The 43165-nt window shown below is 30.1% G+C and carries 47 protein-coding genes and 1 riboswitch; of the genes, 16 read left to right on the top strand and 31 right to left on the bottom strand.

Annotation, left to right across the window (positions count from 1 at the left end):
- Window positions 1-210 precede the first annotated feature (210 nt).
- Window positions 211-504, bottom strand: a complete 294-nt coding sequence (locus VJ881_02850; GenBank protein ID HKL74982.1) for a metalloregulator ArsR/SmtB family transcription factor — start codon at window positions 502-504, stop codon at window positions 211-213.
- Between the two features lie 263 nt (window positions 505-767).
- Between VJ881_02850 and VJ881_02845 the strand changes: the two genes are divergently transcribed.
- From VJ881_02845 to VJ881_02785, 13 genes are read left to right on the top strand one after another with little or no spacing between them, the layout of a single operon-like run.
- Window positions 768-1262, top strand: coding sequence for a Na+/H+ antiporter subunit E (locus tag VJ881_02845; protein HKL74981.1), 495 nt, complete (start codon window positions 768-770; stop codon window positions 1260-1262).
- Entirely contained in the window at window positions 1263-1511 is a 249-nt protein-coding gene (locus VJ881_02840) for a monovalent cation/H+ antiporter complex subunit F (protein HKL74980.1), read from the top strand. It abuts the gene before it with no gap.
- Between the two features lie 3 nt (window positions 1512-1514).
- On the top strand, window positions 1515-1877 hold the full coding sequence (mnhG, locus tag VJ881_02835; GenBank protein HKL74979.1) for a monovalent cation/H(+) antiporter subunit G: 363 nt from the start codon (window positions 1515-1517) through the stop codon (window positions 1875-1877).
- Window positions 1861-2103 carry a hydrogenase subunit MbhD domain-containing protein gene (locus VJ881_02830; GenBank protein ID HKL74978.1) on the top strand — a complete coding sequence of 81 codons (243 nt, stop codon included), beginning with the start codon at window positions 1861-1863 and terminating at the stop codon, window positions 2101-2103. Before mnhG ends, VJ881_02830 begins: the two co-directional genes overlap by 17 nt.
- Entirely contained in the window at window positions 2100-2861 is a 762-nt protein-coding gene (locus VJ881_02825) for a Na(+)/H(+) antiporter subunit B (protein ID HKL74977.1), read from the top strand. The genes VJ881_02830 and VJ881_02825 overlap by 4 nt, the downstream gene beginning before the upstream one ends.
- Window positions 2862-2894: 33 nt before the next feature.
- On the top strand, window positions 2895-3269 hold the full coding sequence (locus VJ881_02820; protein HKL74976.1) for an NADH-quinone oxidoreductase subunit K: 375 nt from the start codon (window positions 2895-2897) through the stop codon (window positions 3267-3269).
- Window positions 3263-4714, top strand: a complete 1452-nt coding sequence (locus VJ881_02815; GenBank protein HKL74975.1) for a proton-conducting transporter membrane subunit — start codon at window positions 3263-3265, stop codon at window positions 4712-4714. Before VJ881_02820 ends, VJ881_02815 begins: the two co-directional genes overlap by 7 nt.
- 1 nt (window position 4715) lies before the next feature.
- Complete coding sequence (locus VJ881_02810; protein HKL74974.1) at window positions 4716-6581, top strand: proton-conducting transporter membrane subunit; 1866 nt, start codon at window positions 4716-4718, stop codon at window positions 6579-6581.
- The gene (locus VJ881_02805; protein ID HKL74973.1) at window positions 6578-7474 is read left to right on the top strand and encodes a complex I subunit 1 family protein; all 897 of its coding nucleotides are present in this window, start codon (window positions 6578-6580) and stop codon (window positions 7472-7474) included. Before VJ881_02810 ends, VJ881_02805 begins: the two co-directional genes overlap by 4 nt.
- Window positions 7475-7495: 21 nt before the next feature.
- Window positions 7496-8029, top strand: a complete 534-nt coding sequence (locus VJ881_02800) for an NADH-quinone oxidoreductase subunit B family protein (GenBank protein ID HKL74972.1) — start codon at window positions 7496-7498, stop codon at window positions 8027-8029.
- Window positions 8026-8523 carry an NADH-quinone oxidoreductase subunit C gene (locus VJ881_02795; GenBank protein ID HKL74971.1) on the top strand — a complete coding sequence of 166 codons (498 nt, stop codon included), beginning with the start codon at window positions 8026-8028 and terminating at the stop codon, window positions 8521-8523. Before VJ881_02800 ends, VJ881_02795 begins: the two co-directional genes overlap by 4 nt.
- Window positions 8501-9610, top strand: coding sequence for an NADH-quinone oxidoreductase subunit D (locus VJ881_02790; GenBank protein ID HKL74970.1), 1110 nt, complete (start codon window positions 8501-8503; stop codon window positions 9608-9610). Before VJ881_02795 ends, VJ881_02790 begins: the two co-directional genes overlap by 23 nt.
- A gap of 25 nt (window positions 9611-9635) precedes the next feature.
- Window positions 9636-11435: an FAD-dependent oxidoreductase gene (locus VJ881_02785; GenBank protein HKL74969.1), complete on the top strand. Its 1800-nt coding sequence runs from the start codon at window positions 9636-9638 to the stop codon at window positions 11433-11435.
- A gap of 71 nt (window positions 11436-11506) precedes the next feature.
- Here VJ881_02785 and VJ881_02780 read toward each other — a convergent pair whose 3' ends face one another.
- Window positions 11507-12817 (bottom strand): metallopeptidase TldD-related protein, encoded by a 1311-nt coding sequence (locus tag VJ881_02780; GenBank protein ID HKL74968.1) that lies wholly within the window; start codon window positions 12815-12817, stop codon window positions 11507-11509.
- Window positions 12818-12819: 2 nt separating this feature from the next.
- Window positions 12820-14193 (bottom strand): TldD/PmbA family protein, encoded by a 1374-nt coding sequence (locus tag VJ881_02775; GenBank protein HKL74967.1) that lies wholly within the window; start codon window positions 14191-14193, stop codon window positions 12820-12822.
- Window positions 14194-14447: 254 nt separating this feature from the next.
- On the opposite strand from VJ881_02775, the gene VJ881_02770 reads away from it, so the two are divergent.
- Both VJ881_02770 and VJ881_02765 read left to right on the top strand, forming a co-directional pair.
- Window positions 14448-15353, top strand: a complete 906-nt coding sequence (locus VJ881_02770; GenBank protein ID HKL74966.1) for an ATP-binding cassette domain-containing protein — start codon at window positions 14448-14450, stop codon at window positions 15351-15353.
- Entirely contained in the window at window positions 15346-16545 is a 1200-nt protein-coding gene (locus tag VJ881_02765) for an ABC transporter permease (GenBank protein ID HKL74965.1), read from the top strand. The genes VJ881_02770 and VJ881_02765 overlap by 8 nt, the downstream gene beginning before the upstream one ends.
- A gap of 62 nt (window positions 16546-16607) precedes the next feature.
- Here VJ881_02765 and VJ881_02760 read toward each other — a convergent pair whose 3' ends face one another.
- The 21 genes from VJ881_02760 to VJ881_02660 all read right to left on the bottom strand — a co-directional run bounded on the left by VJ881_02760 (window position 16608) and on the right by VJ881_02660 (window position 34911).
- Window positions 16608-17657, bottom strand: coding sequence for a lipoate--protein ligase (locus tag VJ881_02760; GenBank protein HKL74964.1), 1050 nt, complete (start codon window positions 17655-17657; stop codon window positions 16608-16610).
- 29 nt (window positions 17658-17686) lie between these two features.
- Window positions 17687-19105 (bottom strand): dihydrolipoyl dehydrogenase, encoded by a 1419-nt coding sequence (gene lpdA / locus VJ881_02755; GenBank protein HKL74963.1) that lies wholly within the window; start codon window positions 19103-19105, stop codon window positions 17687-17689.
- An 86-nt stretch (window positions 19106-19191) separates the two neighbouring features.
- Window positions 19192-20130 (bottom strand): SufD family Fe-S cluster assembly protein, encoded by a 939-nt coding sequence (locus VJ881_02750; protein HKL74962.1) that lies wholly within the window; start codon window positions 20128-20130, stop codon window positions 19192-19194.
- Window positions 20123-20887 carry an ATP-binding cassette domain-containing protein gene (locus tag VJ881_02745; protein HKL74961.1) on the bottom strand — a complete coding sequence of 255 codons (765 nt, stop codon included), beginning with the start codon at window positions 20885-20887 and terminating at the stop codon, window positions 20123-20125. Before VJ881_02745 ends, VJ881_02750 begins: the two co-directional genes overlap by 8 nt.
- A gap of 95 nt (window positions 20888-20982) precedes the next feature.
- The gene (locus tag VJ881_02740) at window positions 20983-22149 is read right to left on the bottom strand and encodes an ABC transporter substrate-binding protein (GenBank protein ID HKL74960.1); all 1167 of its coding nucleotides are present in this window, start codon (window positions 22147-22149) and stop codon (window positions 20983-20985) included.
- Between the two features lie 2 nt (window positions 22150-22151).
- Entirely contained in the window at window positions 22152-22997 is an 846-nt protein-coding gene (locus VJ881_02735) for a branched-chain amino acid ABC transporter permease (GenBank protein ID HKL74959.1), read from the bottom strand.
- Window positions 22998-23026: 29 nt separating this feature from the next.
- Complete coding sequence (locus VJ881_02730; GenBank protein HKL74958.1) at window positions 23027-23905, bottom strand: branched-chain amino acid ABC transporter permease; 879 nt, start codon at window positions 23903-23905, stop codon at window positions 23027-23029.
- A gap of 16 nt (window positions 23906-23921) precedes the next feature.
- Window positions 23922-24632, bottom strand: coding sequence for an ABC transporter ATP-binding protein (locus VJ881_02725; GenBank protein ID HKL74957.1), 711 nt, complete (start codon window positions 24630-24632; stop codon window positions 23922-23924).
- On the bottom strand, window positions 24622-25389 hold the full coding sequence (locus VJ881_02720) for an ABC transporter ATP-binding protein (protein HKL74956.1): 768 nt from the start codon (window positions 25387-25389) through the stop codon (window positions 24622-24624). Before VJ881_02720 ends, VJ881_02725 begins: the two co-directional genes overlap by 11 nt.
- 298 nt (window positions 25390-25687) lie before the next feature.
- Window positions 25688-26374: a phosphotransferase gene (locus VJ881_02715; protein ID HKL74955.1), complete on the bottom strand. Its 687-nt coding sequence runs from the start codon at window positions 26372-26374 to the stop codon at window positions 25688-25690.
- Window positions 26375-26376: 2 nt separating this feature from the next.
- The gene (mobB, locus tag VJ881_02710; GenBank protein ID HKL74954.1) at window positions 26377-27123 is read right to left on the bottom strand and encodes a molybdopterin-guanine dinucleotide biosynthesis protein B; all 747 of its coding nucleotides are present in this window, start codon (window positions 27121-27123) and stop codon (window positions 26377-26379) included.
- A gap of 31 nt (window positions 27124-27154) precedes the next feature.
- The gene (locus VJ881_02705; protein ID HKL74953.1) at window positions 27155-27877 is read right to left on the bottom strand and encodes an energy-coupling factor transporter transmembrane component T; all 723 of its coding nucleotides are present in this window, start codon (window positions 27875-27877) and stop codon (window positions 27155-27157) included.
- Window positions 27867-28541 (bottom strand): ABC transporter ATP-binding protein, encoded by a 675-nt coding sequence (locus tag VJ881_02700; GenBank protein HKL74952.1) that lies wholly within the window; start codon window positions 28539-28541, stop codon window positions 27867-27869. Before VJ881_02700 ends, VJ881_02705 begins: the two co-directional genes overlap by 11 nt.
- On the bottom strand, window positions 28525-29211 hold the full coding sequence (locus tag VJ881_02695) for an ABC transporter ATP-binding protein (GenBank protein ID HKL74951.1): 687 nt from the start codon (window positions 29209-29211) through the stop codon (window positions 28525-28527). The genes VJ881_02700 and VJ881_02695 overlap by 17 nt, the downstream gene beginning before the upstream one ends.
- Window positions 29208-29726: a molybdopterin-dependent oxidoreductase gene (locus VJ881_02690; GenBank protein ID HKL74950.1), complete on the bottom strand. Its 519-nt coding sequence runs from the start codon at window positions 29724-29726 to the stop codon at window positions 29208-29210. Before VJ881_02690 ends, VJ881_02695 begins: the two co-directional genes overlap by 4 nt.
- A complete protein-coding gene (locus VJ881_02685; GenBank protein ID HKL74949.1) occupies window positions 29716-31236 on the bottom strand; it encodes an alkaline phosphatase family protein in 1521 nt (506 codons plus the stop codon). Before VJ881_02685 ends, VJ881_02690 begins: the two co-directional genes overlap by 11 nt.
- 20 nt (window positions 31237-31256) lie before the next feature.
- Entirely contained in the window at window positions 31257-31802 is a 546-nt protein-coding gene (locus VJ881_02680; protein ID HKL74948.1) for an ECF transporter S component, read from the bottom strand.
- Window positions 31803-31840: 38 nt separating this feature from the next.
- Window positions 31841-32914 (bottom strand): molybdopterin-dependent oxidoreductase, encoded by a 1074-nt coding sequence (locus VJ881_02675; GenBank protein ID HKL74947.1) that lies wholly within the window; start codon window positions 32912-32914, stop codon window positions 31841-31843.
- A gap of 15 nt (window positions 32915-32929) precedes the next feature.
- Window positions 32930-33430, bottom strand: a complete 501-nt coding sequence (locus VJ881_02670; protein ID HKL74946.1) for an FMN-binding protein — start codon at window positions 33428-33430, stop codon at window positions 32930-32932.
- Window positions 33431-33478: 48 nt separating this feature from the next.
- Window positions 33479-33601, bottom strand: a riboswitch (molybdenum cofactor riboswitch).
- A 129-nt stretch (window positions 33602-33730) separates the two neighbouring features.
- The gene (locus VJ881_02665; protein ID HKL74945.1) at window positions 33731-34528 is read right to left on the bottom strand and encodes a family 1 encapsulin nanocompartment shell protein; all 798 of its coding nucleotides are present in this window, start codon (window positions 34526-34528) and stop codon (window positions 33731-33733) included.
- Complete coding sequence (locus tag VJ881_02660; protein ID HKL74944.1) at window positions 34528-34911, bottom strand: ferritin-like domain-containing protein; 384 nt, start codon at window positions 34909-34911, stop codon at window positions 34528-34530. The genes VJ881_02665 and VJ881_02660 overlap by 1 nt, the downstream gene beginning before the upstream one ends.
- 70 nt (window positions 34912-34981) lie before the next feature.
- Here VJ881_02660 and VJ881_02655 point away from each other — a divergent pair, with 70 nt between their 5' ends.
- Window positions 34982-36364: an MFS transporter gene (locus VJ881_02655; protein HKL74943.1), complete on the top strand. Its 1383-nt coding sequence runs from the start codon at window positions 34982-34984 to the stop codon at window positions 36362-36364.
- Here VJ881_02655 and VJ881_02650 read toward each other — a convergent pair.
- The 7 genes from VJ881_02650 to VJ881_02620 form a co-directional block, all read right to left on the bottom strand.
- Window positions 36361-37239 carry a zinc dependent phospholipase C family protein gene (locus VJ881_02650; protein HKL74942.1) on the bottom strand — a complete coding sequence of 293 codons (879 nt, stop codon included), beginning with the start codon at window positions 37237-37239 and terminating at the stop codon, window positions 36361-36363. The two genes, VJ881_02655 and VJ881_02650, sit on opposite strands and share 4 nt — an antisense overlap.
- Before the next feature lie 2 nt (window positions 37240-37241).
- A complete protein-coding gene (locus VJ881_02645; GenBank protein HKL74941.1) occupies window positions 37242-38027 on the bottom strand; it encodes an ABC transporter ATP-binding protein in 786 nt (261 codons plus the stop codon).
- Complete coding sequence (locus VJ881_02640; protein ID HKL74940.1) at window positions 38011-38805, bottom strand: ABC transporter permease; 795 nt, start codon at window positions 38803-38805, stop codon at window positions 38011-38013. Before VJ881_02640 ends, VJ881_02645 begins: the two co-directional genes overlap by 17 nt.
- Complete coding sequence (locus tag VJ881_02635) at window positions 38786-39841, bottom strand: ABC transporter substrate-binding protein (protein HKL74939.1); 1056 nt, start codon at window positions 39839-39841, stop codon at window positions 38786-38788. The genes VJ881_02640 and VJ881_02635 overlap by 20 nt, the downstream gene beginning before the upstream one ends.
- On the bottom strand, window positions 39841-41187 hold the full coding sequence (locus tag VJ881_02630) for a hypothetical protein (protein ID HKL74938.1): 1347 nt from the start codon (window positions 41185-41187) through the stop codon (window positions 39841-39843). The genes VJ881_02635 and VJ881_02630 overlap by 1 nt, the downstream gene beginning before the upstream one ends.
- A 12-nt stretch (window positions 41188-41199) precedes the next feature.
- Entirely contained in the window at window positions 41200-41859 is a 660-nt protein-coding gene (locus tag VJ881_02625) for a class I SAM-dependent methyltransferase (GenBank protein HKL74937.1), read from the bottom strand.
- Window positions 41860-42017: 158 nt separating this feature from the next.
- On the bottom strand, window positions 42018-43165 hold a 1148-nt coding region (locus tag VJ881_02620), incomplete at its 5' end, for a GNVR domain-containing protein (protein HKL74936.1).

Here is a 43165-nt window from a genome sequence, read left to right as displayed (position 1 = left end):
GGTGTTCGACCAAATCTAGGATTTAATTCAGCTTCCCAACCATTATCATTTTTAACCGGCATAATTACTTTCATTAATAATCAACTCCTTATTTTTTGAGTAATACACTAATTATGATTATAGCACCATTGTAAACATATGTCAATAAACAAACAAAAACAGCAGTTAAAAAATAACTGCTGCTGCTAATATAACTTTATTTAATTAAATTTAAAGTTCAGGAAATAAAGTTTTTACTATACTTCTTGCATCTTCATCCACAACATAATAATTCCTTTCCAGACCATTTTTTTCTACTCCCAAAATATCTAAATCTTTTAGCTTGGACAGATGTTGAGAAAGGGTTGACTGTGGAATATTGAGACAACTCTGCATCTCAGTTACATTATATCCCTCTTTTTCCATAAGGCCTTTAACAATACATAATCTAATCGGATGAGACAAAACTTTTAAAATTTTTGCCTTTTCCTCTATTTGGGGCATATCTTTCATAATATTTTCCATATAAATACATCTCCTACTTTTTATTTAAAATCTTTATATTCATATATTAAGATATTCTGCCCTTTTTGTCAAAATTCCTGTTGACTTTTATATTTTTATATCATAATATATAAATATAGTAATATATTTTTTTGAAGGGAGGTACTTACATGGGATATTTTTGGATTCATTAATGAAAAATATCTCAATCTTTAAGTATTTTTTTATTTCCATTTAAATAATAATTAATTTTTAAATATTCAATTTAAAGAGGAGGGTTTTTGTTGCATAAAATAAGAAGATTTGTTTTTACAACCTCAATTATTTTTCTTTTTTGGCTGGCTTATACTACATCTCTCCAAAAAAGTGAATTAATTACTGGTTTAATAGTTTCAATTGTAATTGCTTTATTTACTTATGAGAGTTTCACCAGAGTCAGTCCTGAAAATAATATTATCAAAAGATTTTTTTCTTTTCTGAAATATCTACCAATTTTTATTTTTGAGATGATTAAAGCTAACGTTGATGTAGCCAAAAGGGTTATTAATCCATCTTTACCAATAAATCCAGGAATAGTTGCCATTAAAACTGATCTAAAATCTGATCAGTCTAAAATGTTTTTGGCAAATTCTATAACTTTAACTCCTGGTACCCTAACAATTGATGTTATAGATGATACCCTTTATGTCCACTGGATAGATGTGGAAAGCAAAGAACCCCAGATTCAAAAAAATAAAATTGCAACTAAATTTGAAAACTTGCTCAAGGGGGTTTTTTAATTGTTTAACTTTATATTTTTAATCATATTATTGGCTGTTATATTGGGTGTGATTAGAATGGTTAAAGGGCCCAGTTCTGCAGATAGAATTGTCGCTCTTGATACAGTTACAACTGTAATAAGTTCTATGTTAGTTTTGCTTGCATTATTTTTCAAAAGATATATTTTTCTTGATATTTCTTTTGTATTTGCAGCACTTTCTTTTACAAGTGTTATAGTAATAGCCCGTTTTCTTGAAGGGAGAGGTTAAATTATGGTTATTTTAAGTACAATTGGATATATTTTAATTGTTATTGGCACAATATTTTTATTTTTAGGTTCTTTAGGACTTATCAGAATGCCTGATGTTTACAATAGATTACAGGCAGGTACTAAAGCAACCACCCTGGGAGCTTTATCAACAATTATTGGAGTTGGTCTGGTTGAACCAACCTGGTTCTGGAAAACTCTGGTTATTGCAATCTTTATAGTATTGACTAACCCAATTGGTAGTCATACTATAGCAAGAGCCTCACGTAAAAGTGGAATAAAAACTACAACTGAAACAACTGTAGATAAATATGAAGAAGATGTTTTAAATAATGAAAGTGGTGATGAAGATGACCTTGCTCTATAGTGTTCTTATTCTAATTATGTTAATAAGTGGTATTGCCGCTTTAGTTTTTGATAAACTATTAAATTCTATTATTGCGGCTGGCTTTGTTAGTTTAATGGCCTCTGCTCTGTTTTATTTCTTAAAAGCACCTGATGTAGCCATGACTGAAGCAGCAATTGGAGCCGGTCTAACAACTGCAATCTTTGTAATCACCCTACGCAAAACAGAAGGGAGTGAAAGTGAGTGAGATTTAGAAATATACTCGCCTTAGTTTTAGTAGTTATATTGGGCTTTTTTATCTTACAGGCTTTTAATATATCTCCTGAAGAAGGACAATTAGTAATTGATGAATTTGGAGAAGCCGAAATTGAAAATAGAACTGCTAAACTCTATATAAATAAAAGTGTAAATTCCAGTAACCAAAAAGTTGTTTATGCTGAAAGCAAAAATTTAGAAAGTGGTTCAGCCAACATGGTTACTTCTGTTATAGCTAATTACCGTTCCCTTGATACTTTAGGAGAAGTTACTGTTCTCTTTTTAGCAGCTACTGGTTTAGGAGCTGTCTTATATAGTAATAAAAAGAAAGAAAGAAATTTTATAGTTGATGAAGGTTCACTTATTCTCAAAACAGGTATTAAAATATTATTTCCTTTATTAATACTTGCAGGTGCTTATATTTTCATCCACGGACATCTTACCCCTGGAGGTGGATTTCAGGGAGGAGCTGTCATAGCAACTGCCTTCTTACTTAAGTTTTTAGCAGACAGAGAATATGAATTAGCTGAACACAAATTAAAAATAGTAGAAGTTATCGCCGGTATTAGTTTTGTTGGTCTTGGTCTTTATGGATTATATACAGATGGTTCATTTTTAAGCAACTTTTTGGAAACAGGAACTATTGGCACTCTTTTTAGTGCAGGAATTATTCCTTTAATATATGTTTCAATAGGTCTAAAAGTTGGTGCTGAACTTACAAGTATTATAAGTAATTTAATAGAAGCTTAATTATAAAATCAAACAAAAAGTTTATAAAAGGATGTGATCTCATTGATTAGCTTCCTGGAAGAATGGTCCTTTTTTGGTGGCTCCATTCTCCTTATCTTGATTGGCCTTTATGGAGTAATTACAAAAAGAAATCTAATCAAGATTTTAATCGGGTTAAGCTTAATGGATACAGGTGTTAATGTATTATTAGTTTCATTAGGTTATGTTGAAAATGGAAATGCTCCTATACTTACATCAATTATTAAAAATAATTCTGGTGCCTTCGTAGATCCTATTCCCCAGGCCCTGGTTCTTACAGCTATTGTAATTGGCGTTGCTATTTTAGCTTTAGGTCTGGCTGTAACTATTAAGATTTACGAAAAATATGGTACCCTTGATATATCAAAAATAAGGGGGTTAAAATGGTGAATCCAGTACTAATTATTGCTTTACCGCTCTTAATTGCGTTTCTTATGCCTTTATTTAACTATATACACAAAAAATTACCGGCAGTAGTTGCTCTTTTAACTGCAGCTTTTAATGTCTGGATCATTACTGTGAATTTTAATGAAGCTCTTTTTAATCCAATGGTTATTGAAATAGGTAACTGGCAGGCTCCATTTGCCATAAATCTTTATATAGGACCATTGGCTATTCTAGCTGTAGCTGTTATTAATGTTATTGCTTTAGTTCTGGCTATTTACAATTTAGAACATGATTATGAAATAAACGATAAATTTTATTCATTATTTTTGATGATTATCGCTGGAACTTCAGGAATGGTTATGACTGGTGATTTATTTAATTTATTTGTTTTCATTGAAATAAGTAGTGTTGCTGCCTATGGATTAACAGTCTTCTCCAGAGGAGACAGTTATGAAGCTGCTTTTAAATATATAATTATTGGTGCCATCGGTTCTGTTTTTCTCTTAATGGCAATCGGTTTTACTTATGCCAGTGTCGGCAGTTTAAATATGGCTCAAATTGCTAATGCAGCAGAAAATTTGAATCCCCAATTAATGAGAATTATTACTCTTCTCTTTATGGTTGGGATCGGTATTGAAGCTGAGCTATTCCCCTTAAACTTGTGGGTTCCAGATGTGTATAGTGAAGCTCCTACAAGTGTAACTTCTATCCTTAGTGGGGCTGTTTCAGCAGCAGGTATTTATTCTTTAGGTAGAATTTTCTTTACTCTTTTTGCCGACCCCGCTCTTTATACTTATTTAATGGTAATTGGAATAATAACTTTAGTTATAGGAGAGTTAGTCGCCTATAACCAGGAAAATATAAAAAGAATGCTTGCCTATTCAAGTATTGCCCAAATGGGATTAATTGTAACTATCATTAGTATAAATACTTCTCAGGCAGTTTCAGCTGGTCTTTTCCAGTTAGTAAATCACTCTATTTTAAAAGTGCTTCTATTTATAAGTGCTGGAGTATTAGTATCAGCTGCTGGAAGTAAAAAAATAAAGGACCTATCAGGATTAGGTAGCAAAAAACCAATAGCTTCTCTAGGCTTTGCAGTAGGAGCTATGGGGATTTTAGGAGTCCCATTTTTTAATGGTTTTGTTAGTAAATTAATGCTAATAAATAGTAGTTTAAATGCTGAAAAAATAATAATAACTGCTTTGATTCTTTTTGCTACAATAGTTGAAATAGGTTATTATCTAAAAGTAATTCAGAAAATATACTTTGAAAAAAGAGAAACAAAAGTCTTTAAAACAGCAAATGTATTTATTCCAGTATTAGTTTTAACAGTTTTTGTTTTTGCCTTAGGTATTTATCCAGAATTGATTACTACTACCCTGGATAAAGCCGCAAATGAATTATTAAATAGTACTGAATATATTACAACTGTGTTAGGAGGGATGTAGGATGCTAACTAATTATATTTTCATCCCCATTATAGCAGCCTTTTTTGCCTATCTGTTAAATAAAAAAGTAAAATATACTGGTGGAATTATTACTTCAATTATTTCTGCCTATTTACTATATCAATTGATAGGTTTATACGGAAAATGGTCTCTAATCCAAACTATTAATTTTAGCTTAATGGGAAATAACTTAGAATTTATTTTAGGAAATAATCCTTTAAGCTGGCTTTTTGCCTTAATGACTGCCAGTGCCGGATTATTGATAGCTCTTTTTAGTATTAAATCTCAGGAAAAATATGATTTGAGTTCTGCCTTTAATTTTAACTTCTTGATATTAATTGGAAGTATAATGGGAGTTGTTCTTGCTGGAGATTTCTTAACTTTGTTTATCTTCTGGGAACTTATGACCTGGACTTCCTTTTATATAATCTCTGGTGGTACTAAAAAAATGGCCAAAAAATCAGCCTATCGTTATTTTATTTTGAGTGCAGTTGGTGCTTATACAATGCTTATGGCCATTATAATTATCTATAATCAAACTGGAAGTTTTGCAATAGGAGAAGCGGCTCAATATTTAATAAATCTCCCAACTGGTAAATCACTACTTCTGATGGGAATGATGAGTCTTCCTTTCTTAACAAAAGCAGGCTTATTCCCGGTTCATATCTGGGTAAAAGGAGCACATGGTAATGCTCCTAAAGAATTTTCTCCATTTTTATCAGGTCTAATGTTAAAAGTTGGAGTTTATGGATTATTATTAGTATTTTATCTCTTACCTTTCTTTAAGGTAATGGAAAATACTATAAGCTATAGAGGATTACCAATTTTAAGTTATATTTTCGCTTTATTTGGAGCTATAACTACCGTAACCGGTACTATCCTGGCCATCAGACAGGAAGATATGAAAAAATTAATAGCCTATTCTTCTATCTCTCAAATGGGATATATTTTAATGGGAATATCACTGGCAACTCCTCTAGGAATAACCGGTGGATTACTTCATATGATGAACCACCTTATTTTTAAATCTGCTATATTTTTAACTTTAGCAGCAGTAATTTATAGAACTGGAACTACCAAAATGTATGAAATGGGAGGACTAATTTTTAAAATGCCAGTAACTTTTGCTACCTATCTTACAGCAATTATTGCTCTGGCTGGAATACCTCCTACAAATGGTTTTATCTCTAAATGGGTTATTTATCAGGCCCTTATTGAAAAAGGATATTTATTTTTAGCACTCGCTGCTTTCTTTGGTAGTATAGGTTCATTTATGTATGTATTTAAACCATTAAGTACTGTATTTTTAGGACAGTTGAAACCTCAACACGAAAAAATCAAAGAAGTACCTTTCATAATGCAATTACCTATGTATGTTCTTATGGGACTTATGGTACTCTTTGGCGTATTACCTGGAATACAGATGAATATAATTACTAAGATTTCTTCTCAACTAGGTATAGAATCGGTTAATTATTCACTTTACACAATAGAAGGTGCTTTTGGATCCTGGAATTCGATGATAATCTTTAATGTATTTACTGCAGGTTTTATTATTTCTTTAATTATATTCATGCTGGCCAAAAAATCAAAACTTGTAGGCTTACTTGATACTTATACTTCAGGTGAGTATATGAATGACGCAGAAGCCTATCATTATGCATATCAATATTATCGTCCTTTTGATAGACTATTTGATAATTTTGCTGCCCGAAGTTTAACCAGAGCTTATGAAAGTCTTGCTAATAATCTAAGTAAAGTTGGAAATGCATTACGTAAAGGAATCATAACTGGTAATGGCCAAACTTATGCCTACTATACTGTTTTATTTTTCGTGATACTTGCCATTGCGGGGTGGATAATATGATAGAAATGTTAATGACTGCTATAAAGTTTCTTTTAATCACAATTTTTAGTTCAGCTTTAGGATTACTTTTTATGGGAATTGCCAGAAAAGTAATAGCCCGAATTCAAAAAAGATATGGCCCACCTTTTTACCAGCCCTATCTTGATGTAATAAAACTATTTGGTAAAAATGCCATAACTCATGGTTTTATTTTCGATTTTGGTTCTATTATGGCTTTAGGAGGAGTAATAGCCACTCTATTTTTCATACCATTAGGTGGCTGGTATCTCTATAGTATGAGTGGAACAGTTATTTTAGTAATATACCTGTTAGCTATAGCTTCTCTCGGAATGGCAATGGGAACAGTTGGTTCTGGTAACCCTCAGGCTTCTTTAGGAATTTCCAGAGCTTTAACTCAAATGCTAGGTTATGAACTTCCTTTTCTTGTCATCCTCTTTGGTTTAATCTATAAGTACCAAACTTCTTCAATTGTTGGACTTATGGAAGCTCAGGCTGGTGGATTTATGAATTGGAACCTTTTTACCTATCCAATAGCTACAATTATTGCCTTTATAGTTTTACTGGGGATGATGGGTAAAAAACCATTTGATGCTATGATAGCTCCTTCAGAAATAGGATCAGGACCTGTTGTGGAATCAGGTGGAAAATATTTAGGAATGATGATGTTACAAAAATCAATTACAATTATTATAGAATTGGCTCTTTTTGTAAATCTTTTCCTTGGAGGAGCAGAAAATATTTTAATATTTATTCTCAAAATGCTTATCGTCTGGATTACAGCAACCATGATCGGTTCACTTTATCCAAGGTTCAGAATTGAAGATGGAGTTCTCTTTTACTGGAAATGGCCACTAATGATTGCTATAGTACAGGTACTATTCATTATATTTTAATTAATTAGGAGGTTTTTAGAGATGAAAGATAAATTTAAGAGAGGAAAGTGGAAAGAATTTCTTGATTGGGCCCAAAATAGGTCCTTAAGTATGCTTCACTACTGTACTGGATGTGGAGCTATTGAATTACCACCAACAATGACCTCTCGTTATGATATGAGTCGCTTTGGAATTGGACCAGCAGCTACTCCAAGACAGGCAGATTTACTTTTAGTTACTGGTTATCTTAGTACCAAAACTCTCAGAAGGTTAATATATACCTATGAACAAATGCAGGAACCTAAATTTGTAGTTGGTTTTGGCTCCTGTACTATAAATGGTGGTATGTACTGGGATTCCTATAATACAATTAAACAACTGGATAAATATTTGCCTGTAGAAATGTATATTGCAGGTTGTATGCCCAGACCGGAGGCTATTCTTGATGGACTTTTAAAATTAAAAGACAAAATTGAAACTGGGGAAGCCAAAGGATATGAAGAATACAAGGAAAATATTGAATTTTATCATAAAAATCAGGAAGAAGCTTTAGGGGAGGTACAGAGAACACAATGAGAAATGAAAAAGAAGTAATAAAATTAATTGAAAATAATCTGGACCCTCTTGAAATTAATAAAAAAAGAAAGCAAAATCTCTCGGTCAGTTTTACACCTGACAAGACAATCCAGTCCTTAAGTTTTCTCAAATCAAATAGCTATAAACATCTTTCTACCATAAGCTGTGTTGACTGGATTGATGATAATGAATTTGAACTTGTTTATCACCTCTTTTCATATGAAGATTATATAAATATAAGTGTAAAAACAAGAATAGATAGAGACAAAGCTACTTTTGTAACTCTAAAAGAAATCTGGCCAGTAGCTGAATTTTATGAAAGAGATATTCATGATTTCTTTGGAGTTGAATTTGAAGGAAATGATAATTTAGAAGAATTAATCCTGGAAAATTGGAATGAGATCCCCCCAATGCGTAAAGATTTTGATACTCGGGAATTTGTAAATGAAGAATATGAATGGAGGGATTACAATGGACAAAAACACACAGACTGAAATATTTTTCGGACCTAACCATCCTGGAGTACCTGGAAATTATGGTATTATTTATGACTTTGAAGGTGATACAGTAACAGAAGCTAAACCAAATGCAGGTCATCTCCATCGTGGTTTTGAAAAATTAATGGAAGAAAGAATCTGGATTAAAAATACTGCTCTAGTACCTCGTATTTGCGTTGAAGAGCCTGATATAAATGAAATGGTTTATGCTATGGGTTATGAAGCTATCGGAGATCTTGAAGTACCAAAAAGAGCAGATTATATTAGATCAATAATTCTTGAATTGGCAAGAATACAGGGACATATTTTTTCAATTGGCGGTAATGCTGCTGGTATAGGTCAATATACTGTCATGCAGTGGGGTACATTGGCTAGAGATTATATTCTTGATCTATTTGAAGAAATAACTGGAGGAAGAGTTTATCATATTTATATCAGACCAGGTGGAGTAAGACAGGATATTGAAGATGAAACTTTTGAACATATTCTGGAAGTAATGGATGACTTAGAAGAAAATCGCCTACCTGATTTAGATAAAGCTCTTTATGAAAACCCAAATGCTCACAAACGTTGGAAAGGTAAAGCAGTAATAACTGAGGAAGAAGCAATAGAAATGGGAGCAACCGGTCCAGTACTAAGAGCAAATGGCAAACCTTATGATGTAAGAAAAATGATGCCTTATGCTGCTTATAATGAAGTTGATTTTGAAATACCAACTGGTGAAAATGGTGATGCCTGGGATAGATTAAAAATAATGAGAGAAGAAATGACCCAAAGTATAAAAATAATCAGACAACTTATTAATAATATTCCTGAAGGGCCTGTAAAATTAGATTTAGGAAATGCTCTTAAATATAGAATCCCTGAAGGAGATGCCTATGTTAAAATCGAATCAAAAAGAGGCGAATATGGTTATTATATGGTTTCTGATGGAGGATTAAAACCATATAGAGTCCATGTTAGAGGTGCCTCTAATCCTTTAGGTCTTTATGGAGTTACTGAATATCTTCCTGGCACTAGAGTTGCTGATGTACCTGTTTGGGCTAAAAGTCTCGGAATCTGCCCACCAGAATTTGATAGATAAAATTTATAAAGTGAGGTGAAATAAATTGTCTAAAGATAAAAAAAGCATCTTTTCACCAGGTACAGCTTTTAAAAACTTAGTTAAAAAACCTGAAACAGTTAGATACCCTGCTGAAACTAAAGATGCTGCTAAAAGATATAGAGGTTTTCATATAAATGATTTAGAAGAATGTATTGGTTGTGGAACCTGTCAGGATGTCTGTGTAAATGATGCAATCAATATGGTTGAATTATTAGATAAACCAAAAGTTGAAGGTGAAAAAAATGAAAAACCCCAGATTGATTATGGAAGATGCTGCTGGTGTGGTCTTTGTGTGGATGCCTGCACTACTGGTTCTCTTGAAATGAGTCGTGATTATAGTTATCAAGATATAGATCCAGATAACTTTATTATTCAACCAGATGAAGAAAATGATATTAATGAAGTAGAAGCTCCTTTAGGTTATTTAAGAGATGATAATTCTGATCTTTTAGATTTAGAAAGAGTAAATATGGAAATGCTTGAACCAGAAGAAAGAGTTGACTCTTTTGTTGAAATCGTAGAAGGTTTTTCAAAAGAAAAAGCTGAAAAAGAAGCTTCTCGTTGTGTTGAATGTGAAATATGTACAGATACCTGTCCAGCTAATATGAATATTCCTCAGTATATTAGAGGTATATTCGATGAAGATTTAGACGAATCTTTACAACAAATTTATGAAGATAATCCACTTCCAGAAGTTTGTGGACGAGTTTGTACTCATAAATGTGAAGGAGTTTGTGCTTTAACTCATAGAGGGGAAGCAATCTCCATTCGCTGGTTAAAACGCTATGCAGTAGATAACGTAGATTCTGCAGATTATAAAAAGGTACTTGGAACTGAAAAAATTGAACAAAATGATAAAGAAATTGCAATAGTCGGTGCCGGTCCAGCTGGTCTCTCTGCTGCCCATTATTTAAGTGTTATGGGATATCAAATTACAGTTTATGAAGACAAAGAAAAGGCAGGAGGTATGATGAGATATGGTATTCCGGAATATCGTCTACCCTATGATGCTCTCGATAAGGATATTAACTATATAAAAAGTCTGGGAGTAGAATTCATATTCAATACCAGAGTTGGTGAAGATATCACTCTTGATGAATTACATCAAAAATATGATTCAGTATTTGCAGCAACAGGTCTTCATAATGGTCGAAGTACCAGAGTTCCTGGAACGGAAAATAATAATGTTTATCAGGCAGTAGATCTCCTTGCAGATTTGGCAAGAGGAAAGGAAGTTCCCACTACTGAAAGCATTGTAGTCATTGGTGGAGGTAATGTTGCTATGGATATAGCCCGTTCAATGGCCAGAATCCAAAAACAGCGTTATGGAAAAGTCGATGTAACTGTTACTTCCCTTGAAACTGAAGATGTTTTACCTGCAGATGAGGAAGAAGTTGAAGAAGCAAGAGAAGAAGGAGTTGTCTTTGAACCAGGAAGAGGACCTAAAGAAATTGAAGTTAATGAAGATGGGTCTATTGCTCATGTCTGTACTAATTGTTGTGTATCAGTTTTTGATGAAGAAATGAATTTTAATCCTACTTTTGATGACAATGATATTCAAAACTTAGAATGTGATATGGTTATTGAAGCAATCGGTCAGGCTGGAGACAACAGTTATATAGATGATGTTGTAGATGTAGAATATGAAGGACCAAGAATAAAAATCAATGAACATAGTCAAACATCTGTTGACTGGTTATTTGTCGGTGGAGATATTGCTCAGGGTCCAGATGTGATAAATGCTATTGCTACAGGCCATGATGCAGCAGTAGGTATTGATAAATATTTAAATGATGAATTATAAAAACAAATAAACTAATTAATCTACTTATTTTAAAAGAGGCCACTTTACTGTGGCCTCTTTTAATGATTATATTATTTTCCTGTTACAGAAACATTGTTAACCAATAAATAAGGTGCATAGCCTTTCATATTAGGATAAATCTCATCTCCAACACCTTTTATTTCCTCAAAATCTTCATAAATATTTCCAGCAATCATAACATCCTGTAATCTTCCCTGTAATTTACCATTTTTAACATGAAAACCCTGAGCCTGAACTGAAAAATGACCCTGTTCATAATTTGAAGAATGAAATCCTATTACACTTTCAACTAAAATTCCTTCATCCATTGAATTTAGCAAATCTTTTTTGCTTTTATCCCCAGGTTCTAACACAGGATTTACAAAATTAGGTGAAACTGGAGTGTTTATTCCTTCTCCAAATAAAGTTCTTTTCAAACCATTACCGGTAGGTTTTTCTCCCATTTTATTAGCATATTCTAAGTCAAAAATATAGTTTTTTAACAAACCTTTATTTATTATTTCTTTTTGAGATGTAGGTATACCCTCATCATCAAAAGACCTTCTACCAGCAGCATTTTTCATTTGTGGTTTATCATTAACATTTATTTTATCTGAGAATATCTTTTTATCTAATTTGTTCATTAAAGGTGAAGTCCCCTGAAAAATTGTTCTACCACTTATCCCTGCCTGTAGACTAATAAAAAAGAAGTAAAGAGATCTTGGTGAAAAAAGCACATCCATTTTGGCAGTTTCTGGTGTGGATATTTCATAAGTATTTTCATATTCAGCTAAAAATTCATCTATTTCAGCTTTAGGAATTTCGTCAAACATTTTTTCCTGATTAAAAGATCTATAAAGAGTTGAGCCTCCACCAGGAATAGGAGCCCCAAAATCAAAATGAAAATTAACTAATTCTTCTTTTAGGTCTCCTTTGTTATCTGTATCAATCTTTATTTTTTCATATCTTTTATTTAAATTAAGATTTAATACTATATCTTCATTTTTATTTTTAATATAATCACTAACTTCAGTAATGAATGCAAAAATCTTTTCGGCATCTGCTTTTTCATAATTTTCACGAACTGCAGGGTCAAGTTTATCCATACTTTCCTTACTAAATACAAGATCTGTTTCTTCTCCATAATCAGCAGATTCTTCTGCTCCATCTATTAAATTTTTCTTAACTTTGACTGATTCTCCCAGGGTTGTATTAGAACCTAATTTGCCATCTTTAATTACACGTAAAGAACTGGCTGTTAAATTTTCCTGAGTTATGTCCTGGAGATCCCAATTTTCAATATTTATTTTCAGCTTATCAATTTTCTTTTTTAAATACTCTTTTTGTTCAAATCTATTTTTTAAATTTTTAATTGATTTCATCTTTATTTCCCTCCTACATTAGCTTTATCCAGTTTAATATGGGGAGCCCCAGTACCAGAAAACATATTAAGCTGCATTGGATTTCCTTTACCACAACCACCTAATTCATTAAAATAGAGGTCATCAGCAATCATCGAAATATTTTGGAGAGTAGAAAATAATTCTCCACTAATATTTATATCTCTAACCATTTCTTTTTTACAACCATTTTCTATTCTGTAACCATATTCAGCTCCAAATGTAAACTGATCACCTGAGGTCTGGCCACCTTTACCATTTAGGAGATAATATCCATTTTCTATTGACTCAAATAATTCTTTTTTAGTTGATTCTCCATTTTCAATAAAAATATTAGACATTCTTATAATTGGTGTATATTGACAATCAACAGCTCTCATATTTCCAGAAAGTTCTTCTGAAAAACTGGCAGCAGTTTCCCGAGAATGCAATCTTCCATTTAATATTCCATCTTTTATCAATTCTGTACGTCTTCCTTTTTGTCCCTCATCATCATATTTATAATGACCCGGTGTTCCTTCTAAACCTGGATCATCAACTACAGTTAAAATTTCATTTCCCATCTTGGTTCCATATTGTAGTTTCTCTCTAAAAGCAGGATTATTTTTTATTATATCTGCTTCAGAAAGATGCCCAAAAGCCTCGTGTATAAAAACAGCAGCCAATTTTGGATTAATAATAATTGGATAAGTACCTGCTTTGATAGGATCAGCATCTAAAAGCTGCTGTAAAATATCTATTTCACCTAAAAGATCATCTTCTCTATCTACTAAATTAGAAAATTCAGGATAAGCTCCAAAAGATACTCTTTTTGTTTGTACCACACCATCCTTTTTAGCAAATATCTGACCGGTAATATAACTTCCTAATAAATCATATTCAATTTCACTACCTTCAGAATTAATAAAATATCTTTTGGAATAAAATTGTCTATAATGAAATCTGGTATTAACAACATGTTTTTGTTTTAAAGCAAGTTCATTATATTTTTGAACTAAATCTTTTTTTTCTTCTAGAGAATAATCTCTTGGATCATTATTAACTTCAGTAAAAACTTTATCTTTTATTACTTCTGCATTTTTTAATCTAATACTTTCTTTTTGAAATTCAGATCCTCTTTTGCTAATATTTATTAGATTATCTCTACTTTTAAAAGCTTCATCTAATTCACTAAATGAACCAACAGCTTTACTTCCATTATTATATACTCTAATATGCCCTCCTTCTCTATATGAGTTTTTAATATTTTTTATTTCTTTTCCTTCAATGCTGATTTCAGTTTCATTATTTTTTTCATGCCGTAAATCACCATAATCTAATTTCTCAGTATCAAATATACCTTTTAATTTATCTTTCATCTTATTCCTCCTATTCTTTTTTAAAAAATATTACTCTTATATTTATTAATACAAGAATAATCCTAAAAATCCTTTTAAATTTATTAATTTTTTCTTAAAATATTATTTAATTTTCTAGTAAATGATAATATATCTTAAGAAAAACAATTAATATTCATAAAAAGAAGGAATTATAATTCATTTGCAGAAATTATTATATAGTTATTGTTATTAAAATAACAAATTTAAATAAAAATTAGGAGGTTAATTAATTAATGGAAAAAGTTTTAGAAGTAGGTAATATAACAAAAAATTATGCAGCTCAAAAAGCTGTTGATAATGTGTCTTTTGATCTATATGATGGTGAAATTCTAGGATTATTGGGGCCAAATGGAGCAGGTAAAACTACCATTATTAGAATGATTTTAAATATTATTGCCCCAGATGGAGGAAAAATTTCTTTTAGTAATTTTTCTATAGATGATAAAAGTAAAATGGGTTATCTGCCTGAAGAGAGAGGAATTTATAAAGATACAAAAGTTTTAGAAACTATTGTTTATTTCGCTGATTTAAATAATATACCCCCAGAAAAAAGTAAAAAGAAAGCTGAATACTGGCTTGAAAAACTTGAATTAGATGATTATGCAAACAACAAAATAGATGAACTTTCAAAAGGTATGCAACAAAAGGTGCAATTTATAATATCAATAATTCACAATCCAGAATTATTAATTGTAGATGAACTTTTTTCTGGCTTGGATCCAGTAAATCAGGATTTATTTAAATCAATTTTAGAAGAATTAGTTGCAGATGGGATGAGTATTTTACTTTCTTCTCATCGAATGAACATGGTTGAAGAACTCTGTGATAGAATCTTTCTTATAAATAAAGGAAAAAAAGTTTTATATGGAAATTTAAATGAAATAAAAGATAATTATGAAGAAAAAAAAGTTGAGATGACTTATAGTGGTAATGATAACTTCTTGAAAGGAAATATCAATATAAGTAATTATACTGCTAAATCAAATAAAGCCAGCTTTTATATAAATAATCCTGAAAATTTAAATTCTTTTTTAGATGATCTAAGTAATAACATTGATATAAAAGAACTTTCAATTACAAGCCCTTCTCTTCATGACATATTTATTAATTCCATCAAAGGAGGGGTAGCAAATGAATAATACATTTAAAGTAGCTAAATGGGAAATAAAGAAAAATATACGTAATAAAACTTTTTTATTTATGACTTTTATATTTCCACTTTTAATTTTAGTTATAGCAGGAGGGGCAGGTTATATTGGAGGAAGCAGTTCTCAGTCCGGTCTTAAAATAGGTTTAATTGATCAAACCGATTATATTTATGAAGAATTAAATCAAAATTTTACTAATGAAGACATTACTTTAGAAAAAATAAAAGCCACTACTAATAAAGATGAACTCAGAAATATATTAGAAGTTAATAATTATGATAGTATTGTTCTAATACCTTCTAATATAGTAAATAATAATCAAGCAACAGTTTATTATAAAGAATTAAGAGGATTAGATGGTAATGTAATTTCTAATATTTTAAGTAATATTGTTATTGAAAAACGCTTAAGTGAAAATGGTTATTCAGCTGACCAAATATTACGATTAACTCAAAATGTAAATTTTCAAACTCAATCTTTGCAAAAAGATGATACAGGAATAGCTGCTATTTTCTTACCATTAGGTCTGGCTATGTTGATGGCTTTTTCTTCAATGTTTTCTGGAAGTGCTCTAATGCAAAGTATAAATAAAGAAAAAAGTGATAAACTTGTAGAAATTCTTTTTTCATCACTTACTCCAAAAAATCTTATGTATGGAAAAGTACTAGGTTATGGATTTCTCGGGATTTGTCAGGTGATTGTCTGGGGAGCAGCAGGTTCACTGGTAGCAAATAGATTTTTTGATCTACCATTGAATATTCTTTTCAGTATTAAAAATGCCTATATGTTTGTCTATTTCTTACTTGGATTTGCTATGATATCTGGGTTAAATGCTATTGCTGGGGCCAGTAGTAAAGACCTGCAATCAAGTGGGCAATCATTAAATGGATTAATAGTTATAGTCCCTATTGTACCGGTCTGGTTTGCTTCAATCTTATTGCAGAATCCTTCAGGTACAATTTCTAGAATACTAAGTTATATTCCTGTTTTTACTCCAACTACTATGTTACTTAGAATGGGGGTATCTACTCCACCAATCTGGGAAATTGCTCTTACAACAACAATTTTAGCCCTATCAGCATTTTTCTTTATTAGACTTGCCAGTAAAATATTTAGAGTAGGTATGCTTATGTATGGAAAAGATATGTCTTTAAAAGAAATTATAAAATGGAGTAAAGCTTAAAACTTTAAACATAAACAGTAAGAGCACTTCCTTTTTCTAAGAGGAAGTGCTTCTTTAATTAATTATATTTCTTTTTCTTTTAACCAATCTTTAAGGTCCTCCACAACTCCTTTTTGACTATAATCTGCTGCTTCTGTATAACTGAAATTACTTTCTTTTTCTTTAAGATCATCAATACTATTTAAAATATCTGTTCTTTTAAAAGAAGTACCTTCAAGTCCATTCTTAATCATTTCTATTAATTGAACATCCATTGCATCAGAATATATATCTGCTTCTTTAATTACCCCATTTTTTAATTTTAATCCAATTTCTATTTCTCCCCAGTTAAATCTTTTCTCAAAATCTATATCAAAATCTGGAGTTTGTCCATAACGCCATTTCCAGGAAGAATATTTTTCGTATAAATCCTCTATTTCATTCATTTGAGATGGATCATAATATTCATCTTCACTTATATCATTTTCATTACTACCATATACTTCTCCAAAACTTTCTTTTAATGCTTTTTTAAGAGCATTAAGGCTTATATCAGGATTTATTTCTTTTAAATTAGCAACTCGAGAACGCACAGATTCAACACCTTTTGATTTGATTTTTTCCTCAGAAACCTGTAAATAATCTACTAATTTTTCAAAATCAGTTTCAAACATAAGGGTACCATGATGATAAGCTGAATTTGTACCAAAATAAAAAGCATTACCTGAAAACTTTTTTCCATTTACAATTAAATCATTTCTACCTGAAAATTCTGCATTAATCCCCAGTTTATTTACTGCTTTTAAAATAACTTCAAGCTGTTTATCCAGATCATATAAATCCCTATCCATAATAAAAGTAAAATTCAAATTACCTAGATCATGATATACTGCTCCACCTCCAGAAAGACGACGAGCTAAATGGCCATCATCTTCATTTTCCAGCTTTTTACACTGACATTCTTTCCAGGCATTTTGATTTCTACCAATAACTACAGTTTTATCATTTTGCCAGAGATAAAGCATAACTTCTCCAGATTTAATATTGTCTAACAAATATTCTTCCAATGCTAAATTATACCAGGGGTTATATTGTTCTGAATGAGCCATTAGTAATTTTTTTGTTTCTTTCACTTTATTTACCCTCCAACTATATTTTTTTATTATGCAAAGTGAATTGATTCTTCAACCAAATCAAGTGCAGCCTCATGAATAACTTCTGCAGTTGTAGGATGAGTATGAATAGTTTCGGCAATATCTTCTGCAGTTAGTTCATTCTTAATAGCTAAAGTTACTTCACTTATAAGGTCTGAAGCATGAGTACCAATTATTTTAGCACCTATTATTTTTCCACTATTCGTTTCCTGTATTAATTTAATAAAGCCCTGTCTCTCCCCTTGAGCTAAAGCTTTACCATTTGCTCTAAATGGGAAATATCCAATTTCATAATCAATTCCTTTTTCTTCTGCTTGTTCAGGATTTAAACCAACATTTGCTATTTCAGGACTGGTAAAAATAGCACTGGGGACAACATCATAATCCATTTCAACTTCTTTACCTAAAATATTTTTAACTGCTATCATACCTTGATGAGAAGCAACATGAGCCAACTGAATTTCATCAGTTACATCACCAATAGCATAGATGCCAGGAATATTAGTTTCCATTTTTTTATTTACCTTAATTCCTCTTTCATTTTTATCAAGTTTAATACCTATTTTATCAATTCCCAGACCTTCAAAATATGGCTCTCTACCTACAGCCATAAGAACTTTATTTCCTTTTACTTCATTTTTTTCTTTATCTTTTGTATATTCTACTACCAATTCATTATTTTCTTCTCTTATTTTTTCAACTTTACTTCCAGTGAGAATATTGATCCCTTTTCTACGAGCTGAACGGTGAATTTCTTTACACATATCAGGACCACAATTTCCAAGAATTTCATCTAAAAATTCTACAACTGTAACTTCTACCCCAAAATTGGCATAAATAAAGGCAAATTCCATACCTATATATCCTCCACCGACAATTACCATTTTTTCAGGAAGTTCATCTAATTCTAGAGCCTGATTACTATCTATTACTCCTGACAGATCAATTCCGTCAATAGGAATTTTACTTACTTTTGAGCCGGTAGCAATTATAATCTTTTCTGATTTTATTTCCAAGTCATTATCTTCAGAATTTACAAAAACTTTATTTTCATCAACAAATTCTGCTTCTCCCTCAATTATTTCTACATCATGAGATTTTAAAAGATGTTCAACACCTTTCACCAATCTTCTTACAACTCTATCTTTTCTCTTAACTACTTTTTTCATATTCACAGATACGGCCTCTTTATCAATATCCAGGCCAAATTGTTTTGCATCATTTATATTATCATAAACTTCAGCAGAACGTACCATAGCTTTAGTAGGTATACAACCTCTATTTAAACAAACTCCACCAATATTTTCTTTTTCAATTAAAGCGACTTCAGCACCCATCTGAGCTGCTTTAATAGCTGCCACATAACCTCCTACGCCACCACCGATAATAGTAATTTCTTTATTCAAATTTTTTTTGGAATCTCCCAAAATTATTACCTCCCATATGTATAATTTAACTACTTAAAGAATAAAATCTCCTCTGAATAATTTCAGAGGAGATTATATATTTGATTTTAACTATTTAACATCCCCTGTACAATAACATCTGTTGCATCTTCTTCATCAAGACCTCGGGCCATTAATGTCTGAAGCTGGGTACTGTCCACACTACCAATAGCAGCTTCATGAGTAACTTTGGCACCTGGATCACGAACATCAACAATAGGAACTGCCCTGGCAATAGCTTCATCTTTAATTATTTCAGTACAGTCAACATGTCCTTTGGCACCATCAGCTAAAGCAGTTAATTCATTTAAAACTTCTGCTTCTGCCTGATCCTGAAGAGCTATTTTTGTTTCAAGATAACCTCGAGAACCTTTGCCAACAAGGTCACCAGCTTCGCGTATTTTTATTTTATCATCTGCATAACCCTGCATTCTGGCTATCATTTCTAAAACTGCATTATCTTCAACAACAGATTCATAATCAAATTCTATTTCACCAATTCTTCCTTTACGAAGATTAAAAATTGTCTTAAATTCACTTTCCTTTTTTAATTCAATATTTGATTTAGCTAGTACTTTAACTCCACCATCATCACCGTGAAAATGGTTTTCTTCATAAAGATAACTACCACCTTCATGAACAATAATATCTGCTTCCATCTCATGTACAACTTCTGTTGCATTTGGGAAAACACAATCAGCCATAATTTCTACAGAAGCATTTTTTTCAACTTCTACTTCCATATCTATTACCTGTTTCCCTTTTTCGGGTAAAACTCCAAAACACATATGAACAGGATTGGATATTTTATAATTTTCAAGTATTGTAACTTTAACAGCTACCATACCCGCTTTTTGTTTTTTAACATCGACTTCAAGTCCTTCAACACTATTTGTTCCTAAAACTTTATCTCGTTCCAGAACTATATGAGCTACATCACTATCAGAAAAAACATCATCTCCCCCGGCATCCTTATAAGCATCGACCATCATCTCATAATCATCCAAGAGAACTCACCTCCAGATGTTCCTGATAATTTTCATCTTCACAGGGAACACATTCAAATTTAAAATAACGACTTATATCTTCTGGTGCACCTCTTTTTAATATTTCTCCATTGCATACTAATACAGATCTATCAGCCATCTGGAGCATTTCTTCATTATGAGTTATTAAAATAACTCCTGTTCCCTTTTCGCGAAAATCTTCTATTACCTGACTTATATTATTTAAAGCAACTACATCAACTCCAGAATCAGGTTCATCAAGGATAACCACATCCGGTTCCATAAGCAAAATAGAAGCAAGTTCTATTCTCTTTCTTTCACCACCACTTAAAGTATCATCAATTTTTCTATTAAGATATTTACTGGGAACTATAGCAACTTCTTCTAAAGCCTCAGCAAGTTCTTTTTCGTTTACTTCTTTACCCTGGCTTTCCAACCCAAGAGATAGAAATTTCCGCACAGTAACTCCTTCATAACGGGCAGGCTCCTGCCAGGCAAGTGTCATACCTTTTTGGGCGATTTTATTAGTAGCTAATCCATTTATCTTTTCACCATTTAATTTTATTTCTCCACTATTTTCTTGATAACCATTTAACCCCATTAATGTATAGGCTAAACTGGATTTACCACAACCATTAGGACCAATCACCGCAAAAACTTCTCCTTCATTTAAATCAAAGGAAAAATCCTTTAAAATTTTTGTTTTATCTAATACTAAATTAAGATTATTAACTTCCAGCACTTTTCTTTTAGTCAAGAAAATGCCCCCTCTCTAAAAACTCTTATTAATTCATCATTAATTATATTATATATCACCTCGAAGGTCAATTAAGTTATTTATACTACATCTCTTTATTTTACTTCACCAATCAATTTTTTCTCTCCATCGATTATTTTAAATAAGAAGGCACCTTTTGACCCTGGTACTCCTTCATTCATATCCCAGGTTAATTGGATTCCTTCAAAATTATCTACATTGCGAGTGTAATCTCTAATCATTTTTCTTTCTTCCTCAAGTTTAGCTGGATCACCAGTTATTTTTTTATTTTCAATAGCCTCTTTAATCATATATACTGCATCATAATAATTTGTAGCAAGAGATCCTGGCGCTTTACCATCATGATCCTTTTTGTACTCTTCTTTAAATTTAAGCCAACGAGGATTATTACTATTTGGATTAATATAATTATATATTGAAATTCCTTCAAGTGCTTTTCCACCTATTGTATAAAGGGGAGTATCATCAGCACTACTAAATACTAAAATGTTTTCTTTATCTTTCCAACCTCTATCTTCTAATTGTTTTATTATTTTAGCTGCTTTATCTGAATTAGTTGTTAGAAGTATACCATCAGGATTTTTAGATAAAGCTTTTACCACTAAGGAATCAAAAGTAACCATATTTTGTGGTACTTCTATGTTTTCAACTTCAACATTTTTATTTTCAAGACCAATTTGATGAGCATCTGCCATTCCAGGCCAGGCTGCCCATTTTTCTACAAATTGAACCACTTTTTTCATTTCTGGATTTTTTTCTGCCCATAATTCAGTTATAGGTGGAAGTTTTTCATCAGTTGGTGGATACCAGGACAATGTCCAGGGAAAATATTTTTGGGCATATTCATAACTCGTTGAAACAGGCATGGAAAACAGGCCATTTCTTGCAGCTAGAGGAACTGCTGCCATAATTACTGCTTCTGGTACAGGTCCCATTACTACCAGAGCATCATCAACTACTTTACTCATTTGTTTTATACCTTTATCTGGTTCAACTCCTGTATCATATATCTTTATTTCTACATCCTTTCCTCTAATACCACCATTTGCATTTATCTCTCTGGCAGCATATTTAGCACTCCAGGACATATATTCCCCAATACTGGCAATAGGTCCTGTTACACTATTTAAAAAAGGAATAGTCCATTTCTCAACTTTCACTTCATTTTGAGCAAAAGAAACTCCAGAAAAAGCAACTACTACTATAAGTGAAAAAATAAAAATTTTAAATAAATTTCTCATTTTTACATCCCCTTAATTTTATTTTTTATTTTCCAAAGAAATTTTTTAGTTATTAAACCATCAGGTTTTATTAAAATCACAGATACCAATAATACACCATATATCAAATTTTTCCAGGAAGATACTGCACTTGGCAAAAGAATAGGTACTCCTCCTAAAATTAGGGCTGAAAAAATTATCCCCCACATCGTACTATATCCACCAATAAAAACAATTGTCATCAGAGTTCCTACCAGGTGAAATGAAAAAAAGTCAGGAAAAAGACTTCCAGTAAAATAAGCATATAAAACACCAGCACTTCCAGCAATTCCACCACTTATTGTTTGAAACAATCGACCAATTCTTTTAGGCTTAATACCAAGACTATAAGCCATTTTTTTATCAGCAAAAATAACCGAAGCAGCTCTACCTAATTGAGAATTATCAATCATATAAAGAAAATATGAAATAACTAAGGTTATACCTGTCATAATTAATAAAATGTTATCAACTGCAGGAATTGCAAAAAAACCCATTGTCCCTCCTAAATAATCTGTATTTTCAATTACAGTTTTTGTGATAAAAATAAATGTTATTCCAACAATTACAACAGTAAAAGTGGGAACATCTCCTATAACAAATGATATTATATAAGAAATTAATGCTCCTAATAATATTCCACTAATTAAGACTAAATAAAAAGGCCATCCCCAATTAACAGCTGCCACCCCACTAAAATATGCAGTTACAGCCATTGTAGCCACTGTTAAGAAATGCAAATCTTTAACCCGGTAAGGTAGATATATTGCCCAGGCCATTAATATATATATAAATGAAAATCCTATAAAATAATTAAAAGTTATAGACAAATGAAAAACCTCCTGTATTACTAATTAATCTATTCAATTGCTGCTCCAAAAAGTCCCTCAGGTTTTGTTAAGACAACTATAAGCATTAAGACAAAGGCTATAACATTCGCCCAGGAACCTGCTAAAAAACCAACTGCTAAAGACTCAAGAATACCAAGACTCAATCCAACATACAACCCACCTTTAAGATTACCTAAACCTGCTGTAATAGAAACCGCTAGAACTTTAAGAGCTACAGATTCTCCAAGCCAAGGTGAGGCTGAGCCTAATAACATGGAAAATAAAATTGCTATTATTCCGCCTAATATACCTGCTACTAAATAACTTAAAATACTTGATTTTAAAACAGCCAGTCCTACCTGTTTAGCAGTTTTTCTACTTTCTGCTATCGCCCTAAAAACTCTTCCATAATGAGTATGATATAAAAGATAAAAGAATATCGCGACCAATATTATTCCGCCAGTCAGGGCATAAAATTCCCCTCTACCTAAATTTATATAACCAAAGGAAAATAAATTTTTCCCTCCCCAATAATCTGGAAAAGACACTGGAAATCCATTATTAATAGAATGAGACATGATTTCTACAATTATCATACTCAACCCCATAGAAGCAACAAAAGAAGCATTTATATCAACATTTTCTCTATTATTTATCCTTCTAAAAATAGGTTCACTTAATAAGTTTAAAATTATTGAAGATATTATAGCTGCCAGAGCTGCCAAAAATATATTGTTTGTACTTTCCAAAACAGCCCAGCTTGCATACATAGATAAAACTACAAATTGAGGATAGGCAAATTGTATTATTCTAGCAACAAGTAACATTAAATTAAAACCTGTTACTAATAAAACATATATACTGCCTAAAGAAAAACCATTTACAATTTGTGCTAACACAATTTCCATAATTTCCACCTGCACTTTAATTTAAGTATAAATCCATAAAATTACTTTCTGCTAACATATCATTTGCTTTTCCTTCTCTGACAATTTCACCTGTTTTTAAAACATATGCTCGATCTGCTATTTCAAGAGATTTTTTTACATTCTGTTCTGCAAGTAAAATTGTAAATCCATCTTTATTTAGTTTTTTTAGGATTGTAAAAATATCCTGAACAATCTGGGGAGCAAGTCCTAATGAAGGTTCATCTACTAAAAGAAGTTCAGGACCAGAAAGCAAAGCTCTGCCAATGGAAAGCATCTGCTGTTCACCACCACTTAATGTCCCGGCTTTTTGCTCTTTCCTTTTTTCTAAAATAGGAAAATAATTATATATTTCTTCTAAGGTTATATCTTTATCCTTGTTTCCTTGATATACTCCTAATTGCAAATTTTCCCAGACTGTCATTGAAGAAAAAATCAAATGCCCTTCTGGAATTATACTAATACCTTTGTTGACTATTTTTTCTGTTGCCAAATTATTTATTTTATTATTTTTAAAAAGTATATCACCTTTTGTCTTTTCTATATTCATTATACCTTTAAGCAAACTAGACTTTCCTGCTCCATTAGCTCCTACTAAAGTTACAATTTCATTCTTTTTTAAATAAAGACTTATTCCTTTTACAGCTTTTATAGAACCATAATTTAAATATAAACTATCTATTTCAAGTAATTTTTCTTTACTTTTCACCTGTATATGCCTCCATAACTTTTTCATTTTTCCGTGCTGCTTCGGTATCACCAGCAAAAATCAATTCTCCAAAATTAATAACACTAACCTGATCACAAATTTCCATAATTACATCTAAATCATGACTGATAACTACAACTGTAATTCCTTTATCATTAATATTAGCAATAACTTCTTTTATTCTCTTTTTTTCTTTGCTTCCCATTCCTGCTGCCGGCTCGTCAAGTAGCAAAATATCAGGTTTAGAAATAATTGCTCTTGCTAATTGAACAAGTTGTCTTTCTACCCAGACTAATTCATCACTCCAACGACCTTCATAATTTTCTAAACCAACAAAACGAAGAGCTTCTTTAGCCTGCTTTTTTCTTTTTTTCTCTCTTTTAAAAATAGTAAAATGTTTTCCAAAAAAATCTTTTAGTGGATTACTTTGTTCTCTATACATTCCTGCAATAATGTTATCAACAAGACTCATTTCACTGACAATATTACTTTTTTGAAAAGTTCTGCTAATTCCCATAGCTGCTCTTTTCTCAGGCTTATAATTATTTATATTTTTATTATTATAAATGATTTCTCCCTTATCTGCTTCTAAAAAACCACTTATTATATTAAAAAGTGTTGATTTCCCAGCCCCATTGGGCCCTATCAAACCATGGATTTCTCCTCTTTTAACTTTCATTTCAAAATTATTTAAAGCTTTTACTCCACCAAATTTTTTAGTTAAATTTTTGATTTTTAGAATATTATTATCATCCATATTTATTTTACTCCTTAAAAATTTTAATTAAAAACAAAAAAGCCCCCCACAATAGAGACGGAAGGCATAATTTTCTCATAAATATAGTTATCCTCTTTCTAAGGATAGCTATATTTTTCCGTTTCTATCCCGGTCAATTAGATCCAGGTAGAAAACTTAAATTATGTAATTTTTAAGCTATCAGAAAAGCTAACAAGTACAGTTCTCATAATAAGATACTGCCTTTAACTTTTCGCCTTTATTATAATACAACTTTCACTTATTTACAAGTTATAAACACACATTCAACTGAAATAAGTTAATTTAAAATTTCATAAATTTTATTTTTTACTTTTAAATTTCTTCTTTTTTCAATATTTTTTAATTCATTATGATAATATTGGCAAGTCAGATCAGGATTAAGTTCAAGCTTTGAATTCATAAACTCAAAAAATCTTTTTATAAAGTCTTTCTTCCAGTTACTAAATTCAGGCTTATAACAAATAATAAATGCACACATTTTCCCTATATCTTCTTCTTTATCTCCAGTTTTGAGATTTTCAAAATCTAAACCATAAATTTTTATTTTATTTCCATTAATTTTTTTTAAAATAAAATTTCTTAAATTTACATCCCCTTTTATTATATTTATTTCATCAAATACATTATAAAAATTATTCAACCAGTCAAATATTTCTTGAAACATCTCATTTAATTCCACATATTTAGCTTTTTCCTTTTCTTTACTTAAAATATAAGATAAAAGGGTTTCTCCTTTAATATACTCCATTAAAATATAATTATTTGATTTAGAAATGATTTTTGGAACATTAACTGATTTTTTATATAATTTTTTTATTATTTCTAACTCTTTTTCGAGAAAATTACTTTTTCGATAACTTTTTAATACATATTTTTTATTATTATCAGTTTTTACTAAAAACACTTTATTCCTTTTACTTTTAAACTTTTTAACTATTTTAACTTCCCGGTTTTTAATTTTCATTTTTAGACATCCTCATTTAATTGTTCAAATTCAACCCTTATTTTTGCATTATTTTCATAACCTTCTAATTCACTAACAACTCCATTTAAAGCATTTTTTAAAATCTTTTGCACAAAAGGCACCATCTCAACTTTTTGCTCATTAATAAATAGTGTAACTTCTGAATTGCTAATTACACAATCATCTCTTTTAGCTTCTCCTTTAATAATTTTATGACTTAATTTTTTACAGGAATATCCACAGGCTGTACAACATTCTTCAGGAAAATCAGGTAATTTTTCAAAAGTTTTTTCTTCAATCAAATCTATTAATTCCTTTTTATTTTTAAGACTATTTATTACAGGAAAACCTTTATATTCATCAATACTATTTGCAATTACTCCTGTAATAGCTATTACAGTTTCATCCAGTCTTTCATCAATTTCTTTTTTAGTTTTAGCAGAAATTATCTTAGGAAAATTGCCTTTATCTACTCCCTCAATAACTATAAAATCGTGATCATAATGTTTAAGAATCTTATTTATAGCTAATTTTTCTGGATATAAAATATCAGTTTCATTATATCCTCTGGCAGTAACAAGTTCAGCACCTGCTTTTTTATGCCTGAAAGTATCTGTCCTCTTCGTATCAATAGCAAAATCCTCATAATGAATTTCTTTTATTGTTCCTACGCTATATTTTCTTTTTTTAAGTTCCTTTACAACATTTTCCACAGTTGCAGTTTTTCCTGTTTCACTAATTCCAAAAATGGATATAATTTTGATAATAATCCCCCATTTCTTATATGAAATATAAAATTAATATTATTAATGTAAATAGCATACTAGTTATCATTAAAATATAATCTTTTAACGATAATCTTAATTTTATATAACTTGTTCTCTCTGGATAAGCTCGAAACCCCCTGCTCTCTATAGAAGTAGATAACTCCCGTGCTCTATAAATAACTCCTGATAAAACAGGCATAAATAAATATGAATAAACTTTAAATCTTTTATATAGGGAAAGTTCTTCAACTTCGATTCCTCTTAATTGAATAGCAGTAAATACATCCTTAGCTTCATCTCGTAAAATTGGTAAAAACCTAATAGCAAGAGAAACCATAAAGGCAATTTCATAAGGAATTTTCCACTGAACTAAAGCCTGGATGATTTCTCGTGAACTAGAACCTCTCATAATAGTCGCAGAAACAATAATGATCATCATTCTTAAAATCACTCTTATCCCTTTTGCCAAACCTCCTAAAGTCAAAATCGGAAGACCGCTTATAGTTAATAAACTCTCTCCAGCAGGAGCAAAAATACTCTGTAAAAAAGCTATTCCTAAAAATAGTATAATAAATTTTTTAATCCTTTTTAAAAAAGACCAGTCACCTTTAAAATAATTAGATGTTAAAAAAGATAATAATAATACTATCAATAATAAAAATATATCTTTTACAAAAACTGCCAAACTTGAAAAAGAAAATACTAATACAAGTTTACTACGGGGATCAAACTTCATTAATAACACCCCCTGAAATTTTTAAAACTCTATCAGCATTTTCAACTATAAAATCTTTATCATGGCTAATAACTGCCAGACCAAGATCCTGTTTTTTTAATTCATATAAAAATTCTGCCAGCTTTCCCTTTCTTTTACTATCAAGCCCGGTTGTAGGTTCATCTAATATTAAATATGAAGGCTCATTTGTTAAAATAGCAGCCAAAGCTACTCGCTGTCTTTCTCCTCGACTTATTTTATAAGGAGAGGCATTTTCTAACCCTTGCAGAGAAAATATTTCTATCATTTCTGATACTTTATTATCAATAAATTCTTTAGTTTTTCCCATAAATGAATGAGCAAATGCTATTTCTTCTCTTACAGTTGGGGCAAAAAGCTGTCTTTCTGGTTCCTGAAAAAGATAACCAATTTTTTTGCCTATTTTACCTAAAGAAATATTTTCTATATTTACAGAGTCAACATAAATTTTCCCAGTATCTACAGATAAAATCCCGCTCAATATTTTTCCAAAGGTGGTTTTGCCTGATCCATTTGGCCCTATTATAGCCACAAATTCTCCTTTATAAAAAGAAGCTGTAATATCTTTTAAAAGCAATTCACCTTTTTTATAACTAAAACTTATATTATTTGCTTTAAGAAATGCTTTGTTATAATTCTCCTGCAAATTTTTTTAACCTCCCGTTTTTAAGAAGAAGTTTACGGTCTGCTATTTCAGCATTTTCCAAATCATGCTCAACCATTACTATTGTTTTCCCTTTTTCTTTTAATAAAATTATTATTTCTTTGATTAATTTTTTTCCCTTAGTATCTATTTGGGACATTACTTCATCAAATATTAATATTTCTGGTTCTAAAGCCAAAACTGAAGCCAATACTGTTAATTGCTTTTCTCCACCCGAAAGATGTTTTGTTTTTTTATATCTCAAATTCTCTTTTCCCAAAAGAGATAAAATGTTTTCTATTCTTTTTCCTATTTCTTCTCTGCTTATACATAAATTTTCCGGTCCAAAAGCCAATTCATCTTCAACAACTGGAAAAAAAACCTGAGTTTCTGGATTTTGAAAAACAATTCCTATATATTCTGCAATTTTGGGTAAATCTAAATCTAATATTGACTTCCCTTTGATTTGCACTTCTCCTTTGAGTTCACCTTCATAAATGTGAGGAATAATACCACTAAGACAGTGGCAGAGAGTAGTTTTTCCACTGCCGCTCAAACCTAAAATAGCAAGAATTTCCCCTTTGTATAAATTTAAATTTATATTTTTTAATATTTTTTCATTATTATTTTTATAACCAAATGACAAATTTTGAGTACTTAATAATAATCTCATTTTATATTAACCTCAGTAACAAATTTATTCCAACGTTGACCAAATTGATCTTCACGAATAACTAATCTATAAGGACCGGTTCCACCCTGCTTTTTAGTTTTCAAAAATTCACCATTATTTTTGTAAATCAGATAAACATTATTTCCCATCATAACTTCTTCTGCAGTTAAAGCAACAGTGTAACCATCTATTGCTTTGACTATTACCTGTTCTTTATTACCCATATCAATATCTAATGAATTTAAAATATTTTTAAGGGGGACCCCTGTATAATGCTGTTCAACTGGACCCGAATCACTAGTATCTAATTCTTTGGAAAAAGTTTTTTCTCCCTGTTCTTTTATATGATCCATACTAATACTATCTACTTCTTCTCCATCTATTTTAAAAGTAACAATAGCCTCTTTTTGAGCTGTATCTTTTTTAGAAAGACTACCTCTGTTTATATAAGCTGTAACTGCAATTACTATCACTAAAATTATTAATACTGAAAAAATAATTTTTTTATTTTTCATAATCATCGCCTCCTTCTGTTACTAGATAAGGAACAAACATATCCTGATAAAGAAGCAAACCGTGGTCTCCACCATTAGCAGTTTTATGCATTCCGTGGTCAGCAGTTATAATTATTTTTCCAGACCAATTTTTTGCCAATTCAGCTATATATTCGTCAGTCTTTTTTATAACCTCTATTGTTTTTTTAGAATAGGGCCCATTATCATGTCCAGAATCATCAATCCCATGAAAATGTATAAAAAATAATGAAGCTTTTTTTTCAATCTCTTTTTTAGCTGTCCCAAAAACTTCATCATCAGTAGTCCCATTATTATTCAAATCAGGATTTAAAATAGGATCCTGAGAGGTATTTAATATCTTTATATTTCCTTCAATATATTTACTCTTTAAGCCTATTTCTTCTACTTTTTTAAATAAATCTTTGCTTTTTAATTCATTAAAATCACGGGAATAAATTCCATGTTCTTCTGGTCCTTTTCCTGTCAAAGCTGTAGCCAGTCCGGTATTTGAAACTGGTTTGTAGGATGTCAGGGCTCTTGTATTATTTTCAATTTTTGTCATATAAGGTGCAAAATTATTATCAAGACAGTAAAGATATTGATGATAACCAAAACCATCCAAAAATATTACCATAACTTTTTCATTCTGTTTTAAATAATGGAGACTATCATGATAAACATTTTTAATGCTTTGCAGAGGAGCATCAACTATCATTCCCTTAATTTTCTCTTCTTTAATTTTTTCTTCAGAGTTAATATAGTTTAGATAATTTTCTTTAAGTTCCAGCATACCTCCTCTGTAATTAAAAGTTTCTCCTTTATCTCCTATAATTATTGTTCTTGAATTCATCTTATTATTAATTAGTTCTTCAGGATATAATACTCTTTTTTCTGTATAAATACTTACACTATTATTTTTTTTATTTTTATTTACTGAAGATGCTCCTTCAAAAACTGCTTTATAGAAATATTCTTCAGTTAAAAACTGACCTGGAGTTTTTTCTAAAAGATTACTTTTCTCGTTAACAATATTAAATGATTGATTATTATGTTTTTCCTTAAATTTAGAAACAACAGTTATTTTTTCAAGTCTTTTTATATTGCTACTAATAGGATGATTTAAATTTATAGCTTCCCAGCCATTTTTACTGGAAAAATTGATGTAAGATTCTTCAATATTTCCAGATGTTATTTTAGCTCTTAGTCCATCTTTAGCAGAAAAAACAATATCATAATTCTCAGAAAGAGGTTTAGTTTTATTCAAAATATCTTTTAGTTTATATACTTTTATTTTTTCTTCTTTATAATTTATTGATACTTTTTTTAGACTATTTAATTCATTAAAATCATTTGTATTAATAACTTCTTTTATATCTCCCTCTACCTTAAAAAATGGAATATATCCAGAATCATTACTGACTACTAAATCAAATTTATTATAAAATAAAAAGCCACTCAAAACTATTAAAATTATTAAAATAATATATAAAAATACATCTTTATTTTTCATAAAATCACCTCAAATTAAACTTAATCTAATATATCAAATTTTTCAAACTGTTTAATCACTGAATAAGATATTAATCCTCCTAAACCCCCAGAAAGTGAGGCACTACTTAAAGAGAGAATAAGAGGTATTAAGGGTAATCTAAAAAAAACAATATTTACTAAGAATGTCCCACTTATATTTGCTGCTATTCCAGCTAAAAAACAGGGTATAGCCTTTGTTGGATCAGAGAAAAATACAAAAACAAAATCTACAGCTAAACCAGGAATTATATAAGTAAAAAAACTAACAATACCATGAGTCCCATATATACCGAGAGAAACCATCATAATCGCCTGAACCATAGCTATAAGTGTAGCAGCACCTCTTTTTTTTACTAAACCTGCTCCCATTACCAGCCACATCATATAGAAGCCTCCGGCGATAACCCCCCCTGGAATATAAAGGGGGCCAGTTATCATATGGGCCAGAGGTACAATAATAGGTTTAGTAGCTACACCAAGCCCAGCCATTAGAGCAATTATCACCAGCTGAAATACTGAAAAACTATTTAAAAATTTCTTAAGCATATGATTTTCACCTCAGTCTGAACCAATTATTTATTAGATTAATTAATTGGTAAAATTTTATAGAGATATTTAACAGAGTATTTTCCACTGAGATTAGCAAAAGAAACTCTTACTACATTTTCACCATCAAAATACAAAATAGCATTTTTAGTTTCTTCTGCATCAACTTCAACTGAATAACCATCAATTGCTATTAATTTATATTTATCTCCTTTTTTCAAACCACTCTCTGATATAATTTCAGCTAAAGATACGCCTTTATTTTCTCCTATTGTTTGATGTTTATGAACATTTAGAGACTGCTTAAGAGAAAAAATAGATGCAGAACCATATCTAGCAAATAAGAGATTTTTTACATACATTCCTTTAGGTATATCTGGGGATAAAAACATAGGGACATATTCACCAGTTACTTTAAAATAGCCATTTTCAAATATTTCAGTTTTTTCATCCTTTGTAAATCCATCAGCAGCTTCCATATATACAGTTCTTCCCGTTTTTTCAACATCTAATTTTTTTATTAATTCAGAAATTTTTACCGCTTTATCATTACTTTCATAATATGTATAGTCAACTTTTTCTAACTCTGAATTAATTGTTTCTAAAAATACCAGATTATTAATTTCCACTGTTTCTTTCATATCAATAACTTTAATCTCTGTTACTTTTTTCACCCAGTACATAGCCCTTTCTTCCGGAATCACTATTCTCATAGGTTTAGCTTCTTCATAGAGAGCTTCACCATCAATTTCATAGGTTAAAATGATATCTCTATTTTCTAAAATATTTTCAGAAACTTCTATTGAATAACCATCACTTGCTATAAATCTAACTGCCTTAAGATTTTTTTGAGATTTTCCTTTCTTTTCTAATAAATCAGAAAAAAGAGCTCCTGTTACAGTATAATTATCTTCATCACCGCTGGAATCGACAGAAGTAACATCTCTTGTCACAGATGGAAGATCTTTTAATTCACTTATAGAAACAGTAATATCTTCTTCGGTTAAACCAATTATCTTAAATTCATCTTCCTTAGCTATAGTAACTGTACTAAATAAAACAATTGCCATCACTAACATAATAAAAATTGATAATGCTTTTTTAATTTTCACCTTAATTCCCCCTGTTTAATTAATTTTTTGCAAATTAACTTCTTCTTTAATTTTGTTATAATTATCAATACCAAAATTAACACCATTAACAACTGCTTTACTACTTTCAGTTGCTCCAGTAACAGCAACAATTTGATTATTTTGTTTAGCAGACATCTTAATAGTTTCTAATTTTTCATCTGTATTTTTAGCTTTAAATCTTCTTTGAAACCAATCTTCATTAATATAACTACCATAACCTTCAGATTCATCTTCTTCTATAACATCAACATTTTTTATTTTATCATCATTAATATTTATAGTAAGTAGTATCTTGATATCATCTTTAAATCCTTCTGAGATAATAGTTTGTTCTAATTCAACTACCTTACCATTATCTTTTATTAACTTTATCTCAGTTATATTATCAGTTAGATATTTATTTAATTCTGAATTATTACTTATAACAAAAAATGATATAGCTGTTATTAAAATCACTAAAAACAGAATTATTAATTTTGTTTTGATTTTTATCACCTCCAGATTATTACTTTAAAAAGAAAAAATTCTCCATAAAGAAAGGAGAATTATAAATAATAATTTCCTTTCCAAGAATGGGAGGCAATTAGATTTCTCCAATAACCCATCGGTATTTCTTCCTGGCAATGATATAGCTTTAGAAGAGAATACTCGGAACTTTATTAAATTTTCAAAATTGCATTTCAAAATATTAAGAATAATTTTTATTGCTTAATTATTATTTCAACAATTATTCTCATATTCCTGCAAAAAAACCTCCCTTTTTTACAGGGAGGTTAATTAATCAATGCCTTAAATTTATTTTACCTGAACAGCTGCTCCTGGATCATTTACTCTAAATGTAAATGTTTCATAGAAGAAAAATTCTAATTCATCTCCAGTTTGCTTTGAATAACCAATAGAAATATCCTGTCCAACTATAAGCTCAAAATCTTCGCCTCTAGTTGAAATAAGTACACCCTCATCTTCAAGAGTAGGCACAAAAACAACTTCTCCACCAATAGCATTTTCCAGCTTGTTTACAAGTGGATAACCTTTATCATCTAATTCATAAATTAAATTATGAAGCTTTTCACCGAGCATTAAATTAAATGGACCTTCAATCCCATCATCCTGTAGCTCATTGACTGCAGAAACAATAGAAGAAACTAGTTTGTTTCTTTCTTTTTCTAAAACTACCTCACCTGTATCTAGACTTGAGATTATACCACTTATATTCCCTTCATCAAGACCATAAAAAATAGCATCATTTTCTATTTTGGAAAGTTTTTTGGCAGCTTCTACTAAAGGATCAGTATCTACATCCACTGCTCCTCTAGCCAAAGATTCAATTTCTTTTTTATCTAATTTAAATGGTACTTTTACTTCTATAAGAGGTAATACCTCACGTTTGGAAAATTCAGCTCCCTCTACATTACCATTTATTTCTTTTATTCTACCAGTATTTACAACACCAAAATCCATACCTTTAGGGCCTACAAAATCAACAGCTTTACGTGCATTTAAATTCATAGTTAAAATTTCACGAGCTTCATCATCTATAAAATCCCAGGCTTCTTGAGGTATTGGTGCTAATGAGCGATTAAGAATATCCATTAATTGTTCCCTCCTTTTAAACTACTAATTCCAAGAGATTGGTTAGTTGAAGTGGAAGTATTATTTGTGTCTTCTTCTCCTTCAGCTCCCCCACCTTCAGCTTCTTCTTCAACAGCTGTAATTTCAGATTGAGTAAAAAGATAAGTTTCTAACTCCTCTGCCCAGACTGGATCATTACGTCTAAGCCATTCAATAGCCATAGCTGCATGTTCAATTTCCTCATCACGATTATGTTCTACTATGCCCTGTACAGATTGATCTGTAGTTACATCTGCTCTTTGGTTATACCAATCAACTGCTTCTAATTCTTCCATTAAACTTTTTATGATACGGTGATAATCTTTTGCTTCTTCAGAAAGATTATCTTCATGAAATTCGGCCATATTTATACCCTCCTTGAATAATATTGATTATCATTAAGCTCTATTAACATTTTATCTTTTTAGGAGTTTAATGTCAACTAAATTAATACTATATGTAAAAATTTTGTTAAAACTTTATTTCAATGCAGGAAATTACTTAATTTTCAAAGAAAGAGTAATTAAGAAAAGAAAGTGTGGTGGAATAATGAATAAAGAAAAAAAGCAAATTTATTCCTGGGCCCTTTATGATTGGGCAAATTCTGCTTTTGCTACAACAATTTTATCAGCAGTTCTTCCGATTTTTTATAAAGATGTTGCAGCAGTTAATTTGCCAAACAATTTAGCTACTTCCTATTGGGGTTACACCCAGACTGGTGCTATGATTGTCATTGCAGTACTCTCTCCTATATTAGGAGCAATAGCTGACCATTCAGACTCAAAAAAGTTTTTCCTAAGAGTTTTTGCCTATCTAGGCATAATTGGAACAGGGTTATTATTTTTCATAAACGAAGGTAATTATATATTAGCTTCATTATTTTTTATTATTGCAAATATTGGTTTCTCAGGAGGAAATGTTTTTTATGATGGATTTTTACCTGATATAACTGATAATACTAAAATTGATTATGTTTCATCTCTTGGTTATTCAGCTGGGTATCTTGGGGGAGGAATACTCCTGGCTATAAATCTTTTGATGATTTCAAAACCCTCTTTGTTTGGGATAAATGGTACTTTAATGGCTACTAAATTAAGTTTTGTAACAGTATCAATCTGGTGGTTTTTATTTTCAATACCTACTTTTAAATATTTACCAGATCCTGAAAAAAGAAAAGAAATTTTAGAAGTAAAAAAATATGCTGCTATTGGTTTTAATAGAGTAAAAAACACCCTGGAAAATATTAGGCAGTATCGGGAATTATGGAAATTTTTAATAGCATTCTGGCTTTTTAATGATGGAATTGGAACCATTATCAGAATGGCTACAATTTATGGAAGAGAAGTTGGAATTGGTCAATCTGATCTTATAGGGGCTTTACTTTTAACACAATTTATCGGTATTCCCTGTGCTCTTATTTTTGGAAAACTTGGTGAAAAAATTGGTGCTAAAAAAGGAATATATATTGCACTAATTGTTTATACCCTGATCACAATTAATGGCTATTTTTTAGATACAGCTCTTGATTTTTGGATATTAGCAGGAATGGTAGGCCTTGTACAGGGTGGAGCTCAGGCTCTTAGTCGTTCATTATATGGTAGTATGGTTCCCAAAAATAAATCTGCTGAATTTTTTGGATTTTTTGGTATTTCAAGTAAATTTGCGGCAATAGTTGGCCCAACAGTATTTGCTTATATGGGGCAACTAACTGGTTCAAGCAGATATGGAATAATTTCTGTGGCTGCTTTTTTCATTTTAGGAATGATCGTTTTAACAACTGTAAATGTAGAAAAAGGAAGGAAAGAAGCTCAGCATTAACTGATTTTCTTTCCCAAAAAATTCTTTTTTTCTATTTTAATTTTTAATTCAAGTTCAGAAATTGTTCCATTCAAAAAAGAAAAAAGCAATTTATATAAACGCAAAGCCTCTTTAATACCTTCATTATACCTTTTTTCAAATTTATTATATAATTGCTCATTAAGTATTTTAAAATTAGAATTTCCTTTATAACTATAAAGAGCTATTTCTATAGGAGCTACTTTATCAATAATTTGAATAATAGATGATTTTATACCCTGGGGACTATAAAAAATTCGATGAAATTTTTTGAAATCCTGATAAGATTTATTAATTTGTTTATAATTTCTAGAAAAACCAAAAACTTTTTTCAATATATAAATATAGAATTCTGTTAAATAGTCAGGTAATTGATCACCAAAATCAAAAAAATTAACTGGAAAAATTTTTTCAATATTTAAATACCACTTTTCTTTAGCAACTTTTAAATCAAGTTCCATTTCTAATTTTTTATGATCATTACCTTCCCCACCATATTTATAAATAAATGGATGGACTTTAAGATCAAGAGCATAGTGAGCTATAAATCCACTTAAATAAATTAATAATTTGTCATATTTTTTTTCATTTTGTTTGTCTTTTTTTATCTCTTTTAAATATTTAGAAATCTCTAGAATAAGAATATCAGTTTTTTCTTTATGCATCTTTTCCCCTAATTCCACACCATTTTTTTCTTTAATCCAGGGCCAAAAATCACTATAAAAAAAGAAATCAGGTCCCTGACAGCCAAAATTAAAAATTTCTGGATTATTAGAAAATAAACTAATAAGTTTTTTATTTTCACTTTTTTCTATCATTTCCTCACCAGCTATAAGATGAGTCCAAAAATCAGGCATAATTATCTCCCCTTCATCTGGGAAAAAATCTCTTCAGTCTTTTGATTTTTATCCCAGCGATAATCATCCACTATCTCCATAAATATAGATATTATTTCCTGGATAATATCAAATAAATTATCATCACTTAATTTTCGCTTTTCCTGAGGATCATTAATTACAAATTCTTTTTTTATACTTGCTGGTTTCCCGGAAAGTATAAAAATTTTATCAGCAAGTAAAACTGCTTCTTCAGGATCATGAGTTATCAGGAGAACACTCAAATTCATCTTTTCATAAAATCTAAGTAACATTTTTCTCAAATTAACTTTAAGTTGAGTATCAATAGATTTAAATGGTTCATCCATTAAAAGAAAATCTGGTAATATTGAAAGTCCTCTTATGATCTCTAATCTTTGTTTCATTCCTCCACTGAGCTGGGCAGGATAATTATTTTTGAAATTATCCAATCCATTTAATTCCAGGAGCTTATCCCTTATTTTTTTAGCCTTTTGTTTAGGAAGATAATTTTCCTGAACAAATATCAAATTTTCTTCCACAGTTTTCCAGGGTAGAAGCCTTGGATTTTGAAATATATACCCTTTTCTTAAATTTTCATTGATTACAATTTGACCACTATCTTTTTCAATAAGTCCAGCTGCCAGTTTAAAGAGAGTTGATTTACCACTCCCTGATGGTCCTAAAAGACATACTATTTCACCTTTATTGACTGTAAAGGTGGCTTTTTCTAATACTTTTAAATTTTCAAATTTTTTATCAATATTTTTAAATTCAATTGCTTTTTCCATTTTCTTTCCACCTCATAACTTTAGACTGTAAAGGGGCAAGAATTAAATATTCAACAATTAGCATAAACAGAACAAGAATGATTCCCCAGGCAAATAATTCAGCTGTCTCCAAATTACTATTCGCCATACTTAAAGCATAACCTATCCCACTGGAAGATCCTAAATATTCTGCGAAAACAGTTGATTTCCAGGCAAAAGCAAAAGCTATACTTAAGGCAGAAAGTAAATAGGGCATAAGTGAGGGAAGATATATCTCTTTTAATATCTTTTTTCGTGATGATTTAAAAACAGAAGCCATTTCTATTAATTCTTTATCAATTGATTTAATACCTTCATAAATGTTTATAAAAATTATTGGTAAACTAACTATAAATATTAAAAAAATTGGAGTGAGATCTTCAGAAATACCAAACCAAATAACTGCCAGTACTAACCAGATAATAGGTGGAGTAGATTGAATTACCGTAATCAAAGGTCTAAGAATTTTACGCAAAATCCAGCTTTTAGCAAGTATTAAAGCCAGAGCAATTCCAAAAATAACAGCACTACTATATCCAATAAAAGTTCTACGAATAGAAATGAAAAAATGATGTTGTAATTCTCCACTTTCAAATAATGTAATTAACGCATTTATAACCTGAGTTGGATTAGGTAAAATAAGAGGATTAAAATTATCAGCTAAAATCATCCAACTGATAAGCACCACCCAGAAAGAGATGGTGCTTATTAAAGCTGTTTTTAATTTATTTTGCAAAAAATTAATTATAGAAATTTTCATCTGGCATTTTACCACCTAAAAGTTCAGGATACATTTCTAAAATTTGAGAAAAATAATTTTCTGTTAATTTTTTAGTTTCTCTATCAGAATAATAATTCAAATTTATCCTTGTAAATGATTTTTGCAGAACTGGTTTAGGTAAATTAAAGTTTTTTGCTCCAAGTTCAGCAGCTTTTTCTGGATTGCTATTTACCCATTCTAAGCCTTTTATATAAAGTCCATTTAGCACTCTAGTTTTTTGGGGATTATTTTGGGCAAATTCTTTTGAAACAAAGAGACCTACAAAAGGAATTCTTTGATCACCATCATTGTATTTTGCCCATTCTTTTTGAATATCCATTGATAGTACAGCATTTTCATTTTTTAATAAATTTACAGTAACAAGTGGTTCAGGTAATAAAATTGAATCTACTTTTCCAGTCATAAAATAACGAGCTCCATTAGGAAGAGGTCTATATACAATATTTACATCTTTTTCAGGGTCTAAGCCATTTTTATTTAGAAAATATCTGGCTAAAAAATCAAGTGGTCCTCCTTTTAAAGGAAGGGATAAAGTTTTTCCTTTTAAATCATTCCAATTTTCTGCCTTAAAATTATTTGTTAACAAATAATCTATAGCCCAGGTATTTACATTAAGCATTTCTAAATTCATACCCTTATTATAAGCCTTTGCACCAACATTAACCCCGGTCATCATCATATCTATTTGATTTTTATTAATAAGGGTTAAAGCTCTCTGGTGGTCAGGTGATAAATTTATGTCAAGATCAACTAAATCTTCCATCTGTCCTGTTTCTTCTATCCAAAGTAATGGTAGTGCTGCTGGAATAGGTGGTGTCTGAATTTTAATCTTAGTTGCTTCAGCTTGAACATTATTATTTGCAATCATTGGTACCATAAATAAAGCTAATACTAAAAAACCTATAATTAAAAATTGATTTTCATTTTTTATTTGCATAATCATCACCCTTTTTAAAATATTATTGCTATTTTCATTATATTCTTGTTTTTTATTATTTTCAAATCTATCAACCATTATTTAACTACACATTTATCATTATTAAGCGTACTTCGCCAAATAACAATTGTTTCTACTAATTCTCCTAAAGTAAAAGCTATTGCTCCTACTACTGCTGCTGGTATAGTTGTTGAAAGAGAAAGCACTCCTAAGACTATTAAAACGACAAGACTAACTACAATTAAATTAGCTGTTTTTGCACTGGCAATAACCTTGGTTGTTCTTTGTTTCATAAGTACACCCCAATAAGATTCTCTAAAAGCTCTAATGAGGGGATAAATAGAAAAAGCAAGAATTGTTTGTTGAGCTAAATCTGTTACTTCTTTTGAAACTGCAATTATTCTATGTAAAAGAAAATATCCCACTGGAGTTAAAGCTACTATAACCATAATTATTGAAATTAAAATTCCAGCCATAATAGAAAATCTTTTAACTTTCTTCCAATTTTTATCATAAACTTTATCAGTATAAACCATTGACAATTGATTAAGCATTCTAAGTGAACCTGAAAAAAGAAAAACAGTAGTCCAGGCAACTCCATAAGCTGCTAGCGAAATAGTCGGAGACTGTCCCCTTGCAACTCCACTTTGAATAATAGGTTGTAAAGCTTTAGTTAATAACATCATTAAAGCTAATGGAGCAAAAAATTTAAATATTTTTATAAAATTTAGATTTCCCTGACTATGATCTGGCATTTTCTCAGCTGCTTTAAGGGGAGAATGATAATAATATACTATAAAGCCAAATATAAAACTTCCTTCAATTGCTATCCCCACTATCCAGGCAATACTACCTGCCATTACGCCTGTCATAATTTCAGTGCTTACTACCCACCATAAAAAACCACTGATTATAATCAAACGCAATAAAACACCGGGAACAACAATTTTGGTTCTTTTGAGAGCTGTAGCCATACCCTGGTATATATTTCTAAATAAAACTACTATGGGTAAAAAACTAGTCACAATCAAAGCTGTTTTGGCTAATGCTATTTCCTTTGGATTTTTTATTCCAATCATATCCTTTAATAAAAAGTTGCCTAAAGGAGTAAGACCAAATAATAAAATTATTGAAAATAAGAAAAATGCCATAGTCCAGACAAACTTTTTAACTCTTTGGTAGTTATCTTTACTATCTACTAAAGAAACCATTATCTGTCGTCCCATTATTGTAGGCGCATTAGCAATATTGGTTATAGATTTTACAACTGTAAAAATCGCTATACTCATCTCTGGTAAAGGTAATCTAGCTAAAGATGCATTTATTATTGTGTGAGTCATAGAAATCATCATTGGCATAACAGCAAGGGGTATAAAAAATCTTAATAAATTAATATAATTAACTTCTTCATCTTTTTTTCTCATTAATATTCTCCTTTATTTTTTAAATACACATAATTTTTTATTACCTATAAAAAGAACTTCAAGATTATATTTTTCAGCAATCCATTTCATTGTTTTTTTACTAAAAAAAGTAATATGAGTTTTATCCCATTTATACCACCAATCTTCAAATATAAAATTATCTTCATCTTTTTTATGAAAATGAGTCATAATTGCCATAATACCATTTTCTTTTAATATAAACAATAAACTTTCTATTTCTTTTGCGGGGTTTAATAAATGTTCAAAAACTTCAGTAGAGGTAATTAAATCATATTTTTTATTTTTATAACTTTCATCAGGAAAAAAATAGGGATCATAAAGATCCACCTTTACTTCTTTTTCTTCCAAAAGATCAGCTAGAACAGGACCGGGTCCACAACCGAATTCTAAAACCTTTGCCTCTTTGGCAAAATCAAAATATGGCTCTACAGCTCTTTCAATAAAATCTTCAAACATATTAACATAACCTTCATTCTCATGGGTATTATCATGTTCTTGATATCTCTCTTTTTCAGATTCAGTTGAAATTACATCTTTTTTATCCATAAAAATCAAATCACATTCAGGACAATGATAATAATCTTCTTCTAGTGTTTCAGTTTTTATATAATTAGATTTACTACCACATAATCTACAGTTTTGAGATTGCATTTTATTTAACCTCCATTATTCATTTGCTTTTTTAGAGTATACCATTTTATTTTTATGATTAAAAGCATATTTCATATATTTTCATAAGAAAAAAGTGGAGATAATTAAATCTCCACTTTCAATATGTTTTTAATATTTTGTTTAAGTGATTTTGTTACTTATTTATTTTTTTCTTCCTCTTCTTCTTTTAAGAATTCTCTAAAGAATACTATAAATACTCCTAACATTAAAGCTAACACTCCAGCAATTGCTACATTAAGTTTTAAATTTGTTCCCATAGGTTGAGTAGGTGGAACTGACTCAGCAATGAATTTAACATCACTAGACCTTTGAGCTTCAGTGAGTCTAGCTTCTTCAACTTTTTCGGATAACATACTATAAGTTTTTTCCACATCTTCTACTCTTTGAGTTAAAGCTTCTTTTTTGATTTCTGCTTCCCAAATTACATCCTGTAATTCTTTGATATCTTTTTTAGTGCTTTCATATTTTTCTTTATAAAAATCAACTTGTGCTTTTAAGGAATCAATTTTTAATTCACTTTCTAGTTTATCAGCAACTAAACCTCTATAAGTTTCAACTTCATTTTGATAAATCTTTTTATAATTTTCTAAATCAGATTTTAATCTTTGCTCCTGTTGATTCCACTCATATAATTTATTTTCCAGTTTTTTGATTTCTTTTTTTTGGGTAGAAATCAACTCATTATATTCACTGATTTGTTCATTTATTTCTTCTGGAGCGAAATTTTTATAATATTTTACCTGTTTTTCTAATGAATTTATTCTGATCTTTTCCTGCTCATAATTAAAAATTAAATTCTTATAATCTTTTTCATATTCATTATAAATACTATAATAGTGTTTAATATTATCTTGTAAATTACTCAATTTTTGATTTTTATTTTCTAATTCATTTTTTAAATTTTTAACTTCAGATTCTATTTTTGGTATTTTTTCTTTATAATAATTTATTTGGCTGGGTATACTATTAATTTTAACTTGATTATTTGTATAATTATCTTTTAATTTTTCGAAAAGAGGATTCATAATTTGATTAGTCAAACTTAAATCTTTTAATATTTCAATCTTTTCTTTTTCTAGAACATTATTCCAAAAAGCATCTTCATTTAAACTTCTCTTTAATTCCAATTTCTCAGGCTCTTTATTAAGAAATTCTTTAATATTCTTATTGATGGTTGTTAAATTATTTAATTCTTCTTCTAAAGATACTTTCCGTTTTCTATAGTTTTTAACTCTATTTTCTTTTATATTAATTTTTTGTCTAATTAAATCTAAATTGTTCTTAT

This window comes from Halanaerobiales bacterium (assembly GCA_035270125.1).
Taxonomy (GTDB): domain Bacteria; phylum Bacillota; class Halanaerobiia; order Halanaerobiales; family DATFIM01; genus DATFIM01.
Note: the sequence above shows the minus strand (reverse complement) of the source record. Positions and strands in the feature narration are given on the sequence as shown.

Excerpts from the sequence above, each read along its gene's own strand:
- VJ881_02850 (HKL74982.1), bottom strand. The coding sequence starts at position 504 with ATGGAAAATATTATGAAAGATATGCCCCAAATAGAGGAAAAGGCAAAA.
- mnhG (HKL74979.1), top strand. The coding sequence starts at position 1,515 with ATGGTTATTTTAAGTACAATTGGATATATTTTAATTGTTATTGGCACA.
- VJ881_02830 (HKL74978.1), top strand. The coding sequence starts at position 1,861 with ATGACCTTGCTCTATAGTGTTCTTATTCTAATTATGTTAATAAGTGGT.
- VJ881_02815 (HKL74975.1), top strand. The coding sequence starts at position 3,263 with ATGGTGAATCCAGTACTAATTATTGCTTTACCGCTCTTAATTGCGTTT.
- VJ881_02810 (HKL74974.1), top strand. The coding sequence starts at position 4,716 with ATGCTAACTAATTATATTTTCATCCCCATTATAGCAGCCTTTTTTGCC.
- VJ881_02805 (HKL74973.1), top strand. The coding sequence starts at position 6,578 with ATGATAGAAATGTTAATGACTGCTATAAAGTTTCTTTTAATCACAATT.
- VJ881_02800 (HKL74972.1), top strand. The coding sequence starts at position 7,496 with ATGAAAGATAAATTTAAGAGAGGAAAGTGGAAAGAATTTCTTGATTGG.
- VJ881_02795 (HKL74971.1), top strand. The coding sequence starts at position 8,026 with ATGAGAAATGAAAAAGAAGTAATAAAATTAATTGAAAATAATCTGGAC.
- VJ881_02790 (HKL74970.1), top strand. The coding sequence starts at position 8,501 with ATGGACAAAAACACACAGACTGAAATATTTTTCGGACCTAACCATCCT.
- VJ881_02780 (HKL74968.1), bottom strand. The coding sequence starts at position 12,817 with ATGAAATCAATTAAAAATTTAAAAAATAGATTTGAACAAAAAGAGTAT.
- VJ881_02775 (HKL74967.1), bottom strand. The coding sequence starts at position 14,193 with ATGAAAGATAAATTAAAAGGTATATTTGATACTGAGAAATTAGATTAT.
- VJ881_02770 (HKL74966.1), top strand. The coding sequence starts at position 14,448 with ATGGAAAAAGTTTTAGAAGTAGGTAATATAACAAAAAATTATGCAGCT.
- VJ881_02765 (HKL74965.1), top strand. The coding sequence starts at position 15,346 with ATGAATAATACATTTAAAGTAGCTAAATGGGAAATAAAGAAAAATATA.
- VJ881_02740 (HKL74960.1), bottom strand. The coding sequence starts at position 22,149 with ATGAGAAATTTATTTAAAATTTTTATTTTTTCACTTATAGTAGTAGTT.
- VJ881_02730 (HKL74958.1), bottom strand. The coding sequence starts at position 23,905 with ATGGAAATTGTGTTAGCACAAATTGTAAATGGTTTTTCTTTAGGCAGT.
- VJ881_02720 (HKL74956.1), bottom strand. The coding sequence starts at position 25,389 with ATGGATGATAATAATATTCTAAAAATCAAAAATTTAACTAAAAAATTT.
- VJ881_02715 (HKL74955.1), bottom strand. The coding sequence starts at position 26,374 with ATGAAAATTAAAAACCGGGAAGTTAAAATAGTTAAAAAGTTTAAAAGT.
- VJ881_02705 (HKL74953.1), bottom strand. The coding sequence starts at position 27,877 with ATGAAGTTTGATCCCCGTAGTAAACTTGTATTAGTATTTTCTTTTTCA.
- VJ881_02695 (HKL74951.1), bottom strand. The coding sequence starts at position 29,211 with ATGAGATTATTATTAAGTACTCAAAATTTGTCATTTGGTTATAAAAAT.
- VJ881_02690 (HKL74950.1), bottom strand. The coding sequence starts at position 29,726 with ATGAAAAATAAAAAAATTATTTTTTCAGTATTAATAATTTTAGTGATA.
- VJ881_02685 (HKL74949.1), bottom strand. The coding sequence starts at position 31,236 with ATGAAAAATAAAGATGTATTTTTATATATTATTTTAATAATTTTAATA.
- VJ881_02680 (HKL74948.1), bottom strand. The coding sequence starts at position 31,802 with ATGCTTAAGAAATTTTTAAATAGTTTTTCAGTATTTCAGCTGGTGATA.
- VJ881_02665 (HKL74945.1), bottom strand. The coding sequence starts at position 34,528 with ATGGATATTCTTAATCGCTCATTAGCACCAATACCTCAAGAAGCCTGG.
- VJ881_02660 (HKL74944.1), bottom strand. The coding sequence starts at position 34,911 with ATGGCCGAATTTCATGAAGATAATCTTTCTGAAGAAGCAAAAGATTAT.
- VJ881_02655 (HKL74943.1), top strand. The coding sequence starts at position 34,982 with ATGTCAACTAAATTAATACTATATGTAAAAATTTTGTTAAAACTTTAT.
- VJ881_02650 (HKL74942.1), bottom strand. The coding sequence starts at position 37,239 with ATGCCTGATTTTTGGACTCATCTTATAGCTGGTGAGGAAATGATAGAA.
- VJ881_02645 (HKL74941.1), bottom strand. The coding sequence starts at position 38,027 with ATGGAAAAAGCAATTGAATTTAAAAATATTGATAAAAAATTTGAAAAT.
- VJ881_02640 (HKL74940.1), bottom strand. The coding sequence starts at position 38,805 with ATGAAAATTTCTATAATTAATTTTTTGCAAAATAAATTAAAAACAGCT.
- VJ881_02635 (HKL74939.1), bottom strand. The coding sequence starts at position 39,841 with ATGGTTGATAGATTTGAAAATAATAAAAAACAAGAATATAATGAAAAT.
- VJ881_02630 (HKL74938.1), bottom strand. The coding sequence starts at position 41,187 with ATGAGAAAAAAAGATGAAGAAGTTAATTATATTAATTTATTAAGATTT.
- VJ881_02625 (HKL74937.1), bottom strand. The coding sequence starts at position 41,859 with ATGCAATCTCAAAACTGTAGATTATGTGGTAGTAAATCTAATTATATA.